The sequence below is a fragment of the Blautia caecimuris genome, assembly GCF_024622975.1.
Taxonomy (GTDB): domain Bacteria; phylum Bacillota; class Clostridia; order Lachnospirales; family Lachnospiraceae; genus Blautia_A; species Blautia_A caecimuris.
The window spans coordinates 1-56731 of the sequence record NZ_JANJZT010000016.1 but is presented as its reverse complement, the minus strand read 5'-3'; the positions used below and the strand labels follow the sequence as shown (position 1 = coordinate 56731).

Here is a 56731-nt window from a genome sequence, read left to right as displayed (position 1 = left end):
CTCTGGCTTTTCAGCCAGGCAATGGTTTCTCTGATTCCCTGCTCAAACGTATACTCCGGTACAAAACCTGTATCCTGATAAAGAGAATCAATATCTGCGCAAAGGTTCATTACAGCGCCTTTGGGATATGGTCTGGCTCCGATCCCCGGATTCCTGTAATCTGTAAGCTCTGCCATTTTCTGTATATAATCCCGAAGCAGCGCAGGCTGTCCGCTTCCTACGCAGTACACGGCTCCGTCCCGTCCTTTTTCTCCAATAAGATAAAAGGCGCGGCCTGCGTCTGCGCTGAAAAGATATTCCCATCTCTGCATTCCGGGTGTAAATTCTGTAGGCTCCCCTGCCAGCATTTTTCTGAGGCCGGAGGCGATCATGGTAGTTTCTTTTTCATAAATTCCATAAACACTGAATATTCTGGGCCAGATACACTCTATTCCCAGTTCCTTGCAAAGCATCCTTGCCAGATATCCGGATGCCAGCTTTGCCGCTCCGTAAGGAGTTGTGGGATTTGCCGCGCTTTCTGGTGAAATCCTGTCCAGATCCAGCAGACCGTACTCTGCCTGGGATCCGGCTCCGATAAAACGTTTACAGCCAAGAGCTGCCGCTGCCTTTACTGCTGCTAAAGTATACCCGATGTTCCGGCTTTGAAGCTCTGTGCTTGAATTTCTGTTTTCTCCGGTATTCCCCCAGGCAATATGATAAAACGTATCGCATTCCTGCGAAATCATTTCCGGCAGCCTGTCCAGATGCTCCAGAGAACAGTCCGCAAATTTGATCAGACTGCTTTCCGGCAAACGGGAACGCTTTTTTGACCCTTCCCGTACAACTGCATAAACCTCTGTTCCATGCTTTATGCATTCTTCTATTAAAGCCACGCCGATCATACTGGTGGCTCCTGTTACAATAATCCGCTGCATAATTTTCCTTCTTATTTAACTTTTGTACTGTCTTTAGAATATATGAAATCAGAAAAACTCTTCTGTTTTTCTATTGTTTCTGCTGTCTGGCAGAATATTTTTGTCTGATTTAAAGAGCATAAAAATACTCTGGCGTATTGTCTCATTCATTTTCAGTGTAATGACGCAAAGTGAATTTTCCATCTGTAAGGCGAAGGAATAAGGCGATGCGGCAGCATCGGCGATTGACGACAGCCCGGCAGCTGGAAATTCAGACAATTATTATGCGAATGTGAATGAGACATTATACTACTTCTGCTACGGAAGAGGAATGTACATATTTTCTTCCAGCTCCTCCATGGAAAGAAACGGATACATGTCCTCAAGAGGCGCAGACACCATTTTTCCATCCGGAAGCTTTTTCGATGAGGTTTTCGGCTCGGTTTTCTGATACCTGGTTACAAAAACCTCACATACAGCCGCTCCATCCATTTCCAATACTTCCTTAATCGTATCCGCCAGTTTTTCTGAGCTGTGAATACATCTGTACGGAAATCCATAAGCCGGAATAAGCTTCTGAAGATCCGGAAAGCTCAGGTCACCGCTCTCCTGTCCAACTCCCACCAGAGGCTCTCCAAAATAGCTCTGCTGAGTCTGTCGAATGGAATGATATCCCTGATTGTTGATTACAAAAAGTTTTATCGGAAGATGATTCTGCCTGATCGTCTGCAGTTCCTGAATATTCATCTGAAGGCTTCCTTCTCCGGTTACACAGACTACCGGCTGTTTCCCGGATGCAATACACACCCCGGTTGCCCCCGGAAGGCAGAATCCCATAGACGCTGTATTAGGATTTGTAATAAAGCGCTGACCTTTTTTTACACGAAAAGCCTGACTTCCTGCAACTCTGGAAGTTCCCACACTGACCATAAGATTCTGGTTTTCCTTCATGGCTCTGGACAGTTCTTCATAAAACGCATAAATATTTGTGCAGCCATCCTCCACAATTTCATAATGACCGGACACAACAACCGGATATTTTTGCTTCCATAAAAGACACTGATTTCTCCATGCATTTCCCTGGAATAAGGGGTTTTCCTTGGAAGCTCCACGTTTTTTTGCAGCCTTTATCAGCTTTCGGATCAGCTCTCCGGCATCGCCGCATACAGGCAGACTGACATGCAGGCTTGGTTTTTTCAGTTCATTTTCATCAATATCGTTCAGAATGGTATAGCTTTCTCTTGCCCAGTCCTGATACCGGAAGCCTGTCTGTGCAAATCCCTGACGATTGCCAAGAGAAAGAAGCACGTCGCTGTTCTGAAGTGCAAAGTTACCCGGTCTTGTTCCTGTTCCCCCGCTTCTTCCCACAAACAGGGGATGATCCGACTCAATGGCATCCACGCTGCTCATACCTGTTACCACCGGAACTCCCAGAAGCTCAGCAAGCTGATAAAAGTCCTCATGCGCCCCTGCCAGCCGTACACCATTTCCCGGTGAAAGAACCGGCCGTTTGCTTTCCTGCAATTTATCCAGAATCTGCTCTACCGTCTCATCTTTTATTTCCCGGGGCTGCTGTTCAGGATTTTCTTCCGGATCATAGGCTTTCAGATCATCTGTTTCTATGACTGCCCCCTGAACATCAAGAGGAATGTCCAACCATACCGGTCCCGGCCTTCCATTTACAGCCAGATAAAGAGCCTTTTCCAGATGGTACCGGATGTTCTCCGGATGAACGATCATGTGAGCATACTTTGTCAGGCTTTTTACTACCGGAACAATATTGCATTCCTGCACTCCCATGCTGCGAAGAGGCAGACCTGAGGCAGAAACCGTAGTTGCATAGCGCGCCTGACCTGAAAATACCAGCATCGGAATGGAATCCATCCATGCCCCCAGAACCCCGGTAATTGCATTTGTAGCTCCCGGTCCCGTGGTGACACAGACTGCTGCCATTTTATTTCCAAGACGGGCATAGGCCTCTGCCGCCATGGCACATGCCTGTTCATGATGCTGATAAGTACAGTGCAGCATTTTATGATGTCCAAAAGCATCATTCATATGCATGGCTCCGCCTCCGGTAACAGTAAATACATCCCGGATTCCCCACTGTGCAATATATTCCGCTATATAATCAGATACCTTCTGTTTCATTTTCTTTCTCCATATCAACTGTTGCTTCAGCCTTCTGATATATTATCTGAAGCTTTTTTCTGCATCTTTGACATCCTACAGATACGCCTGGCATTTCTGAACGCATACCATACGCTTTCCGGATGCCTCAATAGGAATTTCATCTACATAAGTAACGTCGATCTGAGCTTCCTCTCCCAGATATTTCCGGTAGGAAGCCACTACCTCATCTTCATTGACTCTTGTCCGGTCAGCATTTAAAAGCAGCTCGTATCTTTTCTTTTCCCACTGAATGCATTTTGCCTGATGTACGATACCTTCCATATTGATCAGTACATTCATAAAAACATGAATGGACAGAGGTTCTCCCTTGCAGTTATACATCATGGAGCCGCGGCGTCCGTATATTTCTGTGAAATAACCATGTTTTCTGCCCTTTTCATCTGTTACTTCCTGATAAATTCCTGTATCGCCTGTGTCATAACGGATCATAGGAAAAGCTTTATTATAAAAATCAGTTACAACGATTCTTCCCAGTTCTCCCGGTTTCACCGGTTCATCTGAATCAAGGCTCAGCATTTCAATATAAAAATTATAAAGGTCTACCGTATACCGGTCCTCCTCGCCAACCTGGCATGCAAGAAAACCGTTCTCATTATTTCCATAAGAACGGACTGCCGAAAAGCCAAAGATTTCCCGGATCAGGTCATATGTTTTCTGAGGAAGCGCCTCGCCCATGGCGAAAACCATTTCCACATCCCATTTTCTGATATCAACTTTTTTCCTTTTCAGATAATCTGCAAGAACTGTCAGAGCACTGGAATATGCAACCAGAACCTGAATCCTGTCTTTTCGTATTTTTTCACAGATATCTGCAAGGGCATCGTCTCCCATGTTGGAGATATCGATCATGATCAGATTATTTTTAAAGGATTTCCATTTGGAGATCACATTTTTACCCGGGATCCATACACGGAACTCTCCCCGCTTCATTCCCATGCGAAATCCGTTCAGCTCCATAAAGGAAATAAAGTTCATATTCACACGGTTCATTTTATCCCCATCGCATAAAACAGTAAACGGCGCGCCTGTTGAACCGCTTGTTTTCAGACGGAACAGACTGTCTTTTCTGTCACGGAATGTATCGCAGAGAACTGCATCCATATTCTCGTTATATTTCATTTTTGTCATAACAGGAAACTCTGTAATATCCTGTGCGTCCTGATAATTTTTATAATAAGGAGAATGCTTTTTGGCATAATCAAGAAGCATTTCCACACGGCGCTGTGCATACTCCTCTGTAATTCCCTCTACAATCTCCCTTTTATTAACTTTTTTTATTTTTTCAAGCTTTCCGCCGTGAAGCTTATCCAGTATATTAAACGCTGTTCGTCTTAAAATTTCTCCCGCCTGCATTCTTTTTCCTTCCTCATTTATGATGTAGAATCAATATCATTGTTTTTTCTGTTTTGGGCCACTGCCTGCTTTCCATAATCCAAGAAGAATTACTGCTGCCACACGTATTACATTGGCAATGAGCACGGCTGCCGCAAAACCCATAATACCGCTCTTTTCTGTAAAAATCAACACAAGGACTGCAATCACAGCCAAATGTATGATCTGAAGGATCAACTGCCACTTTTCCTCTGTGAAAGTAAGAACTACAATAAAAAGATAAGCTGAAAGTACGCCAAGGATCTGACTGAGGTTTACAACTGTGATCATTCCTTTTACTGATTCATAAAGATCTCCATAAAACAGCTTTACGAAAATAGGAGTTCCAATCTGCGCTCCAAGGAAAAACACAAGGCTTACGCCTGTTCCGATTCCGGTAAACAGAAGAAACTGCTTTTTATCCATTCTCTCCTGTTTTCTTGTAAGATAAGAAATAATGATCGTATTAACAGGCGCCACCAGAAGCACCAGAGTTTTTCCGATCAGAGAAGTTACGTAATATTGTGTTACTGCCAGATGCCCCACCATATGTTCCAGCGCAAGACGGTCAATATTCAAAGTAAAATTTGTAATCAGATAAGAAAATACCAGGAAGCCTCCCCGCTGAAATGCCTGTGTAAACCACCTGCTCCGGTCAAAAAATCCTCTGAACACTGTTCCGGTTGCGGCAAGATACACCAGAGCTGCAGCCTCGCCTGCAAGAAATACCAGAAACCAGTTTTTTGTAAGGAAATAAAGTCCAAAGCCGGCTATATATCCGCCTGTCAGCACACAGTAATAGTAAAAATATTTGTTATAATTCAGGTTCAGACGGTATTCCACATCTCCGTAATAACGAAAAATTGTTGTCATAAGAAGGGCTGCCGTCCAGAAAATAACAGGCAGAGATACCATGGAATCCCTTGCCACAAAAAGAGTGACTGCTGTTCCCACTCCTCCAAACAGCAAAAGGAGGACATTATAGTCCCCGTTTTTCACCTGATAATCTCTTCGTACAACAAGACGGCTGGTATTCAGCGCCTGCCCCACAGAAGGACAGAGTATTGCAACCAGCCCCATAAGATACAAAAGCTCTCCCAGCTGGTCGCTTCCCATTTTTCGGTTCAGCAGAGGATATACAACAATCTGCAGAACCCCATTCATCAGAAGCGCTCCGCCTATGGTATACACTGTATTTGATACAATTCTTTTCTGTTTTTCTTTTGATGCCAAAGAGAAGCCTCCCCAGTTATTTTTTTATGTATTTTTCACACCGGTTTTCAAAGGATTTTCTTTTTCCGGAGCTGAGAACCGGGATCTCATCTACATACTCCACTGTAATTTCTGCTTCTTCACCAAAGTAAGGACTGATAAAATCCAGGATTGCTTTCTCATCAATTACCTGTCTGTCGCCATTCAGCCATAAAGTATATTTTGTTACATCCTCCTGGATAAAACGGTACTGGTTGATTCCCTTTGCCATAGAAAGACCGTTCAGAAGTACAAACGGAGACACAATTCTTCCCTTGCAGTCATATATCATATCTCCCCGTCTTCCATACAGTTCTTTCAGGTACAGACGGAATCTGCCGTTCTTTTCCTTTCGTTCTTCCACTGCCAGATCCCCATTGTCATAACGGATCAGGGGAATGGCATAATTATAAAGATCTGTGATCACAATTCGTCCAAGCTCTCCCGGTTCTGCAGGTTCATCACTGTCCAGCTTAAGAATCTCATAATAATAGCTTTCAGAATCAATATAATAGCTTTCATCTTCTTCACGCTGCAGACCCATAATACCGTTTTCTTCATTTGAGTACCAGGAACGTACTGTACAGTTAAAAATTCTTTCCAGATTTCGTCTTACTTCACTGGGCATGCTCTCTGAAATAGGAAGGATTGCCTTCACACAAAAGTCTCCGGTATTCATATGATGCTCTTCAATATACCGTCCCAGTTCTCCAATTGCAGATGCATATCCGATGATACACTTTACCCGTTTCTTCTTAATAACAGAAACCATTTTGCCCAAAGCTTCTTCATCCAGATTGGAACAGTCCATCATGATCAGATTCTCTGCCGTTCTGGAGATCCAGCTCTTTTTTGCGTGATCTCCTACCCACATGCGGATAAATGCTTCTTTCATTCCGATATAATATCCGCCGGCAGCCCCCAGAAAAATACTTGCAGCTGTGTTATGAAGGATTTTATTGCGATTCTGTATCATGGCAAAAGGAGTCCCCGTAGAGCCGCTTGTGTACATAATACGATTATCTGAAGCATCTTTGTAAACAGAAGACTGGCACTGCTCATAATGATTTCTGTAAGTCTCCTTATTCATAACCGGCATTTTTTCCAGAGGAGTATCCTCTGGAAAATCCTTATAAAATTCAGTTGTGCGAACTGCATGAGAGATCAGCTTCCTGATTTTCTCCTGAGTCTTTTCTATGGAAGTCCCGTTTTTATAGCTGTCACGGATTTCTTCATAATAGCCGCGTACCTTTCCTCCCTGAAGACGGTCCACCAGCCAGAATCCATACCAGCGCAGCTTTTCATCTATTACCATTTACTTTTATCCCTTCTCTGAAGTATCTTTTCCACAGCAGGCTTAAAGATTTCCGGCTTCCCGGATCACCTTTGCCATATAATCGATCTTTTCATCTGTCATGCCCGGATAAAGACCTACCCAGAAAGTATCGCGCATGATTCTGTCTGTATTTTCCAGACTTCCGGCAATGCGGTATCCTCTGCCTTCTGCTCTCATCTGATCAAAGCAGGGGTGCTTTGTAAGATTTCCGGCAAACAGCATTCTTGTCTGAACACCTTTGCTTTCAATATAAGGAACCACTTTATTTCTGTCCACTCCTTCTTTGCATGTCAAAAGGAAGCCGAACCAGCTTGGATCAGAATCGGGACAGGCTTCGGGAAGTACAAATTTTTCTTCCATTCCCTCAAGGGCTTTTCTGAGGCGCGCATAATTATGACGACGCTTTTCCACAAATCCAGGGAACTTTTCAAGCTGAGCGCATCCCACTGCCGCCTGCATATCTGTTGCTTTCAGATTATATCCAAAATGAGAGTAAACATATTTATGGTCGTAGCCAAGAGGCAGCTCTCCGTACTGTCTGTCAAATCGGTGTCCGCACACATTATCACGGCCGGACGGGCATCTGCAGTCACGTCCCCAGTCGCGGAGGGAACGGACAATCTTGTGCAGAAGCGGATTGTTTGTGTACACAGCTCCGCCTTCTCCCATTGTCATATGATGAGGCGGATAAAAGCTTGATGTGCCGATATCACCAATGGTTCCTGTAAGCTTCTTCTCTCCGTCTATCATATACTCAGAACCAAGTGCATCACAGTTGTCCTCGATCAGCCACAGGTCATGTTTTTTGCAGAAATCGCTTAAAGCCTTAAGGTCAAACGGATTACCCAGAGTATGAGCCAGCATTACTGCCTTTGTCCTGGAAGAAAGAGCTTCTTCCAGCCTGGTTACGTCAATATTATACTGAGGTACTGTCACATCTACAAATACAGGAACCGCTCCATACTGGATCATTGGCGCCACGGTTGTCGGAAATCCTGCCGCCACTGTAATCACTTCATCTCCCGGACGCACCTGGCGTTCCTTCAGAAGCGGTGAAGTCAGCGCCATAAAAGCAAGAAGATTGGCTGAAGATCCGGAATTAACCAGAGAACAGAAACGGATTCCCAGGTATTCTGAGAATTTTTTCTCAAACTCATCTGCATATCTGCCTGCTGTCAGCCAGAATTCCAGCGCACTGTCCACAAGATTTACCATTTCTTTTGAATCATAAACTCTGGATGCATAAGGAATTCTGTCTCCCTTTTTAAATGTTTTCTCTTGGTTATGATATTTACGGCAATAATTATCTACGATTCCAAGAATCTGCTCTCTTGCCTGCTGTTCTGTCATATTTTCAAACATATTTTTTCTCCTGTTTTTTATTTTATATCAGCCAGAAACTCCTGGATCTGTCTGTCCATAATTGTGTTTATGCCCTGCCCCGCCTGCCATTCCTTTGTCCACTCCACTGTTTTTTCTACAGCAGTACGAACATCCCAGGCCGGTTTCCAGCCAAAAACACTCTTTATTCGGGAACAGTCAAGTTTCAGGAAATTCGCTTCATGAGGTCCGCCCACAAAATGATTTTCCCAAGTCTGTCCATCCCCCCATGCACGGCAGAAAAGATCTACAAGCTCTCCTGTTGTCACACAGTCCCTGTCATCCGGTCCTACATTATAATATCCCGAATATCTGCTTTCTTCATACTGCATGGCAGCAATCATAAGATACGCATATAAAGGCTCCAGCACATGCTGAAACGGTCTTGTGGAATGAGGATTTCTTACTGGTATGGGCTTTCCCTCCAGAGCTGCCCGGATACAGTCCGGAATAATTCTGTCTGCAGCAAAATCTCCGCCTCCGATTACATTTCCTGCTCTTGCAGTCGAAACAGCAGGCGCTCCATCCATGAAAAATGAATTTTTATAGCTGTGAGTCACAAGCTCCGAGCATGACTTACTGTTGGAATAAGGGTCAAATCCATCCAATGGATCATCTTCCCGATATCCCCATTCCCATTCCCGGTTGTGGTACACCTTATCAGTTGTCACATTAAGAAATGATCTCACAGAATCGGTCTGACGGATACATTCCAGTATATTTACAGTTCCCATTACATTTGTTTCGTAAGTATATACCGGATTTTTATAAGATTCGCGCACAATCGGCTGGGCTGCCAGATGCAGCACTATTTCCGGCCTGTTCTCTCTGAACACTTCCAGAAGTCTGTCCAGATTTCGGATGTCGCCTGTTATACTGTTCATCTGTCTGTCCATGCCTGCCAGCCCAAAGATCGAAGGTTCTGTAGGCGGCTGCAGTGAATATCCGGTAACCTGAGCCCCCATATTCAGAAGCAGGCGGCAAAGCCATGTTCCCTTAAATCCTGTATGTCCTGTTACCAGAACTCTTTTCCCACTGTAAAAGTTGAGATCAAATTTCTTCATATTTTATCTAAACTCCTGTAATCCAATATTAAGAGTATTATACTATTCTTTCATCACAGTGGCAAGAGAGCCCTTTGCTGTTTACTTTATAAAAATATATCTTGCCTGAGCAAAATCCACCTGATCTTCGTCCTGAAGCTGATACTCTTCATCTCCTTTCAGCATTCTTCCGTTTACTGCAGTGCCGTTTCTGGAATTCAGATCTGCCAGATAATACTCATCTTCTCTCTTTCGGATCCTTGCATGCATACGACTGACAGTTGGCATCGGAATGACTGCATCTGAAGCATTTGCCAGCTTTCCTACTACCGTCAGCTCCTGTTCCAGATAAATCGTTGCCAGTTCTCCCGGCTCTCTGCTTATAAGAGCAGCCGGTCCCTTTTTCTGCCCGGCAGAAAGAACTACTGTTTCACCACAGATTTCCTCCTGACTGTCCTCCTCTTTTTTCTTTGTTCCAAAAAGCTCTCCTGTAATACTGGTTTCTGCCTTCCGTTCTTCCCGGATTGTTTCCGGATCTTTTTTTATATTTTCTTCCTTTCTGACCTGGCCTGACACAGGGCTGCTGTCTGTTTCCTGTTTTATTTTATTATGCCATTGTGCGGTCTGTTCCTGTTTCCGCTTCTTCTTTTCTGTGATCCATGCTGTAAATGCCCCTGCTCCCAAAGCCATAATTCCGATCCCCAACACTATTTCTATTGGAAGCTTTGGAATGACTCCCCAAAAACCGGCTGCCAGTACAGCCAGCGCAGCTGCACCGCCTGCTCCACAGCATAGAATCCAGTTCCATGGAATTCTTTTTTCCTTTTTCCTGTTTTTAATCTCTTCTTTTTTCTGTTCATCCGGAATCACAGAATCTATAATTTCATTCTCCTGTTTCTCTGACAGCATTTCCTGATATTTATCTTCTTTTTGAGCAGCTGCATTTTTATCCGCTTCATCTTCCTTCTGATAAATTGCCTCTTTTACCACCTCAAGCTGAAATCCCGGTTCAAGAGCTTTCCTGTAAATACCATACCCCAGCATCACCGCCTGATTATCCTCATGGTCAAGCTTTGGCAGAATATATTCTGTCAATCCCCGAAGCTGCCCCTGAATTTCTTTTTGATATCCGGGAAGGCAGCAAAAATACACTTTTTTCCTCTCTGCATCCATATAGATGTATTCCGGCTGAAGCACAAGCTGATCCGTATTCATCAGGAATTCGGCCAGCTCTTCCATTACTTTTACAAATCCTTCCAGAATGCTCTGAAGATCCTGACTCCGGAATTTTTTATCCTCAAACAGTGTTGCTATGGACTGTTTTGACGTTATGTCATAATAAAACAGCACCTCACCATCCAGATTCTGCAAATGACATTTCAGTATGGACGGAATCACATTTCCTGTAAGCATACGTACCTGATAAGATGAGGTATCTACTGCCTTTTCTTCCTGCAAAATAAGGTAATTATGACTTACATCCCTCTTATATTCTGCGCGCATTACCTTCCTCCTGCATCTGAAAAAATATCTTCTGCCGCTTTGATCTTACGAATCCATCCTACCGGATCAATGACTCTGGATTTTCCTTCTGCTCTCAGTTTCCAGGAAAATCCTCCAAATCCTGATATGGTGTCTGCCGTATAGCTTACCGTTACCTCTTTTCCATCCTTTATCTGAGTTTTCAGATTTTCAGCCCCAAAAAATCCAATATCCCCCAGCTCCTGACTGCGTTTCCCGGCTGCTTCTCCTGTGTTTCCGCCTTCCCGGTTTCCCTCCATACTTCCGGTAAGTGCGGATTCGCAGGCGGCTGCCGTCAGCCATGCCCGATTATGTACAAAAAAACAAAGATAAAGAATTCCCATGACTGCCACAAGTATCAATGACATCACACAGGCCGCTTCAATGGTAAAGCTTCCTTTTTTAGCTTTTTCCCACAAATATTTTTTTAATGTCATATAAAAATACCTCCTGTATATCCCAGAAACAAAAATGGAATAAAAGGAATTTCTGTTTTGCGGCTTCTGTGAAACACTGTCAGAAGCAGCGCTGATACCACTGCAGACAGAAACAGCCCGCTGCCAAGGGTTCTGAGGTATACTGTTGTACCAGTCATACACCCTAAAGCCAGCATCACCCATCCGTCTCCCATTCCCAAAGCGCCTCCGGTAATCACAGATGCCAAAAGAAAAATCACTCCAATAGCTGCCGGAATCAGAATATCCTGAATTTCTCTTCCTGACATAAAGCTGTAAATCAGGCCCGTACTGGCATAAATTCCTGTTAAGATCAGGGAAATCTCATGTTTTTTCCAGTCTGTCCATGCACTGCAGCCAAGAAACAGCGCTGTAACAATTTCTTCGAACATTATATACTCCCTCCTCTATCCACAACTGCTGCACGCTCCCATATTATGGACATCCGAAAGCTTTACCAGCCTGACAGTACGCTTCAGTCCGCTGCAGGAGGACTGATTGTGATACCTGTTTCCACTTTTTGTAACATAAACCGTTCCTGCAGGCTTCTGATTTCTGCTGCAGCTTTCACAGGCATAATATTTTTCTCCATACATGTTTCTGGCAGATTTTACACCCGCGCCCGACATTTGCTGCACAACAACATTCAGATATCTGCATCCCGGATTTCTGTGATATACTGTTCCTGAAACAGTTACATATACCATTCTTTCTGCCTGATCTCCATTATGGGCAAATCTTCTGCTGTCCGCGCCTGTCCAGGCATGTACCTTTACTGTATTGTGCATCCGTACTTTTGGGAGAGGAATCACTCCTCCCACCGGAGTGTAAGAGTAAACATCCGGCAAAGTGATCTCTTCCGTTCCTTTTCCATCCAGCACATAGGCATACATTCCTGCCTCCTTTGTTTTTTCACATAATGTACGAAGGTGTTCTGTCTGAATCTGATAGATATCCATAAAAGAAATCAGTGTAACCATTCCCAGAAAAAACACCGGCAGCACAAGAGCTGTCTCTACTGCAAAGCTTGCCTTTTTCAGAAAAGAGGCGCAAAGAGATACCTTTCCAGAAAACACTCTGCTTCTCCTGCCCATCGGGGTAAGCAGGTATCTGAAGCGCAACAGAGAACTTATCCTTTCTTTCCTTTTTCTGTCTACCCAGTTCTTATGATCCTTCCCATTTATGAATTTATATGTCTCCTGAAAAAGCATCTTTCTGCACCTCTTTTCTTGTCCTTTTATACATAACTGAATTGCTTTGTTACTGTAAACGTTTTTTTCCTGTTTGCCCGTACATCCACAGAAGCCTCTATTGCTTCTATACAGTGATCCAGACGGAACTCTTTCTGTCCGGTGGTATTTCTGATACAGCACTCCACCATATCCATTCCTCTCTGAAGCTTATTGCTTTTAGACTGAGATAAAAGAAGTATCTGAAGATACTCTTCGTAGGACATTCCATTTTCATCACTTTTTCTCTGACTGTCCAGTCCCTCCAGAATATGCGCAAGATTATCCAGTGAAAGCTGCCAGTTCCCGGAGTTCTTTACCAGCGGAACTTTTCCCCCATGAAACAGTTCCCTTAAATCTAAAATACTTTCTCCAAAGGACCAGCAGAACAGAAGCGCCGCCTCTATGATCACAGCAGCCGGAGGAATCAGAAAGGCAGAGGCGATGGCCAGTGCCAGACCGTGCATCTGCGCTCTCTTTGCAGGATCAGCCATAAGAAAAGCGGCATTTACGCCTTCACGGACAAGAAGCAGTCTCCTTGCAACTGACTTCAGATTTTCTGTGTCACTTGTTTTTCCGCACAGCAGATATTCCGTCTGGTATTTTAATCCTCCGGAAGCAGGATTGGTATAGCAGCCAAGCTTATCCATAAGATACTGCTGAAATAAAAGGCTGGAAGCATAGGAACTGTCTGTTTTTACCGGCTGTGTCATCTCCATTCCTTTTTCAAGATCTCGCCCGGAAAGAAGCTCAGATTTTGACACACAGTTTTCTGAAATCCCTTTTTCTGCCGGAACCACCAGATCAAGAAGGCTCATTTTACGTATTGCCTTTAAGACAGGAATCGGATTTTCTATCTTTTCTTCCGGTTTCCCGTCAGAAAGATCTTCGCCTGATGAAATATCTGTGTCTCCACTTTCTGAATTTCCGGACTCTGTCTGCTGCTGAGCTGCCTCCTGACTGTTCTGGGCTGCTGCATTCATTTCTGAATCATAACTTTCCAGGGATTTGTTTTCCTCTGCCTGCGCTCCGGCCTTCTCTGCATCTTCCACGCGATCCTTTTTTTCCTGAAATTTTTGTATCAGTTTCTGAACACCCTGACTGCCAAGGGTATCTTTCATGTATGAAACAGCCTGTCTGTAAAACACTTCTCCGTTTTCATCTGTAGCCAGACGATACCCGGACAATCCTCCCTGAACAACAGATAATTTCTGGCTGTTCTGCTTCAGTACCGGTTTCATATAGCTTTCCAGATCATCGTATACAGCAGCAAGGTTTAATGTCCCCGAACTCCCTGAGCCATTCAGAAAAAACAGATCGTATTCTTTCAGAAGCTCTCTGTCATACTGACCGAACAGAGAATAAAGCCCTATATCCAGACCGCTTAAAATCTGCGTTCTTGCTGCTGCCATTCTCACAGATTCTATACTGGTACATACCAGGGACAGTAGAAGACTGAGAATCAGCGCCAGAAAAATTGTAATACTACCCTTTTTCATAACAGATACCCTCCTTTTCCCAAAATTTCATTTCCTGCTCCCGGATTTATTCCGGACTGTTTCTCAGATTGAATTGCTCTGTTTCGTGATCTTTGAAAGAATATTTTTTACCAGACTGGTCAGCTGCTCCTTAAAAATAATAACCAGACCAATCAGAACAACCAGAATCAGAATAATTTCCACAACGCCAACTGCATCCTCTTCTGCGGCAAATCCCTTTGCCAGTTCCCACAGTTTTTTCATGTATTCACCTCCCCGCTCCTGCTTCTTCATCCATAAAAGGACAGAAATGCAGGAATCATAATAATTGCCATTACAACAGCCAGCATCATCACCATAGGCACCAGAAGCTTTGTTGCTGCCGCTTCCCCAAGAACACGGGCCTTTCTTTTCCGTTCATCCCAGGCCTCCAGGGCTTCCTGTTCCAGGATATCCGCCATTCTGCGGCTTCCCTTCTGGAGATTCTGAATCAGTAGTGTGGAAAACGTCTTATATTTCATCTGTCCGCATTTTTCCCCGAACCGTCTGTAAGCCTCGGGTTCTGATACTCCGCTGTCCATTTCATAACAGGCTGCGGCCACAGCCTCATAGGCAAAATGCCGTCTTTTCGTTTTTCTGCGCTCATAATCATCAGCCATTTTCCGAAATGCGCTTCTTGCTGTCATTCCTGCCTGGATTAAAAGAGCAAACTTCATCACCATTCCCGGATAATCCATAAGAAGCTGTTCCGCACGTCTGGCTTCCTCTTCCTGTTTTTCCCTTGTGCTTTTCAGCAGCACCACAAAGGCAGCAAACAGTCCCAGGGATGCCAGAAGCTCTCCTGTATGTTCTTTTGGACGTTCCCATTCCAACCGATGTCCCTTCCACTCTGAAGGCAGATAATAGTAATCCGGATCCTGTTTTTGCTGATTATACTGATCCAGCATTTCCTGAAATTCTTTCTGTCGTATACTTTCAGGAGATTCCTTTTCCGAAACGGTTTCTTCCTGCTCTTCCGTTTCTTTTTCCGGAACCTGGATTTTCAGAGCTTCGCTTTCCTCTCCGTCCACCGAAATCAGATACTCTTTTTCATATGAGCCTGTCTCCTCACGGGGAATTCTGTATGTATCCGGCTGTACTGTTCCTCCTTCCCCGGTCATTGTTACAGCCATTCCAAGGAAGTTCCCGCACACAGCAACTGTCAGAAACAAACGGACTCCTTTTTTATCTCCCAACGCGTCCAGATGAATCCATCCGGCCTTACTGATCAGGACTGTCCCAAAAGCCAGAATAAATATTACAATATGCACCCACATAAGCTACTCCTGTACTTTTTTCCACAATCTTTTCCTGTTTATACTTCAATATCCACAATTCTTTTCCCCAGCCAGTAGGAAAGTCCATAGATTCCCAGGCAGACTGTCATTGCGCACACGCCAAACGGATTCCCGTACAGAACCTCCAGAAAGCCCGGAGAAGTAAGCTGCAGATACAGTATAATTCCCGCAGGCATCAGACTCATGATCATCTGTTCTGCCTTTTTTGCAGAAAGAGTTGTCTCTATTTCCTTTCTGACATCAATTTTATCTCCAAGCATTCTGGCTGATGTCTGAATGATCTTGTCCATATCGCCGCCGGAACGCTTTGCTGTGCTGAAAACAGCGGCAAAATTTTCAATATCCTCAATTCCGCTTCTTTCACCAAGTCCAAGAAACAATTCTTCTACGGGAACGCTGACTTTCTTCCGGCTTTCAATGTAATGAAATTCACGGACAATATCAGCTTCCGGAGGATACAGCCGCTCCATATCCTTCATACATGCTGTCACGGCATTCTCCACAGAATAACCTGCCTGCACTGCAACACTCAGAGAATTCAGGGCATCTTTAAACTGATAATTCAAAGTCCTCTTCCTCTCCCTGATATGCTGTCTTTTTTTCCATTTTAAAAACAGCACTGCTGCCGGCACAGCCGCGATCATGCACCACCAGTTCTGATAAAACAGATAATCCACTGCCCCGCACAAAGCTGTACTCTGAAAAAGATATTTAGCGACTTCTCTTTTTGTATAATGATATTCCTCATAATTCTGCTTTGTTTTGTCCTGATTCATATTTCCACCCCTGCCCGCGCCAGCTTTTCCCGGTTCAAAAGCTCTGACACCTGTACAAGCTCCAGATCTTCCTCCCTCCGAAAAAGAGTCCGCGTTATAATCTCATTTTTTTCATAGCCACAAACTTCTGTAATCTCCAGTACTTTTCTTGTTTTGTCCCTCATTCGGCCCAGATGGATCAGAATATCCACCCCCGAGGCAATCTGTCTCCGTATTGCCTCCAACGGCAGATCCACCCCCATAAGCGTCATTGTTTCCAGACGGCTGAGCATGTCTCTGGCAGAATTTGCATGAGCTGTGCTGAGACTGCCTTCATGCCCGGTATTCAGAGCCTGAAGCATATCCACTGCCTCACCTCCTCTTACCTCCCCTACCACGATTCTGTCCGGCCGCATCCGGAGCGCTGTTTTTATCAGATCCCGGATACTGACCGATACCGCACCTTCCATATTTGCCATTTTTGCCTCCAGCCGGACCAGATTTTCCACGCCCTGAATTTTCAGTTCCGCGTTATCCTCAATAGTGATGATCCGCTCATCTTCAGGAATATAATCAGACAAAGCTCCAAGAAACGTAGTTTTGCCGCTTCCTGTACCACCGCCTATGACTATAGAATACCTGGCCCTTACCAGAGCTTTCAGAAACCGGGCACATTCACAGGTAAGACTTCCAAGCGCGATCAGTCTGTCCATTGTAATGGGAGTGTCCGGAAATCTTCTTATGGTAAGAATAGGACCGTTCAGCGCCACCGGGCTAATCACTGCATTTACTCTGGCTCCGTTCTCCAGTCGGGCATCCACAATCGGCATGGATTCATTGATCACTCGGTTGCACCGTCCTGCAATCTGCTGGATCACATCCTCAAGCTTTTCCCGGGAGGTAAAGCTTTTATCCCATTTCCCAAGCCGTCCTCCCCGCTCCACAAAGATCGCATCCGGACCGTTTACCATAATCTCTGTTACTGTTTCATCCTCGATCAGTTCCTGAAGTACATCCAGCTTGCGCACCGAATAAAACAGTTCCTGCCTGAGCTGAAGCTTTTCATTCAGAGATATATACGAATCCCTCATACGGTTCAGGATAAGCTGGTCAATCTCATCCAGTATCTCTCTGTCAGTCATTTCTCTGGACATATCCAGTTTTTCCATCAGAAGATCTCGGATCGCCTGAAAAGTCTCCCTGTTCATATGTTTTCCTTTCTTATCAGTTCTTTTACGTACTCTCCCAGCTGACTCCATGGAAGCTGTTCTACATATGCCCCGTTTCCGGAAATACTTTCGTGAAACGGAAGCTTCATTCTTACCGTTTTTGCCAGCACCTGAGGATAATCCAGCACTCGCAGAAGATTTTCAAACTGTATGATCTTACATTCTGAAAGTCCGTCTGAACACACTGGCATATAAATCCTTTTGCAAAGATCCAGCAGCTGAAACACCTCGTCAATCCCATTTCCTATATCCAGAATAAGCACCTCATAAGAACTGTGCAGAACAATTTCCTGGATCAGACAGACCCAATCCTGCCAGGAAGTTCCTCTGATATCCATAGGAGACTGAACCGGAGGAACAAAGTCAAGCTGTCCTACTGTCTCAACCATGCTGTTCAGCCTGACTGTCAGATTATGATCCCCCTGGCGCACAAAATACAGAAGGTCACTTAATGTTCCTGTAAAGCTCTTTCCAAACAGTTCTTCAAATCCCGAATATTCTTCCAGATTCAGATACAAAACAGGTTTTTCCCTGGCGGCAAGCTGACCCAGAGTAAGAGCAAAAGAAGTTTTCAGGCAGCGTCCTACCGGAGAATAAACGCCCAGTATCTGTGTGGCTTTTTTCAGAACAGGAGACTGCGCGGGCAGCACTGATCTCTCCTCTCCATAACAGGCCATAACCTCTCTTACTATCTGGGCAGAGGACTGGTACTTGTAAATCCCCGCATAGGCGCTCAGCTCCGGAGACTTAATGCCTTCTGTAAGGACGATCAGCTTTCCCACATCCAGCTCCCGTACCTCCCGGCACACAGCTGCCTCTGAGATCAGAAGGATCTCGATTCTGTTCTGCTCTGCAAAAGCCAGCAAACTCTTCACTCCGGTAAATGCCTGTACCTCAAAAGTAAGATTCTGTTTTCTGTTCAGATACTCCATAAAGTTTTTGGCATATTCAGCCTCCGTGTCGCAAACCGCAAAAATCTGTTTTTTCAATATATACCTCCTGCATAAAGCATCACACTCATAAAAACAGGAATTGTAAAGTGAAAGTTTTCCAATGCGAATCCTCTGTGATAATAGGGTTTCCTGATCCCTGTTCTCAGATAATCTTCCAGATATGAGGTCAGATAGCGCAGTCTTTCTGCAGGATTTCCGCAGAATATCAGAATCGCCAGAGATATGACGGCTCCCGCCAGAAAAGAAAATTCAATACAGCGCCAGATATCATGCACCCCCATAATTCCTCCAAGAGCACAAAATAATTTTATATCGCCCGGTCCCAGCATCCTGAACACAAACAGCCATCCAAGAGCCGCCGCCGGAATCGTTACACCAAGAAAAAATTCATATGGACCGTTTCCATTTCTGCTGAAGCAAAACAGAAAACCTGTCAGAAGAGAACAAAGGATCCAGCCATTGCTGATCCGCATGCTGGAAATATCCATTACAACACCAACCCCGGCAATTGTCAGCACTAACATTCCTTTTACAGTAATTCAGTTCCTTCCCCCTTTCTCTCTGCTGTTATTCTTTTTCATAAACAGTAAACGGGTACTTATAAAAATAATAAAATGGGATAAATCCGTCTGACCAGACGGCAGGAATACCAGAAGATTTCTGGTGAGTCTTATTATAGATCTTTCAAGCCTGTATGTCCACAAAATTCGTTCATCAAATTCCGACAGGAAAATTTGCAGATTCTGTTGTAAAACACCCTTCTTTTCATCCCCCATTCCGTCACCCTTTCTTTTTAACTGAATATTTATTCTTATATATTGCATATTTATTTGTTTTTATGTATAATATCTATATTTCTATGTGAATATATACATGAATTGTTCACAACTAATTACCGAAGCCTGATCAGCAGAATCAGCAATATACAAATACTGAAAAAGGGCAGTTCCTGTTTCGTCCTTATACCGGAACAGACAGAACTCTGTACACTTTTTCCATTTGCTTATTTACAGCAGTTATATAACTCATACAAGGAGAGATAAATATGGAAGCAAGCATAAAAAAAATAGAAGATATGTCGCTGAATGCATGGCCTTCCCATAAAATGGAACTTTATGACGGATGGATCCTCCGTTTTTCTTATTTTTATACACACAGAACCAACAGTGTGGAACAGTTTGGAACCTCCTCACTGCCCTGGCGGGAAAAAATCCCTTACTGCGAAAATGTTTACAAACGCCTGGGAACCCCGGCAATTTTTAAGATCAGCCCACTGGTTTCTCCTGATTTTGATTACACCCTGGAAAATCGCGGATATGAGATCCAGCATACAACAGATGTAATGACACTGTGTCTGAGGGATGCCCGGCTGACTGCCGCCTTTGATGACGTACAGTTCACAGAAGCCATTCCTGATTCATGGATCTTCAGTCTGTTTGACCTGAAAAAAATGACGAATCCCGTTCACAGGGAGGTGGTTCCGTCCATGTACCATGCAATTCCCAAGGAAACTTTATGTGCTTCTGTTCAGAAAAACGGAAAGATCATTGCAACAGGACTTGGAATACTGGATCGGGATTTTATTGGGATTTATGCAATTCACGTAAAAGAAGAATTCAGGGGACAGGGCCTGGCCCGCCAGATCTGCACAGGGCTTCTGAAGGAAGGAAAAAAACGCGGAGCAGAAAATGCCTATCTCCAGGTAGTACATGGAAATGCCCCTGCCCGGAGTCTTTATACCTCTCTGGGATTCCATGACCTGTATACCTACTGGTTCCGTGTACAGCCTGTATAACAGCAGGCTCCGATCATATCAAACAGCTTGTTTTCGAAATAACAGAACAGGACGCAGTATCAATACCACGTCCTGTATGGGGAATCGAATATGTAATTTTTGGTCAAAAAATTTCTCCTGCGTACCTTATACTGTTCTCTTTTCCAGTACAGCGGAAGAGCTGTGCCCTGCCACCATAGAGGTCAGAGGACTGAAATACAGAAGGCAGGTCAGTACACAGTAGATCGGAGTCATAATTGCAAACTGAACAAGTCTTCCCGGCATGATCGCATAAAAATTATATCCAAGCATAATCACCAGTCCGGCCGTTGTCAGACACAGAGAGCTGATGACTCCTGTAATGACAATAGAAACCGAAATCCCCACGGTCTTTGCCTTTCTGGATTTGCTTAAATAAAATTTTCTGAAAAGGGCCGGAAGAACGCCCCAGAGAATGGATGCCAGTGTAATAAACGGATTCACCGCATAGCCTTTCAGAAAGCATCCTACAATATCTGCGCACAGTCCGCAGACTCCGCCGGCAACCGGTCCCATCCACAGTCCGGCAAGCACGGTACATACGGTTCCCACAGTAATACGATATGGGCCCAGATCCAGTACCAGAACCCTTGTAAGTACTAGCTGCATGGCTACCAGAAGCGCCATAAAAACAAGATTTTTTACATTCCAGATAGATTTTGTGCTGTTTTTCTGCATAATAAAAACACCTCCATAATGTTATCATAAATAATATTCCCTCCACATTATGAGATGTTCTCATATGTAGCAACGGGTGCGGAAAATATATCGTAAGCTTTTTCTGTCATCAGCTTTTCGTTTCACGGCGACTCCCCAGCCAGTGAACACTTAACGCATAAATTCCTACTTCGCTATTATTTATTTATCCACAGTATAACACACTTTACAGATATTTCAACACTTTTCTGTTATAATATTAACACCCTATAACTGAATAAAGGTTACTGTTCACAGCAACTTGATCTATGAACAGTAATGAATAAAATACAGTTTTTTTACCATACTATCTCTCAAAACCATTGCCAACAGCATAAAGGAGGGGTATGATGGAACACAGAAAACTTTCGGATCACAGTTCTGTAAAAAAAACTGAAGATCCTTATCATGTATATTACGAAAATTACCTGGACACCAATGCCTGTACCGAATGTACAGGGCTGATGCCCAATGCTGCCCACAACAGAGAGGAATGGGATGCCTACCGGGAAATCTTTGATTTCACCGCCAAGCCTCCGGCTGCGGACAGCACAGAGAAACCTCTGTCCGCAAAAGACAGCCTGCAGGAAACGTCCGGTAATTGATCATACTGGAGGACATTCATGAAAAAACTATCAGCTGCTCTTCTCTGCACAACACTTCTTTTTGCCGTTTCCGGCTGTATTCCGTCTGAGACTTCTGACGGACCAGTTTCTTCTGACAAGCCGGAAATCCAGGCTGATGCTCCACAGAATCCCCGGGTATATATGGATGAGATCCGGGGAACTGTAAAGGATTTTACAGGAAGCCGCCTTACCCTCTGCCAAAAGTCAGATACCTACAGCTTTGACATCTCACAGGCAGAGCTTGAATGCAGGGAAGGACTTCTTGCCGGGGCTGACGTCTGCGTAATCTATGAAGGTCAGCTTAACACCACTGATACCAGTTCTGTCAGAGTCCTGAAGGTGGCAGATGCCTACCACGACAGAGCGGAACTGAAAGAAAAAAAGACTTACGGACAGGTTCAGGGACTTACAGAAAATACCATTACCCTGAAATCAAAAAGCGGCAAAACTGCCACTTATCCTGTTACCGGAACAGAACAGTATTATCAGAACGGACTCCGTCCCGGAGGCTGGGTCTATCTTCATTACAGGGGAGATTTTGGCCAGGGTACCTCAGAAAATCCAAATATTCTGGACGCATCACAACTGAAGGTGCTCAGAGTCTCCGATATCGATCCCCTGAAAGTACCTGAACCTACCCCCACTCCGCCGCCTCAGCCGGATACTGCTGTTCCCCAGGAAAAACAGCTTCGCACTGTGATCCGCTCTGTAAATATGAACATACTTCAGGTATCGCCTGACAATTCCGACACTGTACTGAAGCTTGACATGTCTTCTGTACCCTGTCACTTCAGCGGAGGAATTGCAACAGGAGCTCATGTGAATATTACCTACACAGGAGAATTCACCGGAACCACTCTGGATGGCATAACTGTACTGGGAATTACAGGCGAAATACCGGAACAGGCCAACAAACACTCCATTTCATCTGCAATCTCAGGCGAGATCATCGGATCCACTGCCAATACCATTACGATTATGAGCCCGGATGGAATCAGTCTTACTTTTTTTACCGATACAGCCCAGAACTCCTCTACAGGAGGGCTGCTTACCGGAAGCAGCGTAAAGCTTACTTTTGATCCGGCAGAATCCCGGAACACCAACATTTATACCTGTGTCAAAATCGAGGATGCCTGAACCGGGTTTTTATTGCATTTTCACCCTGTCTCAGCCAGTTCTCCAGATCATCGCTGTCTCCCAGAACTGACCGGAAGGCAGTATACTCATCAACAATTCCGTTTCCATGCATTACCATGTAGGCGCCGGCGTCGCTTCCCAGAGCCACCTGCGCCTTTTTCTGAAATGCAAGAAAAAGATTTTCTTCTGCTTTTCTGATAATAGGGATAAGAACTCTGTCCTCATATCGTCCGCATCCTCTGAGATTTCTCACAGTCACAAGGGTGGGGACCCAGACTGTACGGCTGTCTGCCAGCATGGAAATACATTCCTCATCCATATAATTCCCATGCTCCAGGCTGTCCACTCCGGCTTCTATTGCTGCCTGGACTCCATATACTCCATTGGTGTGGCTCATAACGGCAAAGCCTTCTTCATGTGCGATATGCACCATCTCACAAACCTCTTTTTTATCCAGAGGGGTGCCGGTCACCTTTCCCTGATCTGCAAAATCCAGAAGTCCGGTAGTCATGATCTTAATAAAATCAGCGCCCTGCCTTCCGGCTTCCAGAACAAGATTGTGGAATTCTTTTAAATCCGTAAAGCTTTTTCCCACAATACTTCCATAATGTCCTGCCTTGTGTATGGCAAAAGCAGAGGTACGATAGTCGATATCATACTCCGGCGCCAGCTTCCGGGCCAGAACAGAAGCCCCGTAAGGATCTCCTCCGTCTCTGACAAAGCTTATTCCTGCCTTTTTGTAGGCTTCCAGATGCTCTCTGATTATTTTTTCGTCTGCTCCGTCTTTATGACATTTTACAGCTTCCCGGTAATTAATTCCGTCCATAAATATATGAGCATGACATTCTCCAAACATTTTCTTTCATCTCCTGCTGACTGTGTGTGTTATAGTTTATTTCTCAAAAAATTTTCTGATCTCTGCCTCACCGGCATTTACTGAACCCTGGGCAAAAAACGGCCTTCCGCCGCCTCGCCCGTTTAAAGCCTGATTCATCTCTTTTATAAACTGCCGGAGATCTCCGTTCTTTTCTCCGACAGCATACCTGTAGCTTCCATCTGGATTCTCTGAAAAAACAGCGCAGCGGCCCTTGCATTTCTGCATCACAGCATCTGCCATTTTACGCACACTGTCTGCATCCATCCCCTGATGAAATAAAAGCACATTTCCTGCTCCCTCCCATCTTTTTGCCTCTGTATCACACAGCTCCTGTTCCAGACGGAGGATCCGGCCTTTCAGACGGTAATTTTCCTCCTGAAGCCGTTCTACTGCCCGGGCTGTTTCTGTGGCTTTTGCCGATAATTTCACAGAAACCTTATGATTCTGTTCATTCACCATATTCAAATAATCCAGAACCCTTTTTCCACTTATCATGGTAACTCTTACACCCTCACGGAAATTTTCCACACTGAGGATTTTTACCATTCCGATCTCTCCTGTATGGGTCACATGAGTTCCGCAGCAGGCGCAGAGATCTGCCCCCGGAAAACGTACAAGGCGGATTTTCCCTGTCAGTTCTTTTTTACTTCTGTAAGGCAGAGCCGCAAGCTCCTCTTTATCCGGATAAAAAATTTCTACAGGATTATCCTCCCATATGTTTCTGTTTGTTTTTTCTTCGATCTCCGCCAGCTGTTTCTCATCAAGAACACCGCTGAAATCAATGGTGATCACATCGCTGCTCATATGAAAACCAACATTATTGTATCCATATGCTTCATGCACAAGACCGCTTACTATGTGCTCCCCTGAATGCTGCTGCATCAGGTCAAACCTTCTCTGCCAGTCTATTTTACCGATCACTTCTGTTCCGGGTTCCAATTCGCTTTTTACATAATGGATCAGCTCTCCGTTCTTTTCCTGAACATCTGTAACCGCTGTATCTCCCAGAATTCCAAGATCGGATGGCTGACCGCCTCCTTCCGGATAAAATGCGCTCTGATCCAGAATCACCTGAAAGCCTTTCTCCTCTTTTCGGCATTCCACAACCTTTGCAGAAAACTCTTTTATATAAACGTCTTCATAATATAATCTTTTTGTGTCTGTCATAACATCTTCCCTCTCCTGAAATCGTTCTTAGTTTATGTCAGGTACCATATACTGTATCTCTTTTCCAGTATATCACAGGTGCCTGCCTGAGAACAGTCCCCCGGGTTCCGGCAACTTAGTCAAAATACATTCCAAATCACCTTCGGTGACGGCATTTTGCCCTGTATGTCCCCGGAATCCTGGCATGTATGCCCAAACACCTCCCGGGATGATTCCCCTTTAAAGTCCCCTGTATACAGAAAGAGCGCTGTACGACAATCCATTGAAATAAAATTATTTCTCCAAATGCCGTCTGAAGCGCTCTTCTGTTGGGTATTATCTATATTCAGTTAAAAAGAAAGAGTGTATTTTTCTACGGAAATTTCCGCTTTTCCCTCTGCCGCAAAGGTAATTCCCTCCGCATTCTGAGGAGTATAAAGGGTAAAACTGGCTGTCTGTCTTCCGCCATTGATAAAGATTTCCAGGCTGAACCGGTCCATCAGACAGCGAAGTGTTATCATACCGTCCACCGGCTCCACAGAAATCTCACGTCTGTGCATAATATCATACAGATAGCCGCTGTGGCTTCGGTCCACACAAAGTACCTTCCTGTGGATATCATAAGAAACAGAAGTATAATAATCCTCATTCTGCGCAACTTTCATGGAGAAATCCCGGAAATTATCGTCTGCCTTCAGCTTTACTGTCATATCGATCACACGTCCGGAAACTCCTTCCAGAGAGGTTTCTTCTGTTATTTTTACCTTTTCGTGGCAGACCCGGTTGCTTCTGTATGCCTCAATTTCCCGTACCGGCTTCTGGATCAGCCTGTTATCCTTAAGAGTCAGCTCTCTTGGAACTGTCATCTGTCCAAAATACTTTACTCCGTCAGGCACAAACTTGGAGTTGCTCCATGCCTGCATCCAGGCAATCATAATACGTCTTCCGTCAGGAGCTTTCATTGTCTGGGGCGCGTAAAAATCAATTCCACTGTCAAGGGGCTGCACGTCTTCTCTGGTAAAAGCATGGCTGTTTTTGTCATAGGTTCCGGTAAGATAAATCGTTCCGTGTCCTACATGGAATTTCAGCCCCTCAGGCATCATTTCCATTGGACTTACCACAAGAACCTGTTTGTTGTCCAGAGGAAAGAAATCAGGGCATTCCCACATCCAGCCAAGCTTTTTGCAGCTTGAGTCAATGACGCTGCAAAATTCCCAGTGAAGAGCATCCTGGCTTTTATACAGAAGAATGGAGCTGTTTCCTTCTGCATTGGCATTGGACGCCACAGCATAAAAGGTGCCGTCTTCCTCCTGCCATATTTTCGGATCACGGAAATCAACTCTGCTTCCGCCTTCCGGCACACTGTCTGCTGTGATTACAGGATTGTTTTCATACTTCTCATAGTCTGTTCCATCGCCAAACGCCATGCACTGTGTCTGATGATCCCTGCGGCTTCCATCCTCTTCTATGACCTTCCGCACGCCTGTGTACATCAGAAGATGGCGTCCGTCCGCAAGTTCAAGGGCGCTTCCGGAAAAGCATCCCGCATTGTCATATTCCTGATCCGGAGCCATAGCCGCCGGTCTGCGCTCCCATTTTATCAGATCCCTGCTCACCACATGCCCCCAGTGCATTGGTCCCCATTCATTGGCATAAGGATAATACTGATAAAAAAGATGATACTGGCCTTTATAATACGAAAAACCATTTGGATCATTAATCCAGCCCGCTCCGCCTGTTACGTGATACGTCGGTCTTTCCTCCGGGCTGATCTCGCTGATCCGTTTTTTCTCATATTCTCTGGCCTGTTTTAATAATTCACTTGTCGTCATATTGTATTCGCCTTTCAGATTCTTTTTACCGGCTTTTTTCAGCCCTTGATTCCTGATGAGGCAATTCCCTCCACATAATATTTCTGCATGAAAATAAACATAATGATCATTGGAATTGCAGAGACAACCAATGCTGCCATGATCGCACTGTAGTGAACCGGCTGTGTTCCAAAGAAGGACTGTACTGCAAGCTGAATGGTTCGCTTATCTTCTCCGGTCATAACCAGGAACGGCCACATAAAGTCATTCCAGTGAGCTACAAAGTCAAGAATAAACACGGTTGCATATACTGTTTTGGAAATTGGTACAACAATCTTAAAAAATGTTCCCGCAGGACTGCTGCCGTCAATGGCCGCTGCCTCGATCAGTTCGTCCGGCACATCACAGAAAAACTGCCGGAACATATAAATGGAAAAGCATTTTGCTATAAACGGCACAACAAGAGCCGGAAGTGTATTGACCCATCCAAGCTGGGACATTTCAATATACAGAGGCAGCATGATTGCTTCCATTGGAAGAACCATCAATGCAATCACAAGATTCATGATCGCACCTTTGCCCTTAAAATCAAATTTCGCCAGGGCATAACCGCACATGGAGTTTACCAAAAGATCAAAAATAAGAATCAGGCCAATGTAAAGCAAAGTATTTTTGAATACCTGAGGCATGTTCAGCCTTGAAAACACCTCTGCATAATTGTCCAGAGATGCCTGAATGGGCAGAAATGTAGCCAGGGAATCCATGTCTGCAAAAATCTTTGCCTCCGGCTTCAGAGATGCCGAGATCATCCAGATCAAAGGAGATACAAAAATAATGCCGATCACAATATTTCCGAAGTAAAACATAAATTTGCCGAATTTAGCAGAAAATTTCATTGATTTCGTCATAACCATATCCTTCTTTCTCAGTCTGTAGCCGCTGTAACTTTTTTCATTGCCATGGACAACGTTACCACAATCACAAAGAATACTGCTGCAATAGAGCAGGCATAGCCGAAGTTACCCTTCTGGAAGCCCTGGGTGTAAATATAATACACAAGTGTTTTTGTAGAATTTTTCGGTCCGCCCTGAGTCATGATATAAGGCTGGGTAAACAGCTTCATTGCCTGGATCATTGTGATCATAACAACATATTTTATAGTTCCCTTTAATCCGGGAAGGGTAATATACAGGAACTGTTTAAATTTCGTAGCGCCGTCCACCGCTGCCGCTTCATACTGATCCTTGGGGATTCCCTGAAGACCTGCCAGGAAGATCATCATCTGATATCCAGCCCCCTGCCATGCAGACATGAAGATAATCGAGTTCATTGCTGTGTCTGCGTCGCTGAGGAATTTGATAGGCTCCATTCCAAGGGAAACAAGAAGAGAGTTGATCAGTCCTGTATTTGGATTCGCATTATAAAGAACTGACCACAGAACCGCGATTACAACCATGGAAGTAAGCTGAGGACTGAAATACATTGTTCTGAAAATGGATACGCCCCGGAATTTTTTTGAGACAAGAAGCGCAAGTCCCAGAGCAAGAGCACACTGGATCGGTACAACAAGAACTGTAAAATAAACCGTATTCTTTAATGCGATCCAGAAGTTCTTATCACTGAACAGCTTCTGATAATTTTCAAGTCCGATAAATTTGATTGCGTCCGGTCTCATGATCTGATATTTGAATCCTGAGAAATATACAGTATAAATCATCGGAACAACCAGAAATGCGATCAGAAGAATCACTGCAGGAGCTACAAACATATATGCAGTAATTCTCTCATCTCGTTTCCGGCCTGTAAGTTTTTTTGTCTTTGCCATAATCTTTCCCTCCTTTTCCTGCCAGTAAAAGAAACTGAGAGGTCAGAAACAGCCGCACCGCCAGGCGATGCGGCTATCCCGTAAATTTCTCAGTCTTTATTCTGCATAATAGGTTTCATAATCGTCTGTAAATGTTTCTGCTGCTGTGTCAAGCTCGGACTGGATATAATCCTCATCCACTTCCTCATTACTGGATGCATCAGAGAAAATATTTGTCATTGCTTCTGCATATGCAGATGAGAAAGTTGCATAGGAAGGAGTTCTCGGACGCGGAACTGCTGTGTTTTCAAGCTGCTCTTTAAATACTGCGCGAACGCCTTCTTTGTATTCTGCCATTTCCTCTGTGTCATAAGCAGAAATACGGGTTGCAGGTTTTGCAATAGCCGCCGCATAAGAAGCAACATTGTCTGTATTCATCAGCCACTGAAGGAATTTACCTGCTGCTTCCGGATTTTCACAATCCTTGCTTACTGCTGCCGCCCAGTCGCCGCAGGGAGAAACAGCTTCCTTTGTATCATCATTGACCGGATAGTAAGTTACGCCCCAGTCAAACTCTGCACTTTCCTCCAGAACAGCTGTATCCCAGGAACCGCCAATCATGGTTGCGCAGGCTCCGTTTAAAAATTCATCCTTGATCGGCTCAACATTTGCATAGCCTTTTGCGATCAGATCAGCCAGGAAAGAGGTAGTTTTTACAGCTTCTTCACTGTTTACATAACCGTCAGCTTCTGTACCGTCCTCACTGATATAATCTTTTCCTGCAGAAAGATACATTGGCTCCAGTGCATAAGGAAGTCCCTCGCCGTGATCCATAATAATATGAGTGCCTACATAATCCTCTGTGGTACATTTTTCTGCAATTTCTGCAAGTTCAGACCAGGTGATCGGATTATCAATTGTGCGGGAATCAAGATCCTCTACATCCACTCCGCATTCTTTCAGGTAGTCTTTATTGTAATAAAATGCCACGGATGACTCTGTTGCGCCAATAGCATACAGATGACTATCGTATGTGTTCTGTGTGATTGCTGAATCCACAAAGTCCTTCTGATCTTCTTCTGTAAAGTAATCGTCAAGAGGAACAGTCAGACCATTGGCTGCATAATAGGATACCTGAGGGCCATCCACATAAAAAATATCCGGGAGATCATTGGATGTCTGAGCAGTGGCAATTTTGTTATCATAGGCATATGAGTCAGAACGGTCAATCGCTTCACGTTTCACCTGGATATCCGGGTTTTCTTTATTCCATTCTGCAAGCTTTTCTTCCCACCATGCTTCGATCGCTTCTGTATCTGTGGGGCTCCAGATGGTAAGCTCTGTCACATCATCTGCCATTACCGGTACTGTCGTTGCTCCTGCTGAAAGAGCAAGCGCTGCTGCCATTGCCATACTGATTGCTTTTTTCATGTTCTCTTCCTCCTTAATCTGAGTTCTTTCCGCGCGCCTGGAAAGCAGGGAACCTGTTCCATATATCACAGTCTGCGCTCTCTTATAAATTTATTTGCGCTCTCTGTGGAACCCGTTCCATATTGTGCCTTAATAATAAAACCTACTGACTTATTTGTCAATAGGTTTTATCTAAAAATCATATTCAAAATAACATTTCCGTCTGTTTTTACAGTTTTACCATTCTTTTTTTGTATGTATTGCACAATCAGAAGTTTCCGTCCAGAACAACAGGATTTGTAGTCTTCCCCTGATGAACCTCTACAGACATGATCTGTTTGTGTGGAACCCGTTCACTTCCATCAATAAGTTTTATCACTGTAGAAGCGCAGGTGTCCGCCAGAAAACGGATATTCTGATCAATACTTGTAACCTGTGGGTAACAGAGCCTGGTAATATCCATTCCGTCATAAGCCACTACTTTCAGATCTTCCGGCACTCTTTTTCCGGCCTCCATTGCAAGATGCATATAACAGAGCGCCGGCTGGTCTGCAGCAAACACCCCGTCTATTCCGTCGCACTTGCGTATGGCTTCCCTTGCGGCATCCCAGTATGCCTGATGATCAAACTTGTTCCATTCCATCATCAGATCTACGATTTCCACTCCGTGTTCGGCAAGAATCGACTCAAAAATGGCATGTCTGTCATTGGCGGCAACATTAGGCGCCACTCCGGTAATATGAAGGACTTTCCTGCACTTGTTTTTAAGGATAATCTCTGCGGCAGCCCGGCCTCCGTAAATGTGGTCGGAACCTACCATGGGAATCTCCGGTCCGAAATCCTGATCCAGAGACACGATCGTTCTCTTTCTTTTTAAGTATTCTTCCACATGAAGGGTATGGGAACCGGTTATGATCCCGTCTACCATATTCCGGTCCAGCATATTCAGATAATCCAGTTCCCTGTTGCTGCTTCCTATGGTATTGCAGATCATCACTTTATATCCTGCTTTATAAAGAGCAATCTCTGTCTCCCTTGCAAAAGCGGAAAAAAAAGGATGATCCAGATCCGGAACCAGAACGCCTATAATGCCTGTCCTGTTTTTAAAAAGATTTCTTGCCAGCTCATTTGGGGTATATTCCAGTTCACGGATCGCTGACTCGATTTTTTTTCTTGTATCTTCTGCAACATACCCGCTGCCATTGATCACTCTTGACACAGTGCCGACTCCTACGCCTGCTTTTTGCGCTACATCTCTGATACTTGCCATAATTTCCTTCCTGATAAATACTGCAGTTCTTCATCTTTCCACTGATCTGCTACTGCTGACCTCGTTCACAGCGGCCACATTCATTTCTGTCTATACACTCCTTTGCCGAAACACTGCCCGAATATCATAACCTGTCCTGTTATAGTCAAATATTATAACATATTCTTCTTACTTTACAATCTGTCCAGTGTATGAAAATAAACGGATTTTTCGTCAAACTGTGTGTTCTGTACAGCATTTTATTAAAAACTTTCCGGTTTTATGAAGTTTTTGTTCTTTTTGTTCCGTTATAATATAATGAACGGGAGAAAGAATGCCGGGAAGCTTCATTGCCGTTCATTATCCAGGCAGCATCAGGAAGGGGGATGATCGTATTTCACAGGAAGAATATTTGAAATATCTGCTGGAGCAGTATCAGAATCTGATCTACTCCATCTGTCTGAAATCCGTAGGAAACCCTTTTGATGCAGAAGATCTGACCCAGGAAGTATTTTTATCTGCTTACAAAAACCTTTCCCGTTTCGACGGCACCTATGAAAAAGCATGGCTGAGCAAAATCGCTGTACGCAAGTGTCTGGATTTTCTGAAGGCAGCCGGGCGGCGCAGTATTCCCACAGAAGATACTTATTTTTCTCAGATACCGGACACATCCTCTACTCCGGAGGCCCTGTATCTGAAAACAGATTCTGACCGGCAGGTATATACCCTGTGCCAGCAGCTCAAAAGCCCCTATAAAGAAGTTGCTGTTTCGCATTTCTGTAAACAGCTTACTGTTACAGAAATCGCCCGGCAGACTCAGAAAAATCCAAAAACCATCCAGACACAGCTTTACCGGGCAAGGGCAATGCTGAAAAAGCTCCTGGTTCCGCCGGGAAATGTCAACGAAAGGAGAGTCTGATATGCATGTTAGGGAAAAATCTCTGAATAAGATTACAGACAGCGATACAGTAAGCACGGAAGAAATGATTGCGTTTCTGGAGCATCTTGATCAGTGTGATTTCTGTCTGGATCAGATGATTGAAGAAGAAATCCGAAATACCGATCAGCCGGCTCCGGACTATCTGGCAGAACAGATTCTGAACCGTGCAGCCGCGCCGGATGTTCAGGCGGCAAAGGCTGTACGCACAACATCCAGAAAAATGCAGCTTTTTTATTATGGACTTCGCACTGCAACAGGCATGATCGCTGCTCTTTTTCTTCTTTTTGTTATTCAGCAGGCGGATCTCAGCACTTTTTCCGGAGTTTCTATTCCGGAATCCAGCAAATCTGCCATCCGCACAGAAGTCAGCGCTCACCCGGAAACACTTTCACGGCTGTCACAGAATATTTCTGCAGAGCTTTCACGCAGCTCTGATAAACTGACTGGTTATATACGAAATTTTTCAAATAAAATCTTAAATGGAGGCGATTTAAAATGACAAAACAAAAAAAAGGACTTTTGCTTTTTCTCTGCTCACTGGTTCCGGGAGCCGGAGAAATGTACATGGGCTTTTTTAAACAGGGGATCAGCATTATGCTTATATTCTGGGGAACTTTCGGACTGGCAACCTTATCTTCACTTAGTTTTATCGTCATGTTTCTTCCCATTATGTGGTGTTACAGTTTCTTCCATGTACACAACCTGAAATCCATGTCTGAGGATGATTTTTATGCGGTGGAAGACAGCTATCTTCTCCATCTTGACCAGTTTATTGGAAATGCAGACCATTTTGTAAAAAAATACCGCAAACTGATTGCTGTTTTCCTGATCATCTTCGGTGTTTCTATTTTATGGGATAATCTCAGAGGGCTGATCATGTGGCTGCTTCCGGATACTGTGGCAAATGTCCTGATCAATCTGTTTTATAATGTTCCGTCAATTATCATTGCCATTGCTATTATTGCTGTTGGCATCCACATGCTTAATACAAAGAAGCAGGAGCTTGACAGCGAAGAGACTTCAGAAAAACCCCGGAAGGAAGAACACTACTGGGAGCCTTATCGTCCTTATCAGCAGTCCCGGGAGGAAACATCTGAAGCTCCAACCGCAGAAGCACTGACGCCGGAAGCTTCCGAACAGACAGTTGTTTCTGAGACATCTTCTACTGATGAAACCGGCGCTCAGACAGTTACTGAGCCCACAGAGTCTGCTCCGGCTTCTGAGGAAGCTTCTGCCGGAACGGAAAAGACAAACTGACCCCTGAATGTCTTCACAGTCCAGATCAGCTATAACTGCTGAAAACAAATTCAAAAAATATCAAAAGCAAAGTAAATTTTACCCTGCCAAAAACGGAAGCCGTCCTTTGATAAATCATCAGGACAGCTTCCGTTCTTATTATAAATATTTCTTCTGTTTACAGGTATTTCTTCTATATAAATACATTACAGATTTTTCGTTACGCGAAGCCTTGTCATTGCCCTTGCCAGAGCCAGCTGATTCATGTGGTATTCCTGAATGCTCTGCTTCTGGCGGAGCTGTTCCTCTGCGCGCTCCTTTGCCTCCTGAGCTCTGCGAATATCAATTTCTTCCGGTCTTTCCACAGAAAGGCAAAACAGCTTTGCACGGTTATTGATCATTTCCACAAAACCATTGCTGACTGCTGCAACCACCTTGTTTCCGTCAGCATCTTCATACCGAAGCTCACCGGGAACAATTGCTACAATCACATTTGCATGATGAGCCAGAAAAGCCTTTTCTCCATCCTCTACAGGAACAACCAGAGATCTGGCGCGTCCGGCATAAGCCAGCTTATTGCTGGCATAGATTTCCAGGCCAAATGTACTTTCCATGAACTTCACTCCTTACTGTTCAAGGGTTTTTGCTTTTTCAATAACCTCGTCAATAGTTCCCACATTAAAGAATGCATTTTCAGGATATTCATCCATCTCTCCGTTTACAATGGCCTTAAATCCACGGATGGTTTCTTTCAGCGGAACGTATCTTCCGGGGATTCCGGTAAAGTTTTCCGCTACATGGAAGGGCTGGGATAAAAATCTCTGTATCTTTCTTGCACGATGTACTGTATTTTTGTCTTCATCAGACAGCTCTTCCATACCAAGAATTGCAATAATATCCTGCAGTTCCTTATATTTCTGAAGAATTTCCTGAACACGGCGGGCAACCTCATAATGTTCCTCTCCTACCACGTCTGCTTCCAGAATACGGGAAGAGGATTCCAGAGGATCCACTGCCGGATAAATACCCTGCTCAACAATTTTTCTGGATAATACGGTTGTTGCATCCAGATGGGCAAAGGTTGTTGCCGGAGCCGGGTCTGTCAGGTCATCCGCCGGGACATATACAGCCTGAACAGATGTAACAGAACCTGCTTTTGTAGAAGCAATGCGCTCCTGAAGCTCTCCCATTTCTGTAGACAGTGTAGGCTGATATCCGACTGCGGACGGCATACGTCCCAGAAGCGCAGACACCTCAGAACCAGCCTGTACAAAACGGAAAATATTATCAATAAACAAAAGCACGTCTCTGTGTTCTGTATCACGGAAATACTCTGCCATAGTAAGGCCTGTTTCCGCAACACGCATACGGGATCCCGGCGGCTCATTCATCTGTCCGAACACCAGGGCAGTTTTTTCAAGAACCCCTGATTCTTTCATTTCGCTCCACAAATCATTTCCTTCACGGGAACGCTCGCCTACACCGGTAAAAATAGAATAACCGCCATGCTCTGTTGCAATATTCTGGATCAGCTCCTGGATCAGCACGGTTTTACCTACTCCGGCGCCTCCGAACAGACCAATCTTTCCACCTTTTGCATAAGGTGCAAGAAGGTCAATTACCTTAATTCCTGTTTCCAGGATCTCAACTGCCGGGCTCTGATCCTCAAAACTTGGCGGATCTCTGTGGATGACCCAATGTTCCTTATCCTCCAGAGATTCACCGCCATCCACAGTTTCTCCAAGAACATTAAAAAGTCTTCCCAGAGTGCAGTCTCCTACCGGAACCTTGATTCCGCTTCCTGTGGCAATTACTTCTCTGTCTCTCTGAAGTCCCTCACTGGCACTTAACATAATGCAGCGCACTACGCGGTTTCCCAGATGCTGTGAGACTTCCATAATACATTTTTTTCCGTTGTTTTCCACTTCCAGGGCCTCCCGGATATCCGGAAGCTCCCCCTGCTCAAAAACAACATCCACAACAGGTCCCATAACCTGTACAATTTTACCTTTATTCATCCTTGTCACTTCCTTCTCTGGGCTTTTGCGCCGCTGATAACCTCTGTGATTTCCTGTGTGATGGCCGCCTGCCGTGCACGATTAAACTGAATGGAAAGATCCTGCAGCATCTTTTTTGCGCTGTCTGTGGAAGACTGCATTGCAGTCATTCGCGCATTATTTTCACTGGCATAGGCTTCTACCAGACATCCGTAAATAACACCTGTCAGATAATTGGGAATCATTGTATCCAGAACCACATCTGCAGAAGGAAACATTTCAATCTCCTCCTGTGGAGCTCCCACCGGAATCTGAGCCGGTGAAAAACTTGCTTTTTTCAGCGGAAGAAGCTGCATATCCACAGGTTCCATCACTGCCGCATTTTGCATCTGAGTATAAATAATATGTACCTCATCCAGCTCACGGTCAAGAAAAGCTCTTACAATTTCCTCACTGATCAGTCTTGCGCGATGCATAGTTGGCTTCTGCACAGTATAACGAAAGCTTCCGTCTACATCTGCACTTTTCTTTTCATAATACTGACGGCCTACCATTCCAAGTACATACAGCTTGTGATAACCCGGAGTTTTTTCCATAAACTCATCTGTCAGCTTTGTGATATTGTGGTTATAGGCTCCTGCCATTCCTTTATCTCCGGTTACTACAATAATTCCGGTTTTACGCTCCTGCTGAGGTACAAGATGACGAACACTGAAAAAAGGATGCTGGATATCCGGAATATGACGCAGGATTCTGGCAATAGCAGCCTGCATATTATAAAAATATGGCTCTGTATCCTCCAGTACCTTTTTGGCTTTCTTCATTTTTGAAGAGGAAATCATGTACATGGCATTGGTAATCTTCATGGTATCCTGGACGCTTTTTATTCTGCTCTGTATTTCTCTTGCGTTTGCCATAGGTTCCTCCTGCTCTTAATTATTCTGCAGCTGAACGGCTTCTGAATTCCTCTGCAATCTGAAGGATCTTTTCTCCCAGTTCATCAGAAAGCTGTTTTGACTCATTGATCTCTCTTCCCACTTCCGGATAAACATTGTCAAAGTATTCCAGCAGCTCCTTCTGATACTGCTTGATCTTTTTTGTTTCCACATGCACAAAGGCTTTATGCGTAGCTGCCCACAGGGTGATTACCTGCTCATGGAGTTTCAGCGGGCTGCAAAGAGGCTGTTTCAGAAGTTCCATCAGACAGCTTCCATAAGTAAGCTGCGCCTTTGTGGCCTCATCCAGATCTGAACTGAACTGAGTAAATACTTCCATTTCTCTGTACTGAGCCAGATCAATACGAATACTTCCTGATGCCTTTTTCATAGCTTTGGTCTGAGCGGCACCGCCTACACGGGATACAGAAAGACCTACATTAACTGCCGGGCGCATGCCTGCAAAAAACAGATCGCTTTCCAGGAAGATCTGTCCGTCTGTAATAGAGATTACATTGGTTGGTATATATGCAGATACATCTCCTGCCTGTGTCTCAATGATCGGAAGCGCTGTAATGGAGCCGCCTCCTGATTTTTCATTCAGACGGCTGGATCTTTCCAGAAGTCTGGAATGAAGATAAAATACATCTCCCGGATAAGCCTCACGGCCCGGAGAACGTTCCAGAAGAAGGGACAGAGCACGATAAGCAACCGCGTGCTTGGAAAGATCATCATAAACGATCAGAACATCTTTCCCCTGATACATAAAGAACTCTGCCAGGGCTGTTCCTGCATAGGGAACAATATACTGAAGAGGCGCACAGTCACTTGCTGTAGAGGAAAATACAGTTGTATATTCCATTGCCCCGTGTTTTTCAAGAGTGGAAACAACCTTTGCAACAGTAGAAGCCTTCTGTCCCACTGCCACATAAATACAGATCACATCTTTTCCTTTCTGGTTCAGGATTGTATCAATAGCCAGAGAGGTTTTTCCTGTCTGTCTGTCGCCAATGATCAGTTCACGCTGTCCGCGTCCGATAGGAAACATGGAATCAATAGAAAGGATTCCTGTTTCAAGAGGAACTGTTACGGATTTACGGTCAATGATTCCCGGTGCAGGATATTCAACAGGACGATACTCCTCCTCTTTGATCTCTCCCTTTCCGTCTACCGGAGCGCCAAGAGCATTGACAATCCTTCCTATAAATCCGTTTCCAACAGGAATACCTGCCTGTCTGCCAGTTCTGGATACTTTTGAGCCTTCACGGATTCCGGAATCGCTGCCAAACAGAATACATCCCATACTGTTTGTGCGGATATCCTGAACCATTCCTTTCAGACCGTTTTCAAAAACCACGACTTCACCGTACATGGCATGATCTATACCATATACTGTGGCGATTCCGTCACCTACGGAAATAACAGTACCGACCTCCTGGTTTTTGCTGATCTCGTCATAATTCTCTATTTCTTCTTTCAGAATTGAAATAATCTCATCTGGATTAATTGTACTCAAACTGTTCACCTCCGGGTCAGTTTCTGTTCCAGTCTGCGGCAGCGTCCCCGCAGACTCCAGTCATATTCTTTACCGCCTGCCTGAAGAATAAATCCTCCGATCAGGCTTTTGTCCTCAAGTACCTGAATTTCTGCTTTCTGTGCCTGAAATTCCCTGCACAGGAAATTTCGGATTCCTTCCAGCTGTTCATCTCTGGGTGGCGTCACACAGATCAGAACTGCCTGCAGGGCGCCTGCCTCTTTCCTGCAAAGCTCCTGATACTGGTTGAAAATTTCCTCAAAAAGATCTGTTTTATGATATCTGCAGGCAACCTTCACAAAGCTCCTCATATCCCGGGGAACAGCTCTGTCTATGATCCGGCATTTTGCCTCAAATGATACCAGCGGACTTCCCAGGCACTCTGTAAGTTCCGGGTTCTCCTGAAAAAGATGTTCCGTTTCCTGGACAGTTGCCCTGGAAACAGGCATCCCATACAGAACCTTTGCATAATTAACAGCTGCCGTTGTCATCGGGATCACCTGCTTTTTCTATAAATTGGTCATACATGGAAAGATCCTGTTCCTCACCGGCCTGACTGCCTACAATTCTGGCGGCAGCCTCCATTGCCAGCTTCCCGATCTCACCCTGCATCTGTCTCATGGCGTACTCACGCTCAGACGCAATATCTGCCTGCGCTTTGGCAAACAGCTGATCAGCCTGAACCCTGGCTTCCTCTGCAGTACGTTCTGCCTGAGCTTTCGCCTCCAGTTTTGCCTGTTCCACAATCTGATAGGATTCTTCTTTAGCTGATTTCAGAGCATTCTCATATTGCTTCTGCAGCTGATTTGCTCTGTCCTCTGTCTTTTTTGCCTCCTCAAACTGCTGATCTATCATTTCTTTTCTCTGATCCATGATCCGAATCACCGGTCCGAACAGAAACTTTTTCATAAGTATGTAAAGGACCAGCAGATTGATGATCGTAAAGACAAGATTCAGATTAATTTGAATCATCGTCTGTACCTGCCTTTCTGTTTTTGTAGCAATTTATCAGCCAAGCATAACAACGATCAGAAGACCTACTACAAAACCAAAAATAGCAGTACCTTCGGCAAGGGCGCATCCGAGAAGAAGGTTTTTGCTGATCTTGCTCTCTGCCTCGGGCTGTCTTGCAATTGCCTCAACTGCCTTAGATGTTGCCAGACCAATACCAATACCTGCTCCAATACCTGTTAAAGCTGCAATACCTGCTCCGATAGCGATTAAACTTGTCATGATTTTTTCCTCCTGAGTTTTCATTAGAATAGTTAAATAAAAGTGACTGCGCTGCCTGCTGCAGCGATCATTCCATTGTTTCTTTCATGAACATGGACGTCAAAAAGACAAAAATATATGCCTGTATAAAACCGTCAAAGAAATCAAAATACAGGCTGAATGGAATTGGCAGAATTGCCGGGCATACAAACTCGACAAGCGCCATTACTACAAACCCTCCGAGAATATTGCCAAAAAGTCGGAAACAGAGGGCAGTGGGACGAATGAGGACCTCCATAATATTCATCGGGAGCATAACCGGTATTGGATCCAGAAAGCTCTTAAAAAATCCTTTCAGACCCTTTTTATGGATGCCGCAGTATTCAATGAGGAACATGCTCATTACTGCAAGTGCCAGCGTAACATTCAAGTCCTTTGTAGGCGGCTTTACGCCAAAGATACCTGACACATTGGAAACTCCCAGATAAATAATTACTGTCATCATATACGGGATATACCGATCTCCGTCCTCTCCCAGGATTCCCCGGAAAAAGTTTCTCAGAGCGCCGATTCCCGCTTCCAGAAGAAGCTGTTTTTTTCCGGGATTTTCAACTTTCAGATTCCTTACCAGAATCAGCGACAATACTACCAGCACTGCCATGATCACCCAGGTAACTGCAACTGATTCAAATACCGGTATTCCTTTTCCGATCGGAATCGTAAAAACCGTTTCACAGTTCAGCTCTTCTTTTAACACTTCTGTTAAACTGTTCGTTTCACTCCCTCCTTTTCTTTCAGTCTGAGATTTGGTCAGACCGCTTTTTTCGATTTCTATATTTTACTCTTCACGCCCTGAAAGTCAATATTTTTCCCTACTATTTTGCACAAAAAAATGGGTGATTTTTTGTGCAAATCACCCAAAATTATTTTGATTATCTATATTTTTAAGGATACCTCTTCATAGGACAAAATACTCTCCGAACCGTCTTTTTCCAACACTTTGAGCCTTCCGTCCCGGCATATTTGGAGAGCTTTTGCAGTTCGTTCCCCTGAATTGTCCATAATACAGATTCTGCGTCCCACAACCATGCTTCTGTCTATATATTCCCCGGGGATGCAAAGCTTCTGTGTCTCTCTCAGAAGATGGTTGATCACTGCTGCTGCCAGTTGATTTCTGTTTATACCGGAAGCTTCTTCCTGACTTTTATAAAGAGCACCGGCAATCCCATCCAGCTCTGAAGGATATCCCTTCTCCGGTTCGTAAATATTCAGTCCGATTCCTACAACTGCAAACTCGATGTCTCCGCTCTCAAAATCCGTAACTGCCTCTGTAAGAATTCCACACACCTTTTTACCGCAGTAGTAAAGGTCATTTACCCATTTGATATCAAGGTCTTTGCCCGTCAGTTCTTTTACCGCTTTATACACAGCCACTGCCGCTTCAGCCGTCAGAACAAGACTTTCCTGAAGGCTTCCTTCCGGTTCCAGAATCACGCTGAGATACAGGCCCGCATCATACGGTGAATAAAACTTTCGTCCTCTTCTGCCTCTTCCTTCTGTCTGCCTGTAAGCCAGTACCGCGCTTCCATGCTTTGCTTCCCCGCTTATTGCCGCCTGCTTGGCCGTTCTGTTCGTAGATTCCGTCTCCGGATAAACTTTCAGAAAAACATCCGGCTTTGACAAAAAAGGACGAATCCCCTCTTCTGCCAGTTTATTGCTTTCTGCAGACAACATATATCCTTTATTGGAGCCTGCTGCAATTTCATAGCCTTCCTCACGGAGAGTTTTTACTGCTTTCCACACCGCAGCTCTTGTACACTGAAGCTCTTCCGCAATTTTTTCTCCTGATATAACTGTGCCCTTATTTTTTTCCAGAAGCTCCAGAAGCCTGGATTTTACCGTTATTTTTGTCCTCATTTCTTCCCTCATTATTTCTCAGCGCCTGTTTTAAAAAGGTTGTGTATTCTTTCCTGATCTTTTCAGGGCCAATGATCCTTACTCCTTCTCCAAGGCCTGCAAGCCAGCCAAAAAACTGCTTACCCACACAGACATGAGCCTGAAAAAGAAAATGCTCTTCATCTGACTTTCTTATGGTAACCTCTGTGCCAAATCGGTCCAGAACTGTTCCGATCAGATGATTGTCAAATTCTGCTTTCAGAAGAACGTCTCTGCCGCCTGACATTCCAAACGCATCCATGGAAAATTTACCAAGCTCAAGATCCCGGAAAATCGCAGCTCCGTTTCTTTTTTCCTTTTCCAGCTGCATATCTTTCATTTTATCTGCCTGATAATGCTTGACAACTCCGCTGTTCTCATCCAGGCCAAGAAGATAATAGCTGTCATCTCTCCAGAAAAGTTTCCACGGGCTTATTTTGCAGAAAGCTCCGTTTTTCTTCTGTCTGAGCTTTTTTTCAGACGTCCATTCATAATAAGAAAAGCTGATCTGCCTGTCTGCGGCAATGGCATTGCAGATCAGCTCAACATTTGCATATACTTCTCCATTTTCCGTTCTGTTCCCGCATTCTGTCAATGCCTGTTTCTGCATCTTCTTTGCCTGATGAATACTGGTCAGCCCTTCCAGTTTACGGATAAGCTTCTGTGCATGTCTGGCCGGAATACAGTGAGAAGACTGAACCATGTCTGTGAGAAATTTTAATTCCGCAAATTCAAAATTCCTCTCTTCCAGATAATATCCTGACACCTTTCCTCTTCGATTCAGAATATTAAGCCCAAACAGCCTCAAAGCCTCAATATCATCATAAATTGTCTTTCTCTCTGCATTAATGCCATAAGCCTGAAGATTGGCAATGATATCTCTGACCTGCATGGGATGATCCCTGTCGGATTTCTCTTCAAGAACCTTTTTTACATACAGGATCTTCAGCTTCTGATTAAATGATCTGGGCATAAACACACTCCTACCTGTCTGTCAGTCCCGCTACAACTCCAAAATATACTACCACAAATGCAAGAATCAATGCAATCCGGTCCACAGAATGAAAATCCACATGAAGAAACATCGCTCCAAGAATTATAATCTCCAAAGTCAGCACAATTCCCCAGAGCAAAGCCTTTCCTCCGGAAAGCTTTTCCTTTCCCTGTTTCCCGCGTCCTCTGCCGTATGAATCATATTTATCCGGCACAAATGCAGCCATTTCTCTGTCTATTCTCTGCCCACTCTGCATCTTCAGTTCCTCCCTGTACAAACATATTTTCTGAACACTTCTTTTTGATAAAAAGGATTATATCACAAGCTATGTCCAATAAAACGGGATGAACTTATTTTTTTCGAATCTTTGTTCGTGAATGTCTGTTTTTATCTATAAAATCTGGGGCTGTTTGCAGTTTTCCACAGCTTCTACGGTTCAATAACTATTTTTTCCACCTGATATCTCCCCGCATCCACATGCATAACAGCCATAGTGATCTCCTGATCAAATCTGCGTCGTCCGCAGCTTCCCGGATTAATCCACAAACGGTCATCAATTATTTTTTCAAAATATTTATGGGTGTGTCCGAAAACAACAACCTGAGCACTTCCAAGCTCCCATGCCACATCTTTTTTGTTATGTGTCATAAAAAACTCCACACCTTCTATGGTAAAGCGAAGAGTCCGGGACAGCCCCTCCGCCCAGTCCTTGTCATTATTTCCCCTCACTACATAAACAGACGCCAGAGGCCGAATCTGATCAAGGATTTCCGGCTTATTAATATCTCCACCGTGCAAAATGCAGTCGCAGGTTCTGAGAATTTCCAGAACCTCAGGACGCAGCAGCCCGTGAGTGTCTGATATGATTCCTATTTTTTTCGCCATGTTTACCCTCCGTTTCCTTGGTAAATTTCCTTTATAAATTTTCCCGGGAAATTTCTTTGATAAGTTTCCTCCGGGAATTTCAACTAGAATCAGGAAATTTGTACACTTTTTCAGAGTTTCTGTTTTATAGTTAATAGATTGTTATCCGGTTATGAGCAATCTCCGGATCTGTAAAAATGAACCCTACATGAGTAAATACTGATTTTGCTTTTATACTGGGGAATCTGGAATATACACATGCAAAAGAATTTTTCTTGTTGTAACAGCCTCCCTATTCTGGTTTATTATATAAAATTTCTAACAGTCTGTCCGCAAATTTTCTGTGTCCTTCCTGGGAAAAATGAACGCCGTCATATGCCACAGTAATTTCCCAGTCTCCTGTCCCTGTAAAATCCATGTTCAGCTCTTCAGCTACTTTACTGTATGTCTTATCCAGCTTTTCCGCCTCCCGGCAGATTCGTTCCTCATCTACCCAGGCTCCCCGCTTTACAGGAGGAGGGGCAATCAGCCGGACTTTCATTTCCCGGTTATTAATTTCCTGCTGCTGAACCAGTACCTGAAGAAATTTTTTCATACGATTCCCTGCATCTTCTGCGGTAAATCCTGTCTCTGTCAAAAAATCGTTTGTCCCCAGCATAATCCATATTCTTACAGGCCCTTTGATTTTACACCAGTCTCTAAGCTGTTCACAGAAAAAGTGAATCTGAGAAGAATTATGAGGGATACAGCGTCCGTTTACTCCATGATTCTTTATGAGCCACCCGGATTTTTCCTGAAGAATGCCTGTCCAGCAGATATTTTCAGGATACCTGCCCCCTGTCAGCGACTGCGGATCATATCCGTAAGTATTAGAGTCCCCATAACATATGATTGTTCCCTTCATTTTTCTCTGTTCCTTTCGCTTCGCCTTCATACACAATAGCATAAAAATAATTTCTGCTTCCAGAGCTTTCTTATGGCAAGTCTCACAGCTGAACGTCCTGCCGCCAATAACTGAGACAACATTTTTTATACTTATGCGCTTTGCTGTTCTGGCTTTGCATCCATGGTTTTACATCCATTATATATATATAAGATTCCCTTATTCAGAATTTAATTTTTACCTGTTTACAGATACAATGACCAAAAATCCCACAATAACTTCTATAACCAAAATCACCGGCACACCCACAAAGAATTTTGCTTTTCTTGTTTTATGATGAAACACCTTCATTCCCAACAACGCTCCGATGCTGCCGCCCAGAACAGCCAGTCCCAACAACGCCTTCTCTGAAATCCTCCACTGATTCCGCACAGCTCTCTTTTTATCGATTCCATATGCACAAAAAGCTATAATATTTATAAAAATCAGATACAAAGCAAAATATCTGTACATTAATTCTTTATCCTTTCAAAAAACCAAATACATGTCCCCAATATGTTTCCAAAATATCGTCCTGCGCATTAAAAATCTCATGCTTTGTTCCCGCCATCCTGATCAGAGTACAGGAGGTTTTTCCACAATTATTAATCTTTTCCGCAAAAATATCCTGCGCTTTTAATGAAACCAGGCTGTCCGTTTCTGCCTGAAACAAAAGTATTGGCGCAGCAATGTCCTTCCATGCGCTTCTCTGAAGATACCAGTTCATTTTTGCCGCATTATACAGCCACCCATAAGATGGAGAAAACGTCCGGCACTCAATATTATTCCTGCGGATCTCTTTATAACGTTCAAACCGTGGACATGAAAGACCGGAACTTGTCTCAAACTGTTCCGTTCCGTCATATGGCTTCTGGCCTGCTACATACTTCATTTCTCTCCCTGTTCTGCAGGCTGCCCGGGAAATTCTGATTGCAGCAGGATAAGGGACATTTCCCGTCAGAGGACGGATCATCGGAGAAGACAAGATTACTTTTTTGTATATATAAGGCTCTCTTGCCGCAGCAATTGCCGCTACTGCCCCTCCCATAGAATGAGCGAATAAATACAGCGGCATCCCGGGATGCGCCTTTCTTATCAGCCTTGAAACTCTCAGAAAATCCCGGCTGTATCTGTTCCAGCGGTCCAAATGAACAAGCGACGGATCATCGGTAAGACGATAACTCAGTCCGTGCCCGCAATGCTCAGGAAAATAAACATGATAATGCTCCTGCAAAAAATAATAAATCAGCTCAGGATATTTCTGCGCAGATTCCGAAAATCCATGACTGATGACCACAACACCTCTGGCCTTATCTGCCAGATATCTTAACACATGAACTCTCCCCCTGTTTTCCGGCGCACATGGAATCCATGCCTCACTTACCCTACGTTCCAAATACGGTAAAACCTCATTTTGCATTTTCAAAACATATTCATTTTCATGAATAATTTTTCTATATCTGTCATCCCTCTGCATAGCGGTAATCTCCTCTCTGCTTCTTTCGTATAAGTAAAATTACAAAATTCTGGAAACCTTTCAAAAAAAACATTCATATACTTTTCCCTTTTTAATATGACATATTCATAGTAAATTCCAGCAGCCTAAACTCTGTATGATTATAAAAACTGTCCCAGCTTTTTCAACTCATTTCTTCTTTTCTGATAATCCGGCAGTTCCTGCTCCACAATAGCCCAAAATCTGGCTGAATGATTCATTTCCTTCCTGTGCGCAAGCTCATGAACCACCACATAATCCAAAAGCGCCTGAGGCATCAGAACCAGCTTCCAGTTAAAATTCAAATTCCCCTTCTGACTGCAGCTTCCCCATCTTGTCTTCTGCTCCCGAACTGTAATTCTTCCATAATCTACGCCCATTCTCTCAGCAAAAAACGCTGTCCTCTCCGGAAAAATCTTCAATGCCTTCTGAATCCCGTCTGCCCTCTCCTGTTCCGTGATCACATGCCTTTTACCGCTCAGTTCCTGAATCCTGTCTTTCTGCTTTTCTATCCAGTCCAGATGCTCCCTGACAAAACGATCAATTTTATCTTCTGACATCCTCAACGGCGCCCGCACCACCACTGTTCCGTCCCCCTTCACCTGAAGAGCAAGACTTTTTCTTTTGGAACGGATCAATTCATATTCTTGAGAATTCTCTTTCATTTTTGTATATTTATTCATCATTTTTCCATCTCATAAGCATTTCTATTTCTCCCGTAGCCTCATCTTCTGCCTCAGAACTAATCTCAAATCCATTGCGCAAATAAAATCTGGCCACCGCCTGATTCTTTTTATATACAGACAGACTCAGCTCTTTTTTCACGGATTTTGCATAATCCAGAAGCTCCCTTCCAATACCACAGGAACGAAACTTTTCATCCACAAAAATACCGGCAATATAGTTCTCCATCATTCCAATAAATCCCCTGATATCGTCATCCTTCTCATACACATATACTTCCGCCTCCGGAAGCATGGAACGCACCTGCTGCCAGTTGCTCCGCCAGTATTCCTCCGGGATAAAATCATGAGCCTGTATATTAGAAAAAAGCCATATATCCATAACTTTATCAAGATCTGTTAACTTCATTTTTCGTATCATACGCCTGCCTCCGGTGGGTGATTTCAACAATGGAAATACATAGAAAGCGGATAAAAATGAGGTTATCCAAATCCTCTGAATATTCTCATGAGACAATCCCACAGGGATGCCAGAACCAGACTTCTCATACACTTTCACTTCCATAAAACTTAGTTGAATCTATTCATATTTTATCAATAAATATACTTACTCTGTGTTCTATTCTGATTATATAATTTCCTTTTTCTTGCAATTGAATCTTACGGTGTGGAGCCGCCAGTCCGGTGTAACAAGCCCCAGAATAATCAGTAATGAGCAATCACTATGAATCAATTATAGCAAAGAACAACAAAAAAACAATGAATTACTAACTTTAATTTACACTAAAAAATCCCAATATCCGGTTTAAAAATACAGTTATTAGAAAAACAGCAGACAATCACATAGACTACCTGTCGTTTAAGATACTTCGTATCAATTTTTATTATTAAAACTCGTCTCACAGAAGATTAATTACAGTGATCTTAATATCGTTTTCGCTACTTTTCATTGCTGTATTCGCCATATTTTCTGTCAAGATTTTGACTGGTATAAAAATTGTACTCAAATTGAACTCACGCCAACTTAACAAAAATTATTCTTTGATCAGAGGCATATTGATCAATTCCTGCAATACTGCTTTATCCGGCAACTGCAGTTTATATTCTGCTACCATCATCGGAGACATGTTTCTGCTCATCGCATGCTCCACTACTTCATCATCCTTAGAAGCACAAAGAATCATTCCCACACTAGGATTCTTATTCTCTTTCTTCTGACAATCTAATGCCTCCAGATAGAAATCCATTTTAGAGATATATTCCGGTTTGAATTTACCAATTTTCAATTCAAAAGCAGCCAGACACTTGAGTCCTCTATGGAAAAATAACAAATCAATTCGGAAATCTTCGCCACCGACCTGTACTCGATATTCTTCATCAATGAATGTAAAATCTTTGCCTACTTCCAGAATGAACTCTTTCATATTCTGAATCAGACCTTTTCGTAGATAAGACTCCTTGAAATTCTTTGGCAGATCAAGAAATTCAATAACATAAGAATCCAAAAACGGATTCTCTTTCAATCCCTTTATTGGCTCCGGCAGGAGTTTTTCTTTGGATAGAATATATCTTTCGTAATAACCACTATTAATCTGTCCATCCAGCTCTCGGGCTGAATATGATTCCTTTATGCAAAGGGTTATATAAAAATGTCTCTCTTCTGCAGTTTTTGCTTTGGACATAATAGCAAGATGGTTACTCCAACTAATTTGTGTCAACAGTGTTGACACAAATTGTTTTGGATGTTCAACCTTTCTTAATATGCAATAAATAGAACAAAATACTTTTTGTTTTCACCATGTTTCTCAATACTCATTATATTCTTGATTATTTAGACTTTTCGGAATTTTCAATTCTACAACCTAAATTTTATAAATATCCTCTGTTTTTTGCCTCTTCAATTAATTTGGGTTGAATTAGCGGATATGTCCAATTTTCTACTAAATCATCCGTAATTAATATTTTCTCTATCTCACTATGTATTTCTTCAAAAGAAAATATATCTGCAAAGAAAAGCATGCCAAATGTTTCATCGTCAATGCTTTCATTTACTCTTGTTTTTCCCTTGACAGAATCGGTTTGATAGTAAAGTCTATCGCACCCGTTTCCTCCATCAGTTCTCGCTTAGCAATAGATAAAATATCTTCGCCACTTTCCCTGTGCCCTCCTGGGACTTCATAAGTATCTCTTTCTCTATGTTTACAAAATATCCATTTACCATTTGTTTTGGAGATAATAACTGCAAATTTCAATAATTTATCATCTATGCTATCGTAAAACTTTACTTCTACCATTTATAAACACCTCTCCAAATTATTTCTCTTCTTCTCATTTTATCGCACTCAGATTCCAAACACCATTCCTGTCTTCGCTAAAAGGACAGATTCATCCAGAAAATCAGAGATGCTGAAGAACATGTGGCAAAACTCGCCATCCAGCAGTTTGGCAGTATTGAGAAATATACTGAAGAAATGAAGCATAATCTGAAGCATTTCTCTGAAATTATGGAAAAGTGGCAGTCACAGATATCGGAAGAAATACGGAGAGAAGATAAATTTCTTAAGTTGGCTTCCCATAAAGGAGACAATGTGTCCTCCAAGGCTGTCCAACAGCTTGTAAGGGATACTATAACCGGCGCACTGGCAAATTCCCCCAATCTGCTGCCCAACAATGCGGAAACCTACTGTCAAATGATTATCTCAGCAAAGTATTTGACACAAAACATGGTGCAGGAAGCAGCGAATATATTGTAAAAGCCTTCCCCTATTATTCCGAAAATAACTGCATAAAAAACAATTAGAGCCAAAGGACATAAATCAACCCCGGAAATGCCTATTTTATCAGCATTTCCGGGGTTCTGCCTGCTACTCAAATTCGCAAATAAAATCTTGTTACTATACATTTTTGTATAGAAATTATAGTTCTATCTGATTTTATATGTGTTCCACTGTCCAAAGTCCACAGACCGTACTGAATGGTGTTATCAATTTGTTATCATGATTATGTTATCAATCGAAGATTCTCGTAATATCCTGATATCGGTTAACTACTCTATAAATCTCCACATATTTATCTCCAACCTTGTAGATAATCACATAATCTTCCCATATCGCATATTTATAATCTGTCCGAAAGCTGACTCGTTTTGAAAGATCTGAGCCCATTCCCGGAAACATCTGAAGATTTTCAAATTTACCGTAAATTTCCTTTATGGTCTTTGTAGCATATTCTTCGTTATCTTCAGCAATATAATCCCGGATATTTTTCAGATCTTTTGCAACAATCGGATTGATCCGCAGTTTTAACATCCTATTCCCCCACAAGTGCTTTCAATTCGTCCAAATCCAGCCAACCTTCACCGTCTTTCACTGCTTCTTCGGCTTCCTGCAACTTCATCAGAAGTTTTTTCTCTGCACGGTCACGCTCGTAATCTTCAATATCCATAACTACAAAACGTCCTCTGCCATTCTTGGTCAAATATACTGGCTCTCCTTTATGACAGTTTTTCAAAACTTCATTATAATTTCTCAAATCAGACACTGGTAAAATATTTGCCATATTCTTTCAGCTCCTTCCTTTGATTTCATATTATTTCTACTACTTATATTATACACAAAAAGCTGTAAAATTCAACGTAGATTTTTACAGCTTTTATACGTTCATATAATTTAGCATTTGTTGTTGGAGACGTAATTGACGGTGGTATTACATATTTATCATTTAAGCCTTGTTGTGATAAGTTAAAAGACTCCTTGCGTGATACACTGTTAAGTAACCCTGAGTACCACTCTACGAAAGAAGAAACTATTATCATTGACACTATTGAGATTCAAGAAATGTAATTCAATATTCCTAAAAAAAAATTAGAGCCATTTTAGATCCAAAGGACATAAAAGAACCCCGGAAATGCCCATTTTATCAGCATTTCCGTGGTTCTTTCCGTTATTCAAACTCGGCGTGTCCTTTGCCATTCTTAACTACATTTGTTTAAGTTTTATGCAAATACACACCGTTTTTACTTCAATTACATCAATTATTCTGGCTTGCTGATTTTCTGTTGCCAATATGTTGCCACACTTTTATTATAGCAAATCCTTACAGATTGACAACCCATTTTTGAAATGTTACGCAATAGAAGCTCATTTCCGGGAATTTTGATATAAAATATTGCCTATGGTCTTATTGCGTCTGGAATTGCTTGAAATATAAGGCTTCCAGGATACCTAAAGCGTAACAATCAGTCTTAATAATGGAAATTATGCTTTTCACTTTTCAGTTTCTTTCTGTAAACTGCGATAAATATTTATCTATGTTTTCCCAATAAGGTATTTCAATCAAAGGTATCCCCTTATTTTTACAATATGACCGTTTCCTTTCATCATTCATCTGCTGACGCTCAAATTTCTTTTCACCTCCAAAAAAATCGACAATCTCAAAATGTTGTTCACCTTGATATTCGATCAACGCTATTAACTTATCATTTTTATCAAATATTGCAAAATCAAATTTCAGAGGCAAACCACCCACTAAATCAGGGAAACCATACTGGATTTCATATTTTATTTTATGTTCTCTCAAATATTCCGCAATTTCTCGTTCTCCACGCGAATTTAAGCAACCGCAAGAGATAGTTCCATTCATTAAACTGTCCTTCTGAATAACCTTCTGATTTCCGCAATCACATTGACATAAAAATTGCGGTCTCGTTCTTCCATTTTCAGGCGTTATATAGTCGTCTACCCGTTTTAATACAAGCAACATACCAAACCTTTGGCCAGATAAATCTTGAAAATGAGTTTCGCTGGTTCTTTCTAATTTATAACAGCCACAAGAATGTGTGTTTCCTAATGTTAAATCTGTTCCATTCACACATATTATATTTCCGCAATCACATTTACATTTCCAACGACTACGATGTTTTCCATTTATAGGGCTGATAAAATCTTCTACTTGATATAAAACTGTTAATCTATCGAATTTTTTTCCCGTTAAATCAAGCAATCTATCTTCTCTTAACTTTTCTAACGCATAGCAGCCACAAGATACTGAATTTCCAGATGTTAGTGAAGTACCTCTTATAATTTTTTCTGTTCCGCAATCGCAACGGCATTTCCAGTATACTCCCTTTTTCTCGGTTTCAGCTTTCTCCAATACAGTCCAACGACCAAAATGACAATTTGTTAAATCTCTTATTTGTTTTAACCTAACTTTAGCTTTGCTACACTGGTTACAACAATTAGATTTCCCACTTTTTAGCCAACTTCCACGAGTAGTATACTCTTCTCCGCAATCACATTTGCATAAATATTTTTTTTCATGTTGCCCTCTAGGACTGATATAATCCTCTGTACGTCTTATTACTGTTAAAGAGCCAAACTTAGTCCCAGGCAATATTTCTGCTCTAACGCTTGGCATTAGTATTCACCACCTATTCACATTTATAATTTTATATCATATCAATCAGATTTTTAAACAAACATAATCCGTCTGATACTACATTAACGGTTTCTGGGATTCCCGCTAATATAGATATTACATTAGCTAAATTACCAACTGTACTACTCAAAATTTCACCTTTACTGATTTTCCGATTTACACTATTATGAATTTCTTTTACTAAATCTTCAATTTCAACTCTTATCTGATTAGATTCTCTAAAATACACACCCATCTCAGTTATAAATTCATCCATCTTTTCAGCAAACGAACAATCTACATCAACAATTTGCTCTAACATTTCCTTTCCGGTAAAAGTAATTGCAATATGACTATAATTTCCCTCAATCAGTCCACTTTTCTTAAAGTCATCAAATCTACTATATGCACGTCTTATTGCTTGCCCTCTATTAAGCTGAAAACGAATTTCTCCATTTTTTAAAGTTATTTTGTCCCAACCGGCCGTCAAAAAAAGGAGTGGAAGTTCTATATCTTTATTTTCTACTAACTTCCCATCATAACCTTTAGCTTTTTCCAGTATTCTATTCAAAATATATATTTTTTCCTGCCTCATATCAGCAGGTTTCCATATATTTACAACTTCAAAATCTACTTTACAATTTTGAAATGTTTTATTTACATGATAATTATACATGGCTCTAAGCCCAATATCTTGCAGAGACATATTCATAAAAAATAAACCTCCAAATTTCTTTGAATTGATTATAGCTCTTTTCTTTTTCTAAGTAAAGGAAAGGAGCAAATCCCCACCAGCCAGTCAAGAGTGAACTGAACGGCTGTGCCGCTCTTGACTAACTGGCGGGGATTCACTTCATGGCAGCTAAGAGGGCTTTAAGCAGCCCCCCGTCTGTCAACGGGCTTCCCGATTATGTTTTCTCCTTGCAGCCCGTTTCTGCTCGCCTTCTATCTGTTCCTGTTGCTTTGCCCGGTTAATCACAGCGTTTACCTGTTCAGAGCCGACCACCGCCTTTATACGCCCGAAATCCACCGCCACTATCCGCAGCTCCCGATTTTCCTCCAAGACTTCTTCCAGTCTGCTTGTCAGCCGCTCGTTTCCGCTCCGTTCCCTGTTATATGCCGCTTGCAGCTTTGTAAACTTATTTGAAATATCCAGATACGCCGAATAAACAGAGCGCATGACTTGTACGATTTTCTTTACCAACGGCTTTGCTTTCTTTTCCCGATACGACTTTGCAGATTCCATAACTGCTGCTTCTGGAAGCGTCTGCTCCGGGTCTGCAGAAAAATCCGCCGCCAGCTTCTCCATGTTCTTAACCATAGGAGCAAGTTCATTCATGCGCTTCTGGTATTTGTCCGCCTGTTTCTGCGCTTTCTCTGCTTCCTGCCGGGACTCCTGTAAATCTTCCTGTAAGGAACGAATCTCATCATCAACCTGTAACAACTGTTCATGCAAATCTTCGTTGATTTCTTGAAAAGTAGCGTTTTCTTCCTGTAATTCCACTTTTCTCGCTTCCAATTCTGCGACTTCCTTTGCCCGTTCCTTTTTCTCAAAATCCAAGACAGATAAATGCTTCTCATGTGTGCCTTTCTTCTCCCACTCAATTCCATGTTCCAGCATGACAGCGGCAAGCTGTTCTTTCTCATAAGCCACCCACTGATTTAATTCCGTTTCCCGTCTTGTTCCGCCTTTAAATCCGAGAGCAGATAACGCCTGTTTCAGAGAAACTCTTGTATCAAGCCCTCGCTTGCTTCCTGTCGTATACGGTATAAAATCTATATGCAAGTGGGGCGTTGCTTCGTCCATGTGAAGATAGGCAGCAAATACTCTTAAAGTGGGATTGCGCTGCCGGAAACCTTGCATATATTCATCAAGCACCTTTGCCGCAAGCTGTCCGTCCTCTGTTTTCGCCCCCATATTGTCCTTATCGCCTATCTGCACAATGATTTCATGGAATGGCTTTTCCTGCTTGCCGGAACGAATTTTCTCATAATAATCGTCAATCCGGCGGTCACTTCTGGTCTGCTTCTCATTGTACCGGGTGAGTGCTTCATCAAACAATTCGTGATATACATCCTTAACGTTTTCGTTGCAGTATTCCACATTCAGACAGCTTCTCTCCGGGTCAGTATTCTTTGCATGGAATTTTCTGCTGTTATGGTTGACAGAGCCTTTTCCTGTCATAAAACTGATTGTTCGCTTCAATCAATATCCTTTCTTCCTGTCCGGGTAATCAGCGCCGGATACGGCGCATAGGCTTTGTTACTTTCGGCGAAAGTAACGCAAAAGCACTTTTGACAGCCGTTCCGTCCATCACAAGCTGCCTTTGCGCTCTGCCGAGTGCTTTTCCGCCCTACGGACGGGACGGCTGTTCCCGCCGCTTTGCTTCCGCCGCCATAGCTTTTCGGATAGCCGAAAGTACGTTTTCTACCGTACATTCCTCCCACCCAGCAAGCCATACCAGCGTCTGCATTTCTGCCGCAGTCAGTTCCACATCTCCAAAGATTTCATTGAGTGCGGCAATCCTCCGGGCTTCACTTTCGTAAAAAAATTTGTTCACGTTCCGAGTTCCCCAGTCCGGCTGAATTATCATCAAATCACACCTTTCTCGTTGTCTGCTATCCACAGGAGCGTGTCACGCTCCTGTCTGTTATCATCAAAGGAAAACTACCAGCGGAAGCTGTCCGGCACTCCACGTTTTTCCAGATATTCTCGTCTGGCTTTTTCCCGTTCTTCCTGTGTGGACGCAGTCTTATATTTCGCATATAATTCATGGCGCACCAGCGAATCCAATTTCTGCTCCAATCCCTGCCGGATTTCATTCAGACAATCATCATCTTCCATTAGATGATAGCGGAGCAACGATACAAACAATTCATAAGAAATTTGCACATTCTTCATAAAAAATCCTTTCTGCGTCGGTTTGCGTCGATAGCGTCGATATTTTCTATACCAGCCCACTGTAAAAAATACCGTCGCAACCGGCGCATATCGTCGCTTTTACTCTCTCGGCTCAAGCCGTTTCAGAATAATCTTCCTTTCATGCCCCCGCTTATTGTCATAGAAAATTCCATAGTCATTAAGCAACTGGCTATTGACTACATTCAGCTTTCTAGAAAGCACGTTTGCCTGTATCTGCATATCCGGCAACTGGCTCACAAGTTCTGTTGCCGTCCCCTCCCATTCCGGCTTATCCTGTGTCAGGAAATTGTTGATTGCTTCCAGCAGAGGATTCGGCGGTTGTTTCCACAGTTCCGTTTCTGCCTTTTTGAATTTCCAGACGCAACGCTCCCGGTCAAACTCTATGGTCAGTTCCTGATCCGGCTGATCACGCCCCACTATATCCATGACCGCCTCGTTGTCAGTGCGCTTTTTCTTGTGCACAATAAACGCTCCGTCTGCCGCTCCAAGCAGTCCGTTTGTGCCGGAAATCATATCAAAGCTATCCTCGGATTCCAGCTTGCGTGTGTGATGAACCACCAGCAGGCAGATACCGTATTTGTCGCTGAACGATTTTAACTTTGTCACAATCTCGTAATCGCTGGAATAGCTGTACCTGTCCCCTCCAACCTCACGCACTTTCTGGAGCGTGTCAATGATAATCAGCCTTGCGTCTGTATGCTCTTTCAGAAATTCCTCTAATTGCCTGTCTAAGCCCTCATTCAAGGTTTTTGCCTGTGTCGCAAAGTACAGGTTATCCGCACATTCCACACCGAACATACCGGAGAGCCGCCGCTGAAGTCTTGCGTAATCATCTTCCAGTGCCAGATATAGCACCGTCCCCTTTCGGACGGGATAATCCCACAGGGGAAGCCCCATTGCCACATGATAGGCAAGCTGCCCCATAAAGAACGATTTTCCAACTTTCGGCGCACCCACAAAAAAGTAAGTCCCTCCATAGAGGAATCCATCTACAACCGGCGTTCTCGGCGGATAGACGGTATCATACAGTTCCGTCATAGAAACGGTTTGAAGCCCGCCGCTCCCGGATTTCTCCGGGATATTTGCGGCTTGCAGATTGATTTGTGCTGTTTCATTTGCTATAATTTCATTGTGATTTTTTAATTGCGGCTGCACCCCATCTGCGCCAACAGATGCTACGGGAGCAGTCGTTTTTCTTGTTTCTGTCATTCATCTTCTCCTTTCAGACCGTCTAATGTGATTGCAATTACCTGCAACGTGTAGAGCAGTTCGTCATTGTCCGGGCTTAATGCTTCCAGCCGCTTCAATTCCTCGTAGATAGCCGCCATTTGATTTTTCAGAGCCTTATACACCCTCGGATTGCCCTGTACCACCACGTCCCGGCACAGCAGCCGCCTTGTGATATAATCCTGCTTTGTCAAGCCCGACAATGCCACCAAATCGTTAAGCAACTTTGCTTCCTCGTCCGATACCCGGAACGCTACTGTATGATTGCGCCACCGCCCTTTGTAATCAAGTGTTCTTTCCATTTGTGTCCTCCTTTGTCATTCTCTCCATTTCCAATTTCTCTGCCATTTCCGTCTGCACCGTAGGGAATAAGTGGGCATAGCGGTAAGTGATTTTCTCCGCTTCATGCCCCATACGCTCCCCAATCGCCAGCACTGAAAATCCCATGTCGATTAACAGGGAAACCGCGCTATGCCGGATATCATGCACACGAATTTTTTTCACTCCTGCCTGCTTCGCCCCTCTCTCCATTTCGTGATTGAGATAGGATTTTGTAACCGTAAACAGCCGCTCGTCCGGCTGAATGTCGTAAAGCATTTTGATATATTCCTGCATTTCCTCACAGAGAAATAGCGGCATTTTGATTGTACGGTTACTTTTTTTCGTTTTCGGGCTTGTGATAATGTCCCTCCCTTTAGATCGGTGAAATGTCTTGCTGATTGTGACCGTCTGCTTCTGAAAGTCAAAATCAGCCGGAGTGAGCGCCAGCAGTTCGCCGGAGCGGATTCCACACCAATAAAGCATTTCAAAGGCATAATAGGAACGGGGCTTATCCATCATGGCTTCGGAGAATTTCAGATATTCCTCTTTCGTCCAAAAGTCCACTTCTTTCGGAACTTCATTTCCCATTGTGCCAGCCCGCCTTGCCGGATTATAAGGCAGGTTATAGAAGTTCACAGCATGGTTGAAAATCGCTGTAAGCTGGGCATGTATGGTTTTCAGATAATCCGCCGAATAAGGCTTCCCTTTCTCGTCCCGGTACGCCATGAGTTCATTCTGCCATGCGATAATGTCCTTTGCTTCAATCTCCGCTATCTTCCGATTTCCGAAATACGGTAAAATCGTAAGCGCTTAAATCTTGGGTAGCTTTACTGTCTACGTTTTTGAACTCATAATGATAGCAAATAGATTTTTACTACACTCCGCTTGATAGGAGATAGAAATTTACTATATTTGGAGGTTTCATTATGAGTAATAAACGTGCTCCAGGACGTTCCCTGGACGAATGGATGGAACTGGTCACCGAATGCAGACAAAGTGGCCTGACAGATGCTGCATGGTGTAATGAACATGGGATATCTCCCAGCTGTTTTTACAATGCAGTTACCCGTCTCCGCAAAAAAGCCTGTCAGATACCGGATCCAGT

General features: G+C 43.5%; 62 protein-coding genes, 2 pseudogenes and 1 riboswitch (1 of these 65 cut by a window edge). Of the genes and pseudogenes, 8 read left to right on the top strand and 56 right to left on the bottom strand.

Annotation, left to right across the window (positions count from 1 at the left end; all coding sequences use genetic code 11):
* The 18 genes from NSA57_RS11170 to NSA57_RS11085 form a co-directional block, all read right to left on the bottom strand.
* Positions 1 to 914: the 5' portion of an NAD-dependent epimerase/dehydratase family protein gene (locus NSA57_RS11170; RefSeq protein ID WP_147599853.1), read on the bottom strand. 19 nt of this gene lie to the left of the window's left edge; 914 of the gene's 933 nt are visible here — the first part of the coding sequence; the start codon lies at positions 912 to 914; its stop codon lies beyond the left edge, outside the window.
* A 297-nt stretch (positions 915 to 1211) separates the two neighbouring features.
* Positions 1212 to 3044 carry a thiamine pyrophosphate-binding protein gene (locus NSA57_RS11165; RefSeq protein WP_257464872.1) on the bottom strand — a complete coding sequence of 611 codons (1833 nt, stop codon included), beginning with the start codon at positions 3042 to 3044 and terminating at the stop codon, positions 1212 to 1214.
* A gap of 75 nt (positions 3045 to 3119) precedes the next feature.
* Positions 3120 to 4439: a phenylacetate--CoA ligase family protein gene (locus NSA57_RS11160; protein WP_257464871.1), complete on the bottom strand. Its 1320-nt coding sequence runs from the start codon at positions 4437 to 4439 to the stop codon at positions 3120 to 3122.
* A gap of 36 nt (positions 4440 to 4475) precedes the next feature.
* Positions 4476 to 5690 carry a lipopolysaccharide biosynthesis protein gene (locus NSA57_RS11155; RefSeq protein WP_257464870.1) on the bottom strand — a complete coding sequence of 405 codons (1215 nt, stop codon included), beginning with the start codon at positions 5688 to 5690 and terminating at the stop codon, positions 4476 to 4478.
* Positions 5691 to 5706: 16 nt separating this feature from the next.
* On the bottom strand, positions 5707 to 7023 hold the full coding sequence (locus tag NSA57_RS11150; protein WP_147599849.1) for a phenylacetate--CoA ligase family protein: 1317 nt from the start codon (positions 7021 to 7023) through the stop codon (positions 5707 to 5709).
* A 42-nt stretch (positions 7024 to 7065) separates the two neighbouring features.
* Positions 7066 to 8406, bottom strand: a complete 1341-nt coding sequence (gene rfbH, locus NSA57_RS11145) for a lipopolysaccharide biosynthesis protein RfbH (RefSeq protein WP_173752870.1) — start codon at positions 8404 to 8406, stop codon at positions 7066 to 7068.
* 17 nt (positions 8407 to 8423) lie between these two features.
* The gene (rfbG, locus tag NSA57_RS11140; RefSeq protein WP_257464869.1) at positions 8424 to 9488 is read right to left on the bottom strand and encodes a CDP-glucose 4,6-dehydratase; all 1065 of its coding nucleotides are present in this window, start codon (positions 9486 to 9488) and stop codon (positions 8424 to 8426) included.
* Between the two features lie 81 nt (positions 9489 to 9569).
* Positions 9570 to 10970 carry a DUF6382 domain-containing protein gene (locus NSA57_RS11135; protein ID WP_257464868.1) on the bottom strand — a complete coding sequence of 467 codons (1401 nt, stop codon included), beginning with the start codon at positions 10968 to 10970 and terminating at the stop codon, positions 9570 to 9572.
* Complete coding sequence (locus NSA57_RS11130; RefSeq protein WP_257464867.1) at positions 10970 to 11425, bottom strand: TadE family protein; 456 nt, start codon at positions 11423 to 11425, stop codon at positions 10970 to 10972. The genes NSA57_RS11135 and NSA57_RS11130 overlap by 1 nt, the downstream gene beginning before the upstream one ends.
* A complete protein-coding gene (locus NSA57_RS11125; protein ID WP_147599845.1) occupies positions 11422 to 11835 on the bottom strand; it encodes a prepilin peptidase in 414 nt (137 codons plus the stop codon). The genes NSA57_RS11130 and NSA57_RS11125 overlap by 4 nt, the downstream gene beginning before the upstream one ends.
* Positions 11836 to 11850: 15 nt before the next feature.
* Positions 11851 to 12519: a TadE/TadG family type IV pilus assembly protein gene (locus NSA57_RS11120; protein WP_257464866.1), complete on the bottom strand. Its 669-nt coding sequence runs from the start codon at positions 12517 to 12519 to the stop codon at positions 11851 to 11853.
* Between the two features lie 161 nt (positions 12520 to 12680).
* A complete protein-coding gene (locus NSA57_RS11115) occupies positions 12681 to 14171 on the bottom strand; it encodes a DUF5702 domain-containing protein (RefSeq protein ID WP_257464865.1) in 1491 nt (496 codons plus the stop codon).
* 63 nt (positions 14172 to 14234) lie between these two features.
* On the bottom strand, positions 14235 to 14414 hold the full coding sequence (locus NSA57_RS11110; RefSeq protein WP_022067060.1) for a Flp1 family type IVb pilin: 180 nt from the start codon (positions 14412 to 14414) through the stop codon (positions 14235 to 14237).
* A 26-nt stretch (positions 14415 to 14440) separates the two neighbouring features.
* Positions 14441 to 15466: a type II secretion system F family protein gene (locus NSA57_RS11105; RefSeq protein ID WP_173752864.1), complete on the bottom strand. Its 1026-nt coding sequence runs from the start codon at positions 15464 to 15466 to the stop codon at positions 14441 to 14443.
* A gap of 38 nt (positions 15467 to 15504) precedes the next feature.
* Entirely contained in the window at positions 15505 to 16263 is a 759-nt protein-coding gene (locus NSA57_RS11100) for a type II secretion system F family protein (protein ID WP_147599841.1), read from the bottom strand.
* Positions 16260 to 17450 (bottom strand): TadA family conjugal transfer-associated ATPase, encoded by a 1191-nt coding sequence (locus tag NSA57_RS11095; protein WP_257464864.1) that lies wholly within the window; start codon positions 17448 to 17450, stop codon positions 16260 to 16262. The genes NSA57_RS11100 and NSA57_RS11095 overlap by 4 nt, the downstream gene beginning before the upstream one ends.
* Positions 17447 to 18460 carry a P-loop NTPase family protein gene (locus NSA57_RS11090; protein ID WP_243873723.1) on the bottom strand — a complete coding sequence of 338 codons (1014 nt, stop codon included), beginning with the start codon at positions 18458 to 18460 and terminating at the stop codon, positions 17447 to 17449. The genes NSA57_RS11095 and NSA57_RS11090 overlap by 4 nt, the downstream gene beginning before the upstream one ends.
* On the bottom strand, positions 18457 to 18942 hold the full coding sequence (locus tag NSA57_RS11085) for a prepilin peptidase (RefSeq protein WP_257464863.1): 486 nt from the start codon (positions 18940 to 18942) through the stop codon (positions 18457 to 18459). Before NSA57_RS11085 ends, NSA57_RS11090 begins: the two co-directional genes overlap by 4 nt.
* A 527-nt stretch (positions 18943 to 19469) precedes the next feature.
* Here NSA57_RS11085 and NSA57_RS11080 point away from each other — a divergent pair.
* The gene (locus tag NSA57_RS11080) at positions 19470 to 20219 is read left to right on the top strand and encodes a GNAT family N-acetyltransferase (protein WP_257464862.1); all 750 of its coding nucleotides are present in this window, start codon (positions 19470 to 19472) and stop codon (positions 20217 to 20219) included.
* 126 nt (positions 20220 to 20345) lie between these two features.
* Here the strand turns inward: NSA57_RS11080 and NSA57_RS11075 are convergent, their stop codons facing one another.
* Entirely contained in the window at positions 20346 to 20915 is a 570-nt protein-coding gene (locus tag NSA57_RS11075; protein WP_257464861.1) for a folate family ECF transporter S component, read from the bottom strand.
* A gap of 68 nt (positions 20916 to 20983) precedes the next feature.
* Positions 20984 to 21090, bottom strand: a riboswitch (THF riboswitch).
* Positions 21091 to 21280: 190 nt separating this feature from the next.
* On the opposite strand from NSA57_RS11075, the gene NSA57_RS11070 reads away from it, so the two are divergent.
* On the top strand, positions 21281 to 21538 hold the full coding sequence (locus NSA57_RS11070; protein WP_147599836.1) for a hypothetical protein: 258 nt from the start codon (positions 21281 to 21283) through the stop codon (positions 21536 to 21538).
* Positions 21539 to 21556: 18 nt separating this feature from the next.
* Complete coding sequence (locus tag NSA57_RS11065; RefSeq protein ID WP_257464860.1) at positions 21557 to 22696, top strand: hypothetical protein; 1140 nt, start codon at positions 21557 to 21559, stop codon at positions 22694 to 22696.
* Here NSA57_RS11065 and NSA57_RS11060 read toward each other — a convergent pair.
* The 7 genes from NSA57_RS11060 to NSA57_RS11030 all read right to left on the bottom strand — a co-directional run bounded on the left by NSA57_RS11060 (position 22677) and on the right by NSA57_RS11030 (position 31014).
* Complete coding sequence (locus NSA57_RS11060; RefSeq protein ID WP_257464859.1) at positions 22677 to 23552, bottom strand: amidohydrolase family protein; 876 nt, start codon at positions 23550 to 23552, stop codon at positions 22677 to 22679. The two genes, NSA57_RS11065 and NSA57_RS11060, sit on opposite strands and share 20 nt — an antisense overlap.
* A gap of 36 nt (positions 23553 to 23588) precedes the next feature.
* Positions 23589 to 24740, bottom strand: a complete 1152-nt coding sequence (locus NSA57_RS11055) for an alanyl-tRNA editing protein (protein ID WP_257464858.1) — start codon at positions 24738 to 24740, stop codon at positions 23589 to 23591.
* A 329-nt stretch (positions 24741 to 25069) separates the two neighbouring features.
* On the bottom strand, positions 25070 to 26551 hold the full coding sequence (locus tag NSA57_RS11050) for a glycoside hydrolase family 32 protein (RefSeq protein WP_257464857.1): 1482 nt from the start codon (positions 26549 to 26551) through the stop codon (positions 25070 to 25072).
* 38 nt (positions 26552 to 26589) lie between these two features.
* Positions 26590 to 27438 (bottom strand): carbohydrate ABC transporter permease, encoded by an 849-nt coding sequence (locus tag NSA57_RS11045; RefSeq protein WP_257464856.1) that lies wholly within the window; start codon positions 27436 to 27438, stop codon positions 26590 to 26592.
* A 17-nt stretch (positions 27439 to 27455) separates the two neighbouring features.
* Positions 27456 to 28298, bottom strand: a complete 843-nt coding sequence (locus NSA57_RS11040; protein WP_390573370.1) for a carbohydrate ABC transporter permease — start codon at positions 28296 to 28298, stop codon at positions 27456 to 27458.
* Positions 28299 to 28451: 153 nt separating this feature from the next.
* Positions 28452 to 29765, bottom strand: a complete 1314-nt coding sequence (locus tag NSA57_RS11035) for an ABC transporter substrate-binding protein (protein ID WP_257464855.1) — start codon at positions 29763 to 29765, stop codon at positions 28452 to 28454.
* Between the two features lie 247 nt (positions 29766 to 30012).
* Positions 30013 to 31014 carry a LacI family DNA-binding transcriptional regulator gene (locus NSA57_RS11030; RefSeq protein WP_257464854.1) on the bottom strand — a complete coding sequence of 334 codons (1002 nt, stop codon included), beginning with the start codon at positions 31012 to 31014 and terminating at the stop codon, positions 30013 to 30015.
* Positions 31015 to 31327: 313 nt separating this feature from the next.
* On the opposite strand from NSA57_RS11030, the gene NSA57_RS11025 reads away from it, so the two are divergent.
* From NSA57_RS11025 to NSA57_RS11015, 3 genes are read left to right on the top strand one after another with little or no spacing between them, the layout of a single operon-like run.
* Entirely contained in the window at positions 31328 to 31912 is a 585-nt protein-coding gene (locus NSA57_RS11025) for an RNA polymerase sigma factor (RefSeq protein WP_147599830.1), read from the top strand.
* A 1-nt stretch (position 31913) separates the two neighbouring features.
* Positions 31914 to 32432 (top strand): hypothetical protein, encoded by a 519-nt coding sequence (locus tag NSA57_RS11020; protein WP_257464853.1) that lies wholly within the window; start codon positions 31914 to 31916, stop codon positions 32430 to 32432.
* Positions 32429 to 33190, top strand: coding sequence for a hypothetical protein (locus NSA57_RS11015; protein ID WP_257464852.1), 762 nt, complete (start codon positions 32429 to 32431; stop codon positions 33188 to 33190). The genes NSA57_RS11020 and NSA57_RS11015 overlap by 4 nt, the downstream gene beginning before the upstream one ends.
* A 185-nt stretch (positions 33191 to 33375) precedes the next feature.
* Here the strand turns inward: NSA57_RS11015 and atpC are convergent, their stop codons facing one another.
* The 20 genes and pseudogenes from atpC to NSA57_RS19945 form a co-directional block, all read right to left on the bottom strand.
* The gene (gene atpC, locus NSA57_RS11010; protein ID WP_147599828.1) at positions 33376 to 33783 is read right to left on the bottom strand and encodes an ATP synthase F1 subunit epsilon; all 408 of its coding nucleotides are present in this window, start codon (positions 33781 to 33783) and stop codon (positions 33376 to 33378) included.
* Between the two features lie 12 nt (positions 33784 to 33795).
* Positions 33796 to 35187, bottom strand: coding sequence for a F0F1 ATP synthase subunit beta (gene atpD, locus NSA57_RS11005; RefSeq protein ID WP_022068541.1), 1392 nt, complete (start codon positions 35185 to 35187; stop codon positions 33796 to 33798).
* A gap of 5 nt (positions 35188 to 35192) precedes the next feature.
* A complete protein-coding gene (atpG, locus tag NSA57_RS11000; RefSeq protein WP_147599827.1) occupies positions 35193 to 36083 on the bottom strand; it encodes an ATP synthase F1 subunit gamma in 891 nt (296 codons plus the stop codon).
* Between the two features lie 19 nt (positions 36084 to 36102).
* Positions 36103 to 37617, bottom strand: coding sequence for a F0F1 ATP synthase subunit alpha (gene atpA, locus NSA57_RS10995; RefSeq protein WP_022068539.1), 1515 nt, complete (start codon positions 37615 to 37617; stop codon positions 36103 to 36105).
* Between the two features lie 5 nt (positions 37618 to 37622).
* Positions 37623 to 38126 (bottom strand): ATP synthase F1 subunit delta, encoded by a 504-nt coding sequence (gene atpH / locus NSA57_RS10990; RefSeq protein WP_147599826.1) that lies wholly within the window; start codon positions 38124 to 38126, stop codon positions 37623 to 37625.
* The gene (atpF, locus tag NSA57_RS10985; protein WP_147599825.1) at positions 38107 to 38607 is read right to left on the bottom strand and encodes a F0F1 ATP synthase subunit B; all 501 of its coding nucleotides are present in this window, start codon (positions 38605 to 38607) and stop codon (positions 38107 to 38109) included. The genes atpH and atpF overlap by 20 nt, the downstream gene beginning before the upstream one ends.
* 36 nt (positions 38608 to 38643) lie before the next feature.
* Positions 38644 to 38868, bottom strand: coding sequence for an ATP synthase F0 subunit C (gene atpE / locus NSA57_RS10980; protein ID WP_022068536.1), 225 nt, complete (start codon positions 38866 to 38868; stop codon positions 38644 to 38646).
* A 67-nt stretch (positions 38869 to 38935) separates the two neighbouring features.
* Positions 38936 to 39604 carry a F0F1 ATP synthase subunit A gene (locus NSA57_RS10975; protein ID WP_147599824.1) on the bottom strand — a complete coding sequence of 223 codons (669 nt, stop codon included), beginning with the start codon at positions 39602 to 39604 and terminating at the stop codon, positions 38936 to 38938.
* 179 nt (positions 39605 to 39783) lie between these two features.
* Positions 39784 to 40764 carry a biotin--[acetyl-CoA-carboxylase] ligase gene (locus NSA57_RS10970; RefSeq protein ID WP_306814093.1) on the bottom strand — a complete coding sequence of 327 codons (981 nt, stop codon included), beginning with the start codon at positions 40762 to 40764 and terminating at the stop codon, positions 39784 to 39786.
* Positions 40709 to 41755, bottom strand: a complete 1047-nt coding sequence (locus tag NSA57_RS10965; RefSeq protein ID WP_147599823.1) for a helix-turn-helix transcriptional regulator — start codon at positions 41753 to 41755, stop codon at positions 40709 to 40711. The genes NSA57_RS10970 and NSA57_RS10965 overlap by 56 nt, the downstream gene beginning before the upstream one ends.
* A gap of 10 nt (positions 41756 to 41765) precedes the next feature.
* Positions 41766 to 42032 carry a hypothetical protein gene (locus NSA57_RS10960; RefSeq protein WP_257464851.1) on the bottom strand — a complete coding sequence of 89 codons (267 nt, stop codon included), beginning with the start codon at positions 42030 to 42032 and terminating at the stop codon, positions 41766 to 41768.
* A gap of 173 nt (positions 42033 to 42205) precedes the next feature.
* Positions 42206 to 42661, bottom strand: a complete 456-nt coding sequence (locus tag NSA57_RS10955; protein ID WP_257464850.1) for a metallophosphoesterase family protein — start codon at positions 42659 to 42661, stop codon at positions 42206 to 42208.
* Positions 42662 to 42932: 271 nt separating this feature from the next.
* The gene (locus tag NSA57_RS10950; RefSeq protein ID WP_257464849.1) at positions 42933 to 43544 is read right to left on the bottom strand and encodes an SGNH/GDSL hydrolase family protein; all 612 of its coding nucleotides are present in this window, start codon (positions 43542 to 43544) and stop codon (positions 42933 to 42935) included.
* Between the two features lie 216 nt (positions 43545 to 43760).
* Entirely contained in the window at positions 43761 to 44036 is a 276-nt protein-coding gene (locus NSA57_RS10945) for a DUF1294 domain-containing protein (protein WP_257464848.1), read from the bottom strand.
* A 7-nt stretch (positions 44037 to 44043) separates the two neighbouring features.
* Positions 44044 to 45039: an alpha/beta fold hydrolase gene (locus NSA57_RS10940; RefSeq protein WP_257464847.1), complete on the bottom strand. Its 996-nt coding sequence runs from the start codon at positions 45037 to 45039 to the stop codon at positions 44044 to 44046.
* A 140-nt stretch (positions 45040 to 45179) separates the two neighbouring features.
* The gene (locus NSA57_RS10935) at positions 45180 to 45740 is read right to left on the bottom strand and encodes a M48 family metallopeptidase (protein ID WP_390428875.1); all 561 of its coding nucleotides are present in this window, start codon (positions 45738 to 45740) and stop codon (positions 45180 to 45182) included.
* Positions 45733 to 46161 carry an N-acetyltransferase gene (locus tag NSA57_RS10930; protein WP_257464845.1) on the bottom strand — a complete coding sequence of 143 codons (429 nt, stop codon included), beginning with the start codon at positions 46159 to 46161 and terminating at the stop codon, positions 45733 to 45735. Before NSA57_RS10930 ends, NSA57_RS10935 begins: the two co-directional genes overlap by 8 nt.
* Before the next feature lie 613 nt (positions 46162 to 46774).
* Positions 46775 to 47245 carry a PDDEXK nuclease domain-containing protein gene (locus NSA57_RS10925; RefSeq protein WP_257464886.1) on the bottom strand — a complete coding sequence of 157 codons (471 nt, stop codon included), beginning with the start codon at positions 47243 to 47245 and terminating at the stop codon, positions 46775 to 46777.
* Positions 47246 to 47320: 75 nt separating this feature from the next.
* Positions 47321 to 47470 (bottom strand): annotated as a pseudogene (locus NSA57_RS19625) (DUF1016 N-terminal domain-containing protein); the annotation flags it as partial.
* 318 nt (positions 47471 to 47788) lie between these two features.
* Entirely contained in the window at positions 47789 to 48034 is a 246-nt protein-coding gene (locus NSA57_RS19945) for an NUDIX domain-containing protein (protein ID WP_306814092.1), read from the bottom strand.
* Positions 48035 to 48157: 123 nt separating this feature from the next.
* On the opposite strand from NSA57_RS19945, the gene NSA57_RS10910 reads away from it, so the two are divergent.
* On the top strand, positions 48158 to 48493 hold the full coding sequence (locus NSA57_RS10910) for a hypothetical protein (protein WP_147599817.1): 336 nt from the start codon (positions 48158 to 48160) through the stop codon (positions 48491 to 48493).
* 255 nt (positions 48494 to 48748) lie between these two features.
* Here the strand turns inward: NSA57_RS10910 and NSA57_RS10905 are convergent, their stop codons facing one another.
* The 10 genes and pseudogenes from NSA57_RS10905 to NSA57_RS10860 form a co-directional block, all read right to left on the bottom strand.
* On the bottom strand, positions 48749 to 49048 hold the full coding sequence (locus tag NSA57_RS10905) for a type II toxin-antitoxin system RelE/ParE family toxin (RefSeq protein WP_147599816.1): 300 nt from the start codon (positions 49046 to 49048) through the stop codon (positions 48749 to 48751).
* A gap of 1 nt (position 49049) precedes the next feature.
* Complete coding sequence (locus NSA57_RS10900; RefSeq protein ID WP_005333597.1) at positions 49050 to 49298, bottom strand: type II toxin-antitoxin system prevent-host-death family antitoxin; 249 nt, start codon at positions 49296 to 49298, stop codon at positions 49050 to 49052.
* A gap of 714 nt (positions 49299 to 50012) precedes the next feature.
* Positions 50013 to 51155: a DUF2726 domain-containing protein gene (locus NSA57_RS10895; protein ID WP_227083814.1), complete on the bottom strand. Its 1143-nt coding sequence runs from the start codon at positions 51153 to 51155 to the stop codon at positions 50013 to 50015.
* A gap of 31 nt (positions 51156 to 51186) precedes the next feature.
* Entirely contained in the window at positions 51187 to 51867 is a 681-nt protein-coding gene (locus NSA57_RS10890) for a hypothetical protein (RefSeq protein ID WP_257464844.1), read from the bottom strand.
* Positions 51868 to 52047: 180 nt separating this feature from the next.
* Positions 52048 to 53340 (bottom strand): plasmid recombination protein, encoded by a 1293-nt coding sequence (locus NSA57_RS10885; protein WP_022360354.1) that lies wholly within the window; start codon positions 53338 to 53340, stop codon positions 52048 to 52050.
* A gap of 169 nt (positions 53341 to 53509) precedes the next feature.
* Positions 53510 to 53716, bottom strand: a complete 207-nt coding sequence (locus tag NSA57_RS10880; RefSeq protein ID WP_227083812.1) for a hypothetical protein — start codon at positions 53714 to 53716, stop codon at positions 53510 to 53512.
* A gap of 107 nt (positions 53717 to 53823) precedes the next feature.
* Positions 53824 to 54057: a complexin-2 gene (locus tag NSA57_RS10875; RefSeq protein ID WP_227083811.1), complete on the bottom strand. Its 234-nt coding sequence runs from the start codon at positions 54055 to 54057 to the stop codon at positions 53824 to 53826.
* Positions 54058 to 54156: 99 nt separating this feature from the next.
* The gene (locus NSA57_RS10870; protein ID WP_227083810.1) at positions 54157 to 55287 is read right to left on the bottom strand and encodes an AAA family ATPase; all 1131 of its coding nucleotides are present in this window, start codon (positions 55285 to 55287) and stop codon (positions 54157 to 54159) included.
* Positions 55284 to 55607 carry a plasmid mobilization protein gene (locus NSA57_RS10865; RefSeq protein ID WP_107000556.1) on the bottom strand — a complete coding sequence of 108 codons (324 nt, stop codon included), beginning with the start codon at positions 55605 to 55607 and terminating at the stop codon, positions 55284 to 55286. The genes NSA57_RS10870 and NSA57_RS10865 overlap by 4 nt, the downstream gene beginning before the upstream one ends.
* Positions 55591 to 56427 (bottom strand): annotated as a pseudogene (locus tag NSA57_RS10860) (tyrosine-type recombinase/integrase); the annotation flags it as partial. The pseudogene NSA57_RS10860 and the gene NSA57_RS10865, both read right to left, overlap by 17 nt.
* Before the next feature lie 125 nt (positions 56428 to 56552).
* Between NSA57_RS10860 and tnpA the strand changes: the two are divergent.
* The coding region (tnpA, locus tag NSA57_RS19790) for an IS66 family insertion sequence element accessory protein TnpA (RefSeq protein ID WP_408611641.1) at positions 56553 to 56731 on the top strand (179 nt) is incomplete at its 3' end.

What these genes read in the sequence shown, in the direction of transcription:
- NSA57_RS11165 (WP_257464872.1), bottom strand. Translation starts at nt 3,044, where the DNA reads ATGAAACAGAAGGTATCTGATTATATAGCGGAATATATTGCACAGTGG.
- NSA57_RS11160 (WP_257464871.1), bottom strand. Translation starts at nt 4,439, where the DNA reads ATGCAGGCGGGAGAAATTTTAAGACGAACAGCGTTTAATATACTGGAT.
- NSA57_RS11150 (WP_147599849.1), bottom strand. Translation starts at nt 7,023, where the DNA reads ATGGTAATAGATGAAAAGCTGCGCTGGTATGGATTCTGGCTGGTGGAC.
- rfbH (WP_173752870.1), bottom strand. Translation starts at nt 8,406, where the DNA reads ATGTTTGAAAATATGACAGAACAGCAGGCAAGAGAGCAGATTCTTGGA.
- rfbG (WP_257464869.1), bottom strand. Translation starts at nt 9,488, where the DNA reads ATGAAGAAATTTGATCTCAACTTTTACAGTGGGAAAAGAGTTCTGGTA.
- NSA57_RS11135 (WP_257464868.1), bottom strand. Translation starts at nt 10,970, where the DNA reads ATGCGCGCAGAATATAAGAGGGATGTAAGTCATAATTACCTTATTTTG.
- NSA57_RS11130 (WP_257464867.1), bottom strand. Translation starts at nt 11,425, where the DNA reads ATGACATTAAAAAAATATTTGTGGGAAAAAGCTAAAAAAGGAAGCTTT.
- NSA57_RS11125 (WP_147599845.1), bottom strand. Translation starts at nt 11,835, where the DNA reads ATGTTCGAAGAAATTGTTACAGCGCTGTTTCTTGGCTGCAGTGCATGG.
- NSA57_RS11115 (WP_257464865.1), bottom strand. Translation starts at nt 14,171, where the DNA reads ATGAAAAAGGGTAGTATTACAATTTTTCTGGCGCTGATTCTCAGTCTT.
- NSA57_RS11110 (WP_022067060.1), bottom strand. Translation starts at nt 14,414, where the DNA reads ATGAAAAAACTGTGGGAACTGGCAAAGGGATTTGCCGCAGAAGAGGAT.
- NSA57_RS11105 (WP_173752864.1), bottom strand. Translation starts at nt 15,466, where the DNA reads ATGTGGGTGCATATTGTAATATTTATTCTGGCTTTTGGGACAGTCCTG.
- NSA57_RS11100 (WP_147599841.1), bottom strand. Translation starts at nt 16,263, where the DNA reads ATGAATCAGGACAAAACAAAGCAGAATTATGAGGAATATCATTATACA.
- NSA57_RS11095 (WP_257464864.1), bottom strand. Translation starts at nt 17,450, where the DNA reads ATGAACAGGGAGACTTTTCAGGCGATCCGAGATCTTCTGATGGAAAAA.
- NSA57_RS11080 (WP_257464862.1), top strand. Translation starts at nt 19,470, where the DNA reads ATGGAAGCAAGCATAAAAAAAATAGAAGATATGTCGCTGAATGCATGG.
- NSA57_RS11075 (WP_257464861.1), bottom strand. Translation starts at nt 20,915, where the DNA reads ATGCAGAAAAACAGCACAAAATCTATCTGGAATGTAAAAAATCTTGTT.
- NSA57_RS11070 (WP_147599836.1), top strand. Translation starts at nt 21,281, where the DNA reads ATGATGGAACACAGAAAACTTTCGGATCACAGTTCTGTAAAAAAAACT.
- NSA57_RS11065 (WP_257464860.1), top strand. Translation starts at nt 21,557, where the DNA reads ATGAAAAAACTATCAGCTGCTCTTCTCTGCACAACACTTCTTTTTGCC.
- NSA57_RS11060 (WP_257464859.1), bottom strand. Translation starts at nt 23,552, where the DNA reads ATGTTTGGAGAATGTCATGCTCATATATTTATGGACGGAATTAATTAC.
- NSA57_RS11055 (WP_257464858.1), bottom strand. Translation starts at nt 24,740, where the DNA reads ATGACAGACACAAAAAGATTATATTATGAAGACGTTTATATAAAAGAG.
- NSA57_RS11050 (WP_257464857.1), bottom strand. Translation starts at nt 26,551, where the DNA reads ATGACGACAAGTGAATTATTAAAACAGGCCAGAGAATATGAGAAAAAA.
- NSA57_RS11045 (WP_257464856.1), bottom strand. Translation starts at nt 27,438, where the DNA reads ATGACGAAATCAATGAAATTTTCTGCTAAATTCGGCAAATTTATGTTT.
- NSA57_RS11040 (WP_390573370.1), bottom strand. Translation starts at nt 28,298, where the DNA reads ATGTTTGTAGCTCCTGCAGTGATTCTTCTGATCGCATTTCTGGTTGTT.
- NSA57_RS11035 (WP_257464855.1), bottom strand. Translation starts at nt 29,765, where the DNA reads ATGAAAAAAGCAATCAGTATGGCAATGGCAGCAGCGCTTGCTCTTTCA.
- NSA57_RS11030 (WP_257464854.1), bottom strand. Translation starts at nt 31,014, where the DNA reads ATGGCAAGTATCAGAGATGTAGCGCAAAAAGCAGGCGTAGGAGTCGGC.
- NSA57_RS11025 (WP_147599830.1), top strand. Translation starts at nt 31,328, where the DNA reads ATGCCGGGAAGCTTCATTGCCGTTCATTATCCAGGCAGCATCAGGAAG.
- NSA57_RS11020 (WP_257464853.1), top strand. Translation starts at nt 31,914, where the DNA reads ATGCATGTTAGGGAAAAATCTCTGAATAAGATTACAGACAGCGATACA.
- NSA57_RS11015 (WP_257464852.1), top strand. Translation starts at nt 32,429, where the DNA reads ATGACAAAACAAAAAAAAGGACTTTTGCTTTTTCTCTGCTCACTGGTT.
- atpC (WP_147599828.1), bottom strand. Translation starts at nt 33,783, where the DNA reads ATGGAAAGTACATTTGGCCTGGAAATCTATGCCAGCAATAAGCTGGCT.
- atpD (WP_022068541.1), bottom strand. Translation starts at nt 35,187, where the DNA reads ATGAATAAAGGTAAAATTGTACAGGTTATGGGACCTGTTGTGGATGTT.
- atpG (WP_147599827.1), bottom strand. Translation starts at nt 36,083, where the DNA reads ATGGCAAACGCAAGAGAAATACAGAGCAGAATAAAAAGCGTCCAGGAT.
- atpH (WP_147599826.1), bottom strand. Translation starts at nt 38,126, where the DNA reads ATGACAACGGCAGCTGTTAATTATGCAAAGGTTCTGTATGGGATGCCT.
- atpF (WP_147599825.1), bottom strand. Translation starts at nt 38,607, where the DNA reads ATGATTCAAATTAATCTGAATCTTGTCTTTACGATCATCAATCTGCTG.
- atpE (WP_022068536.1), bottom strand. Translation starts at nt 38,868, where the DNA reads ATGACAAGTTTAATCGCTATCGGAGCAGGTATTGCAGCTTTAACAGGT.
- NSA57_RS10970 (WP_306814093.1), bottom strand. Translation starts at nt 40,764, where the DNA reads ATGAGGACAAAAATAACGGTAAAATCCAGGCTTCTGGAGCTTCTGGAA.
- NSA57_RS10965 (WP_147599823.1), bottom strand. Translation starts at nt 41,755, where the DNA reads ATGCCCAGATCATTTAATCAGAAGCTGAAGATCCTGTATGTAAAAAAG.
- NSA57_RS10960 (WP_257464851.1), bottom strand. Translation starts at nt 42,032, where the DNA reads ATGCAGAGTGGGCAGAGAATAGACAGAGAAATGGCTGCATTTGTGCCG.
- NSA57_RS10955 (WP_257464850.1), bottom strand. Translation starts at nt 42,661, where the DNA reads ATGGCGAAAAAAATAGGAATCATATCAGACACTCACGGGCTGCTGCGT.
- NSA57_RS10950 (WP_257464849.1), bottom strand. Translation starts at nt 43,544, where the DNA reads ATGAAGGGAACAATCATATGTTATGGGGACTCTAATACTTACGGATAT.
- NSA57_RS10945 (WP_257464848.1), bottom strand. Translation starts at nt 44,036, where the DNA reads ATGTACAGATATTTTGCTTTGTATCTGATTTTTATAAATATTATAGCT.
- NSA57_RS10940 (WP_257464847.1), bottom strand. Translation starts at nt 45,039, where the DNA reads ATGCAGAGGGATGACAGATATAGAAAAATTATTCATGAAAATGAATAT.
- NSA57_RS10935 (WP_390428875.1), bottom strand. Translation starts at nt 45,740, where the DNA reads ATGAATAAATATACAAAAATGAAAGAGAATTCTCAAGAATATGAATTG.
- NSA57_RS10930 (WP_257464845.1), bottom strand. Translation starts at nt 46,161, where the DNA reads ATGATACGAAAAATGAAGTTAACAGATCTTGATAAAGTTATGGATATA.
- NSA57_RS19945 (WP_306814092.1), bottom strand. Translation starts at nt 48,034, where the DNA reads ATGGTAGAAGTAAAGTTTTACGATAGCATAGATGATAAATTATTGAAA.
- NSA57_RS10905 (WP_147599816.1), bottom strand. Translation starts at nt 49,048, where the DNA reads ATGTTAAAACTGCGGATCAATCCGATTGTTGCAAAAGATCTGAAAAAT.
- NSA57_RS10900 (WP_005333597.1), bottom strand. Translation starts at nt 49,298, where the DNA reads ATGGCAAATATTTTACCAGTGTCTGATTTGAGAAATTATAATGAAGTT.
- NSA57_RS10895 (WP_227083814.1), bottom strand. Translation starts at nt 51,155, where the DNA reads ATGCCAAGCGTTAGAGCAGAAATATTGCCTGGGACTAAGTTTGGCTCT.
- NSA57_RS10890 (WP_257464844.1), bottom strand. Translation starts at nt 51,867, where the DNA reads ATGAATATGTCTCTGCAAGATATTGGGCTTAGAGCCATGTATAATTAT.
- NSA57_RS10885 (WP_022360354.1), bottom strand. Translation starts at nt 53,340, where the DNA reads ATGACAGGAAAAGGCTCTGTCAACCATAACAGCAGAAAATTCCATGCA.
- NSA57_RS10875 (WP_227083811.1), bottom strand. Translation starts at nt 54,057, where the DNA reads ATGAAGAATGTGCAAATTTCTTATGAATTGTTTGTATCGTTGCTCCGC.
- NSA57_RS10870 (WP_227083810.1), bottom strand. Translation starts at nt 55,287, where the DNA reads ATGACAGAAACAAGAAAAACGACTGCTCCCGTAGCATCTGTTGGCGCA.
- NSA57_RS10865 (WP_107000556.1), bottom strand. Translation starts at nt 55,607, where the DNA reads ATGGAAAGAACACTTGATTACAAAGGGCGGTGGCGCAATCATACAGTA.